Raw genomic sequence first — 56,020 nt, forward strand, 5'->3', positions numbered from 1 at the left:
TGCATACTGGGTGTGGGATGCGCGCCTGACCTCGCAGCTGCTGCTGCTGTTCCTCTACTTCGGCTTCATCGCGCTGACCCGTGCCATCGAGGACCCGCGCCGCGGCGATCGTGCAGGTGCCATCATCGCGCTGGTCGGGGCCGTTAACGTGCCAGTCATCTACTTTTCGGTTAAATGGTGGAACACCCTGCATCAGGGGGCGTCGGTCAGTCTGACCAAGGCGCCGTCGATGGCCACGACCATGCTTGTCGGCATGCTGGTGATGGCGTTTGCCTCATGGGCCTACACCCTTGCGGTGACCCTGTGGCGGGTGCGGCCGATGATTCTCGAGCGCGAGCGTCACACCGAATGGGTGGGGGCGGTGCTCGATCGTGAAGGAGCGCGAAGCTGATGCAATGGGAGTCGTGGTCTGCGTTCTGGGACATGGGTGGTGCGGGTGCCTTCGTATGGGGCAGCTATGGCATCACCTTCGCTGTTATCGCGCTGGAACTTGTGCTGGTGTTTCAGCGTCGGAAGGACACCGTGAAGCGGTTGTTGCGCTGGCGCCGCGCGGTGGGCAAAGATGGATCGGGGCGCGCTGGCGCCCGCATGGAGTCTTGATATGAAACCCCGTAGCAAACGCATGATGCTGGTCGGTGGTGGCGTGGCGCTGCTCGTTGCAGCCGTGGCGCTGGTGTTGTCCGCTTTTCAGCAGAACCTGGTGTTCTTTCACACGCCGACCGATGTCATGGAGGGCAAGGCGCCCACCGGCAAGACCTTCCGCATTGGCGGTCTGGTCGAGGACGGATCGCTGCAGCGCGAAGCCGACGGACTCACCGTCCGCTTTGCCATTACCGATACTGCCAAGGTGATCCCGGTCACCTACAAGGGCACGCTGCCTGACCTGTTCAAGGAGGGCAAGGGCGCCGTGATCCAGGGCTCGCTCGGCGCGGACGGTCAGTTCCGCGCCACCGAAGTGCTGGCCAAGCACGACGAGAACTACATGCCGCCGGAAGCCGCGCACGCGGTTGAAGAAGCACAGAAAACCGCCGCGACGGTGAGCCAATGATCCCCGAACTTGGTCACTTTGCCCTTGTCATGGCGCTGGTCCTGTCGCTGGTGCAGGCCGTTGTGCCGCTCGTGGGGGCGTCGCGCAACAATCCGTCGATGATGGCCGTTGCCCGGCCTGCGGCGCAGGGGCAGTTCGTTTTCGTGGTGTTTGCCTTTGCCTGTCTGACCTGGGCCTTCATCAACAGCGATTTCTCGGTCCGACTGGCTGCAGTCAACTCCAACAGCGATACGCCGCTGATGTACAAGATCACCGGTGTGTGGGGCAACCACGAGGGCTCGCTGTTGCTGTGGGCGATGTCCCTGTCGCTATGGACCGTGGCGGTCAGCGTGTTTTCGCGCAGCGTGCCACAGCCGTTTCTGGCGCGGGTCATCGGTGTGCTGGGCTGTGTCAGCGTCGGCTTCATCGCCTTCATGCTGGTGACATCAAACCCCTTCGACCGCCTGCTGCCGGGTGCGGCGGAGGGGCGTGACCTGAATCCGCTGCTGCAGGATCCGGGCATGATCATTCACCCGCCGCTGCTGTACATGGGCTATGTCGGATTTTCCGTCGCGTTCGCTTTTGCCATTGCGGCACTGCTGACCGGACGCCTGGATGCGGCATGGGCGCGCTGGTCGCGGCCATGGACGATCGCCGCCTGGGTCTTCCTCACGGCCGGCATCATGGTGGGTTCGGCCTGGGCGTATTACGAACTGGGCTGGGGTGGCTGGTGGTTCTGGGATCCGGTGGAGAACGCCTCGTTCATGCCGTGGTTGCTGGGAACCGCACTGATCCACTCGCTCGCGGTAACCGAGAAGCGCGGTGCGTTCCGCAGCTGGACGGTGCTGCTGGCCATTGGCGCGTTTTCGCTGTCGCTGCTCGGCACCTTCCTTGTGCGCTCCGGTGTGATCACCAGCGTGCACGCCTTCGCCACCGACCCGGCGCGCGGCATGTTCATTCTCGGCCTGCTGGTGCTGGTGATCGGGGTGTCGCTGCTGCTGTACGCGTGGCGTGCGCCGCGTCTTACCGGTGGCGGCAGTTTCGGTCTCGTTTCGCGCGAAACCACGCTGCTGGGCAACAACGTGCTGTTGGCGGTGGTGTCGGCCTCGGTGCTGCTGGGTACGCTGTATCCGCTTTTCCTCGACGCGCTCAACATGGGCAAGATCTCGGTCGGCCCACCGTATTTCGAGGCGGTATTCGTGCCGCTGATGACGCCGGTCGTGGTGCTGATGATGTTCGCGCCCTTCCTGCGCTGGAAGAACGACAAGGTGGATGCGGTTGCAAGGCGCCTGGCCCCGGCTGGCGTTGCCAGCATCCTCATTGGCGTGGGCGGTGCATTCGCGATCGGTCATCCGACCTGGCGCACGATGCTCGGGCTCACCCTTGCGGCATGGGTCGTGCTGGCGAGCTTCCAGTTGCTCGCCAGTCGTCTGCGTGAGCGTGCGGGTGCAACGATGTCGAGCCGTCTTTCCACCATCCCCGCTGCTTGGTGGGGCATGTGGACTGCCCACTTCGGTATTGGCATCTTCATCATTGGCGTGACGCTGGTCAGCAGCATCGATGCCAGCCTCGACTTGCGCATGAAGGAGGGAGACCGTGCCGACTTTGCCGGCTACAGCTTCAACTTCAAGAGTGTGGAGCGCATTGCGGGACCCAACTACGATGCCTCGCGGGCAACGATCGAGCTGAGCAAGGACGGGAGGCTCGTTGACGTGCTGACGCCGGAGAAACGCGTGTATCGCGCCATGGGCATGCCGATGACCGAAGCCTCCCTCAACATCGGCCCCTTCCGCGATATCTATGCCTCGCTCGGCGAGCAGTTGCCTGAGGGTGACTGGATCGTGAGTCTGCACCGCAAGCCCTTCATCAGCTGGATCTGGGTGGGCTGCATCCTGATGGCGCTCGGTGGCATTTTTGCCGCTGCAGATCGTCGTTACCGCCGTCTGGCCGAACGCAGCGCCCCCAAGGGTGCTGCGCAGCAAGCCATTTGAGAAGCATTCATGAAAGCCAAGTTCCTTGTTCCGCTGTTTCTGTTTCTGCTGTTGATCGGATTTCTCGGTTTCGGTCTCACCCTCAACCCGCGGGAAGTGCCGTCGCCGCTGATCGACAAGCCGGCGCCGGCGTTCCGGCTCGCACGGCTTGATCAGCCCGAGCAGACCTTTGGTCTCGACGAGATGAAGGGCCAGGTGTGGTTGCTCAACGTATGGGCATCGTGGTGTGTGGCCTGTCGTCAGGAGCACCCGGTGCTGGTCGAACTGTCCCGCCGCGGCGTGGTGCCCATCGTCGGCCTCAACTACAAGGAAGTGCGTGGCGATGGCGAAATCGACGCCCGCGGCATGGCACTCGAAGTCGAGACCGGGCAGGCGATCGAGCGCGCGCGTGGCTGGCTGAGCCGCCACGGGAACCCCTATCAGTTGTCGGTGATGGATATCGACGGCAGGGTGGGGATCGATTTCGGCGTCTATGGCGTGCCTGAAACCTTCCTCATCGACAAGCAGGGGCGCATCCGCTTCAAGCAGATCGGGCCGGTCACACCGGAGAATCTGAAAAACGTGCTGATGCCCAAGATCGAGGAGTTGCAGCGTGCAGGCTGATCGCTTTAGTTCGGGGCGACGCATTGCCGGCGCCCTGCTCATGGTGTGTGCGTTCGGCAGCGGCGCAATGCTTCATGCCGCCGAGCCGGGTACGGCCACGCCGGTGGTGGCCAATCAGGCGCTCGAGGATGAAGTCCTGGAGCTCTCTCACAAGCTGCGCTGCCTGGTGTGCCAGAACCAGTCGATTGCCGAATCGAACGCGCCTCTGGCGATCGATTTGCGCAATCAGGTGCGTGAGCAGCTCGAAACCGGCAAGAGCAAGGATGACGTGATCGACTATCTGGTCGAGCGTTACGGCGACTTCGTGCTCTACGAGCCGCCGTTCAAGGCCTCCACGGTGCTGCTGTGGGGTGGCCCCGCTGCGCTGCTGATCGGCGGCGCGGGCTGGCTCGCCCTGCGTCTGCGCCGGCGTCAGGCCGAAGCTGACGCTCAGGAAAACCTTTCCACCGCGGAGCGCGATCGTGCCCGCGCACTGCTTGCGGGCGATACGCCCGTAACCGCAGACATCCCGTCTGCCGAGGAGCCCCGTTCGTGATCACCTTCCTGATTGTCGCCGGCCTGTTGGTGGCCGGCGCCTTGCTCATGGTCGTCCCGCCATTGCTCGGGCGCGGTCGTGACGCTTCCGTTACGCCGGCTGCGGCCGATGCCGAGCAGGCCGCGACGGCCATGCTGGTGCTGCGTGAGCAGCTCGCTGATCTTGATGCTGAACGGGCTGCAGGCGGAATCGACGACGCCACCTATGTGCGCAGCCGCGATGAACTCGAACGCCGTGCGCTGGATGAGGGCAAGGTCATGGCGCCCGGCGCCAGCGCCCGCCCCGCCCGCGTTTGGGCGGTGCTGGTGGGGCTCGGTGTGCCGGTAATGGCGGCGATGATCTATCTCTCGGTCGGCACGCCGGACGCGCTCGACCCGCAGAAGGTCGCCGGGCAGCAGACCTTCTCCCCCGAGCAGATCAGGGAAATGGTCGGCACGCTCGAGGCCCGTCTCGAGAACGAGCCCGACAACGTCGAAGGCTGGGCCATGCTCGCCCGCTCCTGGCTGGTGCTGGAGAACTACCCCGAGGCTTCCAAGGCCTACGCACGGCTCGCCGAACTGATCCCGGACAATGCCGACGTAGTTGCCGACTGGGCCGACGTTGTGGCAACCAAGAACGGCAGCATCATTGGCGAGGCGGAAACACTGGTTGCGCGTGCGCTCGAGATCGACCCCAACCACGTCAAGTCGCTCGCGCTTGCGGGTACGGGCGCGTACCAGCGCGGCGATTTTGCGGCTGCAGCAGCACTGTGGGAGCGCATCCTGGCGCGCGTTCCGCCCGGGCAGGAGATCGAGGGCCAGTTGCGTGCGAGCATCAATGACGCGCGCGAGAAGGCCGGGATGCCTGCACTCGCGGCTTCGGCCGGGCAGCAGATGCCGCCTGCACAGGCGGTGGCGAACGGTGAGGGTGCTGCGGACAGCGCACTGAAGATTGCCGGCCGACTCGACGTCGCTCCTGCGCTGCGCGATCAGGTGCTGGCGGACGACACGGTGTTCGTGTTCGTGCGCGGCGCTGCGGGCGGACCGCCGATTGCCGCGCTGCGCTTCAAGGGCAGCGAGTTGCCGCTCGACTTCAGCTTCGACGGTGTTCCCCGCATGTCGGGCAACGCACCGCTGCCGGAAACACTGGCGCTGGCCGTGCGGGTGTCCAAGTCCGGTGATGTGATGGCCAAGCCGGGCGACCTCGAAGGACGGATCGACGGTCTGGCAGCGGACGCCAGCGGCGTGGCGCTGACCATCGAGAAGGTGCACCAGTAAGCGTGGGAGAGTGCCCCAGGTTCAGGCCTGGGGCTGGCGCTGCGCGGGAGTCGCGACGACATGCGTCGCGTCCCGGTTTCTGCCCCGGCGCTTAGCCGAGATATTCGAAGCGGACCCGCTTCACGTTGCACAGCAATTCGTAGGAAATCGTCCCGACACCCGCAGCGATGCGGTTGATCGATATCTGACGGCCCCAGAGCTCGACCCGGCTGCCAATGCCTGCGTCGGGCAGGCCGGTCAGATCCACCGTCATCATGTCCATCGAGACCCGGCCGATCAGGCGGGTGAGCTTTCCATCCACCGCGACCGGCGTCCCTTCGGGCGCGCTGCGCGGATAACCGTCGGCGTAACCCATTGCCACCAGGCCGACGCGTGTCGGCGCCTCGGCGACGAAGCGGCCGCCGTAGCCCAGCGCTGCGCCCGCCGGAATGTCTCGCACTGCCATGATCTGGCTCTCGAGCGTCATCACCGGAAACAACCCGTGATTCTCCTCTGGCATCGGATCGGCGCCATAGAGCAGGATGCCGGGGCGGCCCCAGTCACGGTGCGCGTCCGGCCATCCGAGAATGGCACTGGAGTTGGCCAGGCTGCGCAGCCCGGGCAGATCACGGGTACCGGCGTCGAATGCGGCGATCTGCTCCGCGGTGGTGGCGACATCGGGTTCGTCCGCGCGCGCGAAGTGCGTCATCAGCGCGATGTCGGAGACCTTGCCGGTGTCGTTCAGGCGCTGCCAGGCACCCCGCACCCTGTCGGGCAGGAAGCCGGCGCGGTTCATGCCCGAGTTGACCTTGAGCCATACGTGCAGCGGTGCGCTCAGCGCCCGGGACTCGATCATCTCGATCTGCGGATCATGGTGCACGACCGTCCACAGCTGGTGGCGCACGACCTCATCGAGTTCGGCCGCGTCGAACACGCCTTCGAGGAGCAGGATTGGATGGGTGATGCCGGCGGCGCGCAGTTGCAGCGCCTCGTCCAGAAAGGCGACGGCGAAACCGTCCGCCTCGGCCGCCAGCGCGCGTGCGCACTCGACTGCGCCGTGCCCATAGGCGTTGGCCTTGACCACAGCGAAGGCGCGCCCGCCATGTCGTGATCGTGCAAGCCGGTAGTTGTGACGAAGGGCTTCGAGGTCAATCAGGGCACGGGCGGGACGCATGGACAGGAGCTATCTGGAAAAAAGCGAAATGGTGCGCCTTATCGCGGGTGACTGCAATCCGGCTGGCGCGCCGTTCCAGGTCGCTCAGGACAGGCGGAAGCGCTGCACCGCCTGAGCCAGCGCCGCCGCCGATCGCTCCAGTCCGCCGACTTCCTGTGCGACCTTGCTCGCCGAATCGGCGCTGTCCTGTGCCATGTTGGCGATGGCCTCGACGACGCGCTCGACCTTGCCCGCTTCGTCGGTGATCTCTGCGATCGAGCCTTCCGCTTCGGCCGCCAGTCGAGTGCCGTTTCCGACCCGTGTTACCGCGTCCTCGATGCTGCCGATCTCGTCGAGCGTTGCATTGACGACGCGGGCCCCGGTGCGTGCTGCCGCTGCATCAGTTCCGCGACCGCGCGTGCGCTCCCCGCCACCATACTCGCCTCGCGCTCGACCTGTGTGAGCGTGCTGCCAAGCTCGGCGCGCATCTTCGCCACCAGTCCGAGCAGGCCGTCAGCGGTCTGGGTGGCAGCGCCGGGCCGCAGCTCGCCATCGCCGATCCGCGTTGCCAGTTCCGCAGCCCGGGTCGATTCGACGGCTTCGCGCTGCAGGCTGACCGCCATGTACATCAGCATGCCGGCCTCGACGACGACAAAGGCGGCGTGAAGCGCAACGCGGCCCAGACCGGTCGAACCCTTGAACACACAGTCCCCCAGGTGAGGGCCTGAAGGTAATTGAAGCTAAGGTGATGAACTTTGCCGGCGCGCGATCCGGCATCGCCGTGCATGCAAATGCAATGGGGTCCGGGCAGGGCGCTACCGGCTGATTCGCACGGCTGTTTGAGCTTGCGCAATTCCGCTGAGGATACGGCTACGGTATAGTCCGCAGCTTGAAGCCGGTGCGTCGACCTTCCGCACATCCGCGCGGCGCCCGCAACTCCATACCAGATGGTGATTCTGTCGTGAATACAAATGAACTTCCGTCCTCCGCGCGGGCGTGTGATGTGCTCGTCATCGGCGGCGGGCCGGCGGGCTCGACCGCGGCGGCGCTGCTGGCCGGTAAAGGGCATCGTGTCACCGTTCTCGAGAAAGCGCACCACCCGCGTTTCCATATCGGCGAGTCCCTGCTCCCGGCCAATCTGCCCCTGTTCGAGAAACTCGGCGTGGCCGACGAGATGCGCGCGATCGGGATCCGGAAGTACTCGGCCGAGTTTGTGTCGCCCCAGCATGCCGAGCAACAGCGTTTCAATTTCGGTGAGGCATGGGACAAATCCATGCCCTATGCCTATCAGGTGCGTCGTGCCGAGTTCGACCACATCCTGATCCGCAACGCGGCGGCCAAGGGCGCCGCGGTGATCGAGGGCTGCCGGGTGAAGGACCTCAGTTTTCATGCGGACGGCGCCACTGTCAGTGCGGAGCACGAAGACGGTCGTCGCGAGCGCTGGTCGGCGCGCTTCGTGATCGACGCCTCCGGCCGCGACACCTTCATCGCCAATCGCATGCGCGCCAAGCATCGCAACCCGCTGCACAACAGCTCGGCGATCTACGCGCACTTCGCCGGTGTCCGGCGTCACGACGGCGACGCCGCGGGGAACATCTCCATCTACTGGTTCGAGCACGGCTGGTTCTGGGTGATCCCGCTGGCCGACGGTGCAACCAGCATCGGTGCGGTCACCTGGCCTTACTACATGAAGCAGCGCGCCGGCCGCTCGCTGGACGACTTCCTCGCCGACACGATCGCGCTGTCGCCGGCCCTGGTCGAACGCATGCAGGGCGCGAGCCGGATTTCGCCGACGGAGGCGACCGGCAACTTCTCCTACACCACCGATCACACGCACGGGCCGCACTACATTCTGCTTGGCGATGCCTATGCCTTCATCGACCCGGTGTTCTCTTCGGGCGTGATGCTGGCCATGCAGGGCGCCTTCTTCGGCGCCGACGCGGTCGACACCTGCCTGCGCCAGCCCGAGCGCAGCAAGGCGGCCATGGCGCGTTTCGACAAGCTCGTCCGTCATGGACCGAAGGCCTTCTCGTGGTTCATTTACCGCATGACCAGTCCGACCATGCGTGACCTGTTCATGGGCCCGCGCAACCTGCTGCGCATGAAGGAAGCGCTGCTCTCGCTGCTCGCCGGTGACATCTACGGCAAGACGCCGATCTGGCCCTCACTGCTGGCGTTCAAGACGGTCTATTACCTGTCGGCCCTGCGCCACCTGCCGCGCACGCTCGCGGCCGGGCGCAAGCGCAAGCGCGACATCCTGCCGGTGGAGGACGGCGAGATGGCGGTGCGCGGATGAGCGGCGGTTCGAAGTTGCAGTTGCTGTCGCCGCTGGATGTCGATGCACCGCTGCCCTCCGCAATCGATCCCGCACGCGTCTTTGGCGAGATCCGTTTTGGCGAGGACTGTGCGGCGGGCGAGGCGTTTCCGTGTCTGCGCGTCTGTTCGCCCACCCTGGTGCCGGCAAACCCGTGGCGGGCCGTGTGGCTGTCCGATCATGCCCTTGTCGCCGGCCGCCACGGACAGGTGGCCTATCGTCACGACGATGAACTGATGTATGGCGTGATCTCGGTCGATGAGTCGGCGTTCGTCGATACGCCATCGGCGAGCGCCTTGCAGCAGGCCGCCGAGTTCGCCTACCGCGAGGTCTTTGCCGCGCTGGCGCACGCCGGCTTTCCCGGCTTGCTGCGGGTGTGGAACTACCTGCCGCGGATCAACGAGATCGAGAGCGGGGTCGAGCGCTATCGCAAGTTCAACATCGGCAGGCAGGATGCCTTTGCCGCCTGCGGCCGCGCGCTGACCGGACGGGTGCCTGCGGCGAGCGCGCTCGGGGTGCGTCACGGCGCGCTCGAGATCGGCTTCTTTGCCGTGCGGCGCGCCCTGCTTGCGGTCGAAAACCCGCGTCAGGTCAGCGCCTATCATTACCCCGAGACCTATGGCCCGCGCAGCCCGACCTTCTCGCGCGCGGCGGTCAGCAGCAGCATGGTGCAGGATGTGCTGTTCATTTCGGGCACGGCGAGTATCGTTGGCCATCAGACCCTGCACCATGGCGATGTGGCGGCGCAGACGCGCGAGACGCTGGTGAATATCGATACCGTGCTGGCCGAGGCGGCGCGGGTCGCCCCGCTGCTGAGCCCGGCGCGGGAGGATCTGGCGTGCCTGGGCTACGTGCGCGACCCTGCGGATCTTGAGACCATCCGCGCCGAGGTGCGGCACGTGATCGGGGATGAAACACAGGTGTGCTACGTTCAGGCGGATATCTGTCGCACCGACCTGCTCGTCGAAATCGAAGCCAGCGGTGGCCACCCGACTCAAGGAGCTCGTTCATGAAACCGAACGCACTTTCATCGTTTGCATTAGGCGCGCTGCTTGCCGCAGGGGCGGCCCTGCCGGCGCATGCCGGCGAGGAAAAGCCGTTGTGGGAGCTGGGGCTGGGCGTGGGGGCGGTGTCCTTTCCCGACTACCGGGGCTCCGACCGGCAGCGGGTGCACGGTCTCGCAGTGCCGTATTTCGTGTATCGGGGCGAGTTCTTCAAGGCCGACCGTGACGGCATTCGCAGCATCTTCTTCGACAGTGACCGGGTACAGCTCAATCTGAGCATGTCGGCCTCGCTCCCGGTGGACAGCGACGGCAACAGCGCCCGCCGTGGCATGCCCGACCTCAAGCCGACGGTGGAAATCGGGCCCTCGCTCGAGTTCAACCTGTGGCGCACCGACTGGCACAATGCGCGCATCGACCTGCGCCTGCCGGTGCGTGCCGCCTATACCGTGAAGGGCCCGGTCAAGCATGTGGGCGTGACCTTCACCCCCTTCATCAACCTCGACATCGACCCCTTCGGCGACTCTGGCTGGAACCTCGGCATGATGGCCGGGCCGATCTACGCCAACGCCCGTCAGCACCGTTACTTCTACGATGTGAAGCCGGAGTTCGCGCTGCCCGACCGGCCGGCTTACGAGGCCTCGGGCGGCTACTCGGGCGCCCAGTTCATCACTGCGCTGTCGAAGCGATTCGACCGTTTCTGGGTGGGCAGCTTCCTGCGCTACGACACCCTGCGCGGCGCCGCTTTTGCCGACAGCCCGCTGGTTCAGCGCGATCACGCCTGGGCCGCCGGCGTGGCCATTGCCTGGGTGATCGGTGAGTCCTCGCGCAAAGTCGTGGTGGAAGACTGAGCCACGCCGTGAGTGCATCAAGCCCCCGCCGGTTTCCGGCACTCTATGAGTATTTCTGTCTCTATTTCGGGCTGTTCGCGCTTGGCGTGCTGTGTCTGGGATGGTCGCTGGTGGCCGCCATCCTGCATCCCTTCATGCCCGACGGCGCGGCGAGCCGGCTGGGGCGGCGCGCGATCACCGGCGTGTTCCGCATCTACCTGTTCCTGCTCGGGGCGCTCGGCGCCTGCCGCTTCGACATCAGCGAACTGGATGCGCTGAAGGATCAGGGGCCGATGATTCTGGCGCCGAACCACCCCTGCCTGCTCGATGCGGTGATGGTGATCGCACGCCTGCCCAATGTGGCCTGCATCATGAAGGCATCCCTGATGAAGAACGTCTTTCTCGGCGGTGGCGCGCGGCTCGCGCGCTACATCCCGAACGGCCGGCCCTTGCAGATGGTGTATGCCTCCTGCGAGGCGCTGTCCGCGGGCGGCCAGTTGCTGATGTTTCCCGAGGGGACGCGCACGGTGCGCGCACCGGTCAACGAGATCACGCCCAGTGTGGCGCTGATCGCGCGACGTGCGAAGGTGCCGGTTCAGACCATCATCATCGAGACCGACTCGGACTATCTGTCCAAGGGCTGGCCCTTGTTCCGGCGCCCGCCGATGCCGATTCACTACCGCGTGCGGCTTGGCCGGCGTTTCGATCCACCTGCGAATGCCACGGCGTTCTGTGGCGAACTCGAGGCTTACTTCGCCGAGGAGCTTGCGCGCGCACGTTTCGTGCCGCCGCAGTTCGCCACCGAGCGCCCGAGCGCGGCGCGCACACTCTGATCCGGCCTCGCCCATGACGTCCTCCTCCACCCATGCGGTATTGATTCCGAGCTACAACCCCGGCCCCAAGGTGTTCGACACCGTGCGCGAGGCGCGCGCGCAGTGGGCGCCGGTGTGGGTGGTGGTGGACGGCAGTACCGATGGCACCGACGTGCGGCTGCAGGCGATGGCCGCGGAGGACGAGGGGCTGAAGGTGTTCGTGCTGCCGGAGAATGGCGGCAAGGGGGCTGCCGTGCTGTACGGCCTGGACGAGGCGGCGCGGCAGGGCATCACCCATGTGCTTACCATGGACTCCGACGGCCAGCATCCTGCCGCCCTGATCCCGCGCTTCATGGCCGTGTCCGCGGGCGCACCCGAGTGCATGGTCCTCGGGCGTCCGGTGTTCGATGCCAGCGCGCCGCTTTTGCGCGTGCGTGGGCGCAAGATCTCGAACGCCTGGGCCAACCTGGAAACCCTGTGGGTGGGCATCGGCGATTCGCTTTACGGCTTTCGCGTCTATCCGGTGGCGCCGCTGCGCGCGCTGATGCAGGGGCAGCGCTGGATGCGGCGCTTCGATTTCGACCCGGAGGCGGTCGTGCGTCTGGCCTGGCGCGGCGTGAAGCCGATCAACATCGATGCGCCGGTGAAGTACTTCAACGCGGACGCGGGCGGGGTGTCGCACTTCAATTACCTGCGTGACAACACCTTGCTGACCTGGATGCACTGCAGGCTGCTGCTCGGCTTCATCCTGCGCCTGCCCGTGCTGCTCTGGCGTCGCGTGCGCGGCTGAACTCCCCGGCCGGTGTCAGCGCGCCGGCTGTGCGCTTACGCGGGTTCGGCCCTCGCCTCGGGGTCGTCCGCAATCCTTATCCGGTTTCTGCCTTCGGCCTTGGCGGCATAGAGCGCCTTGTCGGCACGCTGCAGGACGCGCTCCATCGCGTCGCCACGCCCGGCGAGACAGGCGCCGACGCTGACCGTGATCGAGGTTTCATCGGCGAGCTGAATGCCGGTTTCGATGCTGTTGCGGATGCGCTCGCCCAGGCATGCAAGGGTGTCGTGATCGCAAGGTGCGAGCAGGATCAGGAACTCGTCCCCGCCCCAGCGCGCCGCGCAGTCGTAGGGGCGGATGCTGGCGTTGATCAGGCTCCCGACTGAACACAGCGCCTCGTCCCCGGCCGAGTGTCCGAGGAAGTCGTTGATCTCCTTGAACTCGTCGATGTCGATCCAGATCAGGCCGAAGCGGCTTTGCTCGCGTTCGGCGCGCTTGACCTCGGCATTGATGCGCTCGGTAAAGCCACGGCGGTTCAGCAGCCCGGTCAGGGGGTCCACACTGGCCAGCAGGTGCAGCTCTTCGGTGCGCGCGGCAACACGATGCTCAAGTTCCTGCGTGTGGCTGCGCACGGATTCGGCCATTGCGCTGAAATGCCCGGAGAGACGACCGATCTCGCCTTTTGCGGGCGGCACCGTGAGCGGATTGAGATCGCCGTCCCGAACCCGCAGCATGGCGTTCTCGAGGTTTGCCACCGGGTTCAGCACCCAGCGGCTGAGGATATAGTTGAACAGCAGCAGCGCCACCACCAGCGTTGCGGCAAAGATGAGCAGCACGCTGGTGAAGCTTTGTAGCGGCATCAACACATCGAGGTCGAGCATGGTGACTTCGTACCAGTCGAGCTCCGGTAGATAGGCCACGCCCGCGAGGTAGCGCTTGCCCTCGTAACTGACGAAACGGCTGATCACCCGGGTGTCGTGTTCGCGCTCCGGACCAGCCCCGGCAAGCTCGCGCATCGCGGCGCGGATGAAGGTGCGATCCTGCCCGTCGCTGAGCAGGCGATCGATGGTGATTTTTTCGCCGTCGGTTTTGACGATGCTGGCGTAGTCGATATAGCGCAGGTCGCGATGCAGCTGGATCGCGCCGTTGTGGTCGACGAACAGGGTGGTGATACCGGGTTGGGCAAGCTGGACGATGTCGCGGATGAAGCGGTCGAGGTCGAGTCCGGTGCCGACCACGCCAAGGGTCTCGTCGCCTTCGCGGATCAGGACGTCAACCCAGAGCTTGGTCATCCCGAGGAATTCGTCCTTGTTGACGTTGAGATGGAATTCGCGGCCCTGACGGATGATCTCGTAAAACCAGCTGTCCGATGGCGTCGTGGGGCTCAGGTGATAGCGCAGTTGCCGACCGGCGTAGTCGTTCTGGGCGTTGTTGTGATAGTAGGCACCCGAGGCGCGCAGCGCGGCAAAATAGCTGCCGTCCTGGAAGTTGCGGCGGAAGGTCTCCATTTCCGCGATCGCTTCCTGCATGTAGGCAGGATTGTCGGGCTCCTTCGCCCAACGCCGGATGAGTTGCGAGTGCGCCATCTGCCGGGAAAGCGCGATTTCCCGGATCAGCGGCTGCAGGAGCCGGGCGGAGTCGTAACGCACCTGGGTTTCGACCAGACGCACACCCCATTGCTCGATGATGCCTTCGGCAATCCGCTGAAATGCAAACCAGCTCGCACAGGAGGCGATCAGGATGATGGCTGCGGCGAGGATCAGGAAGCGGGGCTTCAGATTCATTTGGCGGAAGGGCTGCTGAAGGCCCTCGAGATAAGCGGGTCAAGGTAGCACATAAGGATGCGGCGGTGAAACGGCGGGTACAGCCCGGACATGCTCATTCGCGCACCCTCGGCGGCAGTGGATGACCAATCGCCGGGAGCCAGATGCGAAGGCACGGGGTGGTCAGGATGGTGCTGAAGATGGCCATGATCACCAGCATGGTGAACATGGTCTGCGAGATCACGCCGAGATCGTAGCCGACGTTGATGACGACCAGCTCCATCAGCGCCCGGGTATTCATCATGATCCCAAGAATGCCCGCCTCGCCGTGAACTAGTCCGCAACGGCGGGCCGCAAGGTAGGATCCGCCGAACTTTCCGAGCGTGGCGAGTGCGATCACCAGCGCACACCAGCCCCAGTCGGCAAGGCTGTCGAGACTGCCAATATCGGTGCGCAGACCGGTATAGGTGAAGAAGACCGGCAGGAAGAAGACGCTTACGAAATGCCCGACACGCGTGTTCCAGGCCTCGCGCAGGCCGTGTTCGTCGTGCAGGATCACGCCCATCAGAAAGCCGCCGAAGATGGCAAAGATGCCCAGCTGATAGGTGCACATGCCGGCGCCAAAGATCAGCGCCAGCAGGAACCCCATCAGATTGGGCGGCAGCCGGCCGCGACCGGGGCGGGCACGATGCACCAGACGCTTGACCAGCGGGCGCACGACGAACCAGCTCAGGCCGAAGAAGACGAATACCAGCACGATGCGGGTCAGGAAGTCGAGCGCATCGAGCTGGGCGGCAGCGAGGGTGGAGACCAGTGCCAGCAGCAGCCAGCCCACCACGTCGTTGATCGCGGCTGCGCTGATCGCGATCACCCCGAGCGGGCTGCGGGTGAGCTGGAACTCGATCATGATGCGACCAAGAATGGGCAGCGCGGTGATCGAGAAGGCGGTGGCCACGAACAGCCCGGACACCAGAGGGTCGGCGCCCGCGGGTTGCAGCGGCGTGGCCAGCCAGCCGAGGGCGAAACCGAGGGCAAAGGGCAGCGTCAGCCCGGCGCTGGCGACCCATGCCACCGTGTGGCGGTGCTTGCGCTCGGTGAGGTGGCTGAAATCGAACTCGAGCCCGATCTGGAACATCAGCAGCAGCAGACCGATCTGGGACAGGATCTGCATCGGCTCGGGGGGCGCGCTGCGAAACACGATGTCGAACAAACCGGGCGCGAGCCAGCCGAACAGCGAAGGGCCGAGCAGGATGCCGGTGACGATTTCGCCGACCACGGAGGATTGCCCCAGGCGCAGCGCAATTTCGCCCCCCGCACGCGCCACCAGGATGATGACCGCCAGCTGCATCAGGGTGAAGAACAGCAGTGCTTCGGTCTTGTGCACGCCGGCGGCGTTCATTGCAGTGGCGGCGGTGCTCATGGGAGGTTCAGATCATGCCACCGTTGATCGAAATGACCTGGCCGGTGATGTAGCCGGCCTGTTTCGAGGCAAGAAATCCGACCAGATCGGCCACCTCTTCGACCCGTCCTGCGCGTTTCATCGGCACCAGGCGGCCGATGGCCTCGGCATCGAAGGCGGCTTCGCTCATCGCGGTGTCGATGATGCCGGGGGCCACCGCGTTGACGGTGATGCCGCGGCTGGCCAGTTCCAGCGCGAGCGACTTGGTGGCGGCGTGCAGCGCCCCCTTGGCCGCGGCGTAATTGACCTGGCCGCGATTGCCGGTGAGCCCGGCGATCGAGGTGATGTTGATGATGCGTCCCCAGCGGGTGCGGATCATCGGCATCGTCAGTGGCTGGGTGAGGTTGAAGAAACCGTTGAGGCTGACGTCGATGACGCGATGCCATTGCTGCGCCGACATGCCGGGAAACACCGCATCGTCATGGATGCCGGCATTGTTGATCACGACCTGGATCGGCCCTTCGGCAAGCAGCATCCCGATCGCCGTCGTTGTGGCTGCGGCATCGGTGAGATCGAAGGCGACGGCCTGGGCGTGTCCGCCCGCACTGCGGATGGCGGCGGCAACGTCCTCGGCGGCGTCAAGCCGGCGGTTGGCATGAACGAGCACGGCGTAGCCGTCGGCTGCGAGGCGCTGGCAGATCGCGCGGCCGATGCCGCCGCTGCCGCCACTGACGAGTGCGCGAAGGGTCATGATCGGGTATCCGGAGTCAGGAAGGAGAGGGTGCGTGGCCGAGCACCACGGCGACACGCCCCTGCACCAGCCGGCGTTCGGCGGCGGAGACAGTGAAGGCGTACAGCAGGGTGCGCGCGTCGGCCGACAGGCGTTCGGCGCTGATCGTCAGCGCGCCTTCGATGTCGTCGAGGCGATCGACCATGCAGCTTACCCCGCGCGCGCTGCCCAGAAAGCCGGGGGCGGGGGCCGTTGCTGCCTGTGCCGCATCCGCCAGCAGTGCGCCATGCACTGCCATGGCCTGCGCGGCATACTCGATGGCGTTGAGCGCGCCAAGGCGGTCGCCCCTGCGCAGCGGGTTGTCGGGGGCTCGGTGGCTGAGACTGGTGCAGCGGATGTGTTCCGCATCCCAGGCCTCGACGGCGTCGAGCAGGCACATCCTGCCGTGGTGCGGAATGTGGGCGGCGATCCAGTCGCGGTCGGGCAGGGCGGTGCTCACGCTGTCAGGCTCAGTTCGAGGCGCAGGTCGTCGAGATAGTCGATCACCACCTTGCCGCTGCGCCCCTGCGCCAGCAGCGCGAGCAGAGGCAGGCCACGGGCGGCGGGGATGCCGCTGCGTACCGCGTCCATTGCGGCGTCGGGCAGGGTGTCGGCCGCGGCGTCGCAAAGCTCGCCGAGCTGCAGGCGGGGAGCGTCGTTGCCCCTGGGGTCGAGCAGCAAGGCCATGGCGAAGGCGTCGCTGACCTGGCGCGCTGCTGCCAGCGGCTCCGGGTAAGGGTGGTCGTACACCAGCAGCAGCACGGGCTGGGTGAGTTCATGCGCAAGGGCGAGGGCCTCGATCAGCCCGGCGGCGAGGCTGCCGTCGTAGGACGAAATGATGGTCGAGGTCGCCATTGCGCCGGTGGCGATCCCCCAGTAGCCGGAGGCGGCGTTGTTTACCGAGTTGTGGAAGCGGGTCGGTGAAATCCGCCGGTCGTCGCTGGCCAGTGCCTCGCAGATCGCATGGCAGTTCGCACCGTCACCGCCGGCAGAGGCGAACACCGTCGCCAGCCGTGACGCATCGGCACCTGCCGCATCCACGGCCTCGACGCCTGCGCACAGCGCCAGCTTTACCACGGCGCCGACGCGGCGGCGTTCGGCGGGTGGCAGCACGCCGGGGCTCGGGATGCGGGTGGCGACAGGTGACCACGGCACGTCGCCTGCAAGCACGGCGCGGGCCTCGGGCCAGTTGTCGAAACCGGGGCCGATGAGGCCGACGCTGCGGATCGTTGCCGAGAGTGGCTTGGCGTTCATGATGTCTTCCCACCTGCTCGCGACAGGATGAGGCTGCAGTTGGTCCCGCCGAAACCGAGCGAGTTCGACAGTACGTGGCGCAGCGGCGCGTGCTGTGGCACCTGCCGGTAGGCAATGTCGATGGCCGGGTCCAGGCTGTGGGTGCCGGGGCTGCCGGGGATCAGCCCGTCGCTCAGCGCCAGCGCACAGAACACGGCTTCCAGCCCGCCCGCGGCGCCCAGCGTATGGCCGGTGGCGCCCTTGGTCGAGCTGGCCGGCGTTGCGTTGCCGAACAGCTGGCGCACGGCGGCCCCCTCGGCGCTGTCGTTGCTTGGCGTGCCGGTGCCGTGCAGATTGATGTAGTCGATGTCGGCAGCCGCCAGCCCGGCGCGCGCGAGTGCCTGCTCCATGGCCATGCGCGCACCCAGACCGTCGGGGTGAGGCGATGACATGTGGTGGGCGTCGCTGGATTCACCGTAGCCGCTGAGCAGGATCGCGTCCTCTGCAGGGTGGGCCGGCGCACGTTCGAGCAGGGCGAAGGCGGCGGCCTCGCCAATCGAGATCCCGCTGCGTGCGGGGTCGAAGGGGCGGCAGGGCTCGGGCGCGACCAGTTCGAGCGAATTGAAACCGTAGAGCGTGGTCAGACACAGCGAATCGACGCCGCCGACAATGGCCGCGTCGACCAGGCCGAGCTCGAGCAGGCGGGAGGCGCTGGCGAAGACCTTTGCGCTCGATGAGCACGCAGTGGAGATCACCCAGGCCGGACCGCCGGCGCCGATGGCGTGGCGCACGAACTCGGCAACCGAGAAGATGTTGTGGCTGCCGCGGTAGTGGAATGCTGGCGGCAGCGCGCCGCTGACCGGGTCGCGTCGCCGGTACGCCAGTTCGGTTTCGAGAATGCCGGAGGTGCTGGTGCCGAGCAGCACGGCAACCCGCTTCGCGCCATACCGGCTCACCGCGTCGATCGCGGCGTCGATGAACCCGTCCTGCATCAGCCCGAGCAGGGCCAGGCGATTGTTGCGGCAGTCGTAGTCGGCCAGCGCCGGCGACATCACCACAGCTTCCAGGTCCGGTACGCGACCAATCCAGGTGTCGAGCGTGATGGTCTCGAAATCGCAGTGGCGCAGGCCGCTCCGGCCTTCAGCCAGCGCTGCGCGGGTAGCGTCCAGCCCGGTGCCGATGCAGCTGGTGGCGGTATGGCGGGAGATGAGCAGAGGTTTCAACGCGCGTATCCGGTGGAATATGAACGGATTCTAACAAACCGGCCGGTATCAGGCTCTGCGCCGGGCGAGCAGCAGGGTATTGGCAAACGGCGTGCCGGCATCCATTGCCTGCGGTGTGACGCTGAAGCCGAGCTGTTCGAGCTGCGCCTGCCACGCTGCCGCGGGGCGGCAGTAAAGGGTCGGGAGGCGGTGGCCGCGTACGCGGGTGACCAGCTGATCCACCCAGGTGCACAGCAGGAAGGGCAGTCCGGCTGCGGCGTCGCCGACACGCATGATCAGCGTGCCCTCCGGCGTCAGCGCGTCGCGCACCCGCTCCAGTACCGCGTTCTGCGCAGTGGTTTCGATGTAGTGCAGGGAGTCGAGGATCACCACCACGTTGACGTCGCCAAGCGCCACGTCGCGGATGTCGCCCTGTTCCACCACCGCGCCCGGCGGCAGCGCGGGGCGGGCGCGCTCGACGTCTCTGGGCATGAGTTCGATGCCGCGATAGGCCTGGAGCTGCGGTGCGACAGGCCAGTCCGCAGGCCAGTCGCCCGCGGCGTGCAGGCGGGCCGCCGCCGTGAGCCAGTTCGACAGCAGTCCCTGGCCGCAGCCGAGGTCGACGATGCGCGCCTGCTGCGGGAAGGCGCCACTGGCCAGCAGGCTGAAGAACACCGGGTCGCGGCCGAGCTTGCCGCGGGCAAAGTGCCAGGCGAAGTGGCCGGCCTGGCGGTAGGGGGCAGTGGCGGCGTCAAGCAGACGTTTGCGGAAGGACGAACTCATTGCAGGGCTTGGCGAAGGGTGACGGGGCGGAGATTGGCCGCGAGGATGGTGTCGAGCAGGGGCGGCAGCACCTCCAGGATGACCGCCCGCCGTTCGGGTGTGCGTGCGCAGTGGCCGTCGTGCAGCAGCAGGATGTCGCCGGCGGCGAGATCGCGGGTGAGGCGGGCGAGCACCTTGTGCGGCTGCGCTTCACGGGTGTCGAACCCGCGCCGCGTCCAGCTCGCGAGCTGCAGTCCGAGTGCGGCCAGCACCGGCTCCAGAAACGGGTTGCGCAGGCCGGCCGGGGCGCGGAAGAACCGTGGCGGGCTGCCGGCCAGCGCGGTGAGCTGCGCCTGAGCCTCGCTCAGATCGTGACGGATGCGCTTCGGGCCGAACAGCGAGAAATGGTGACGGTGGCGGTGCGAGTGGTTCTCCACCGCGTGGCCACGACGCACGATCTCGGCAATCAGGTCGGGGTAGGCTGCGGCGCGCTCGCCGATGCAGAAGAAACTGGCGCGCGCCCCGTGGCGTTCGAGCAGCTCGAGCACCGCCGGGGTGACCGTCGGTTCAGGGCCGTCGTCGATAGTGAGCGCGATCTCGCCGCGGGCAATCGCCGCTTCGGGCAGGCGGGTGATGTTGGGGCCGAGCAGCCGGCTGCGGGGCCACAGGCCGGCTGCGGTCAGCGCGATATGGCTGGCAACGACGGCAGCCAGTGCCCAGGGCCAGCTCTGTGGCCAGATCAGCCATGCGGCAAGTGCGCCCGGATGCAGGATCAGGGTGGCAGTAATCAGCGGGGTGGGCCGCCACGGGCGGCTGGTGTGCGGGGTATTCATGTGGGCGCGATTGTAACCGCCTGCGGGCTTTGCATCGCTTGTGCGCAGTGCATTGCTCAGGGTACGCCGATGACCAGGAACAGGGTCTTGCTGCCCTTGTCGCCCACACCGAACCCCAGGTAGGCCGGCCCAAGCGCGGTGTTGGCCGAAAGGAAGACCGAGGTCGAGTAGCGCCGGCCCGAGCTCTCGCTGGCGTTGAGCAGCTTGTCCATGCGTCCGCTCTCGAGGCTGCCGCCGAGGAAGACGCCGGAGCCGAGGATGGCCGGCAGCCGGATGGCGCGGTTGCGGTATTCGAGGCGAACAAAATCGTACTGCGCCCCGAGAAACTCCCCGAAGCGATAGCCCGACAGGCGCAGCGGCCCGCCGAGCTGGAACAGGTCCTGTCCTGGCAGGCCGTTGTCGAAGCTGGTGCCGGCCTCGGCACTGATGCCCAGCGTATGCGGGCCCTGATTGAGAAACACCTGGCCGTGACCTTCAAGCAGCGAGTAGTCGAGCTTTGTGCCGTCGCGCTGGCGCGCCTTGATGGCGGTGAGACTGAGCGCGTAGCCTTCGCTGGCAAGGCGCACACGGTCGAGCTGGTCCACCAGCAGGCGGACCTGCAGGCCGGTGGTTTCGTAGTCGCCTCCGGCGACCAGCGCCGTGCCGGTGTCGCGGGTGTAGCTGCCCTTGCGCCACACCGGGCCGGCCCGCAGCATGCCGACGGTGCCGAAGTTGTAGCCCAGGTCCATCCCCACCGTGCCCTGCTCAAAGGCGTAGGTCGCGATGCGCTCGCTGTTCACGTACAGGCTCTGCTTGTAGGTCTCCGCTGACACGTAAGGCTGGACGAAGGCGCGTCCGGCGGCGTCGAGCGGCTGGTAGAACTCGGAGCTGATGCGGTTGCGCCAGCCGATCTTGAGTTCGGTGGCCCATTCCGCGCCAAGCGGATTGATCCAGGTCTTGCGGTGCTGCACGATCAGGTTGTACTGGGAGTCGCCGGTGAAGTCCGAGGCCACGCCAAGGCCGAAGCCGAGGTAGTCCGGGCCCCAGCTCTTCTCGCGCGGACTCACGATCAGCGTGCGGACGCCGTCCTGCGGGGCGATGCGGTAGTCGATGCCTTCGAAGTCGCCGCGCCCGTAGATGCGGCGCATGTCAGCGGCCAGGGTTTCTTCGGACAGGGTGTCCTCGCTCGCACTGTGCATCAGGTCGCGCAGCACGGAATCGTTGGTGCGCTTGAGGCCCTCGAAGCGGATCTGTGCGACCTTGCCCAGACCGTTGCTGGCCAGCGTCTGGCTGCTGCGCAATGCGAGGTATTCGTCCTCGGGCAGGCTGTAGCGCCGCAGGGTGGCGGCAAGGGCCTGCGCCGCGTCACGCCCGCGCGCAATGGCCTCGGGCTGGCGCTCGAAACTGCCCGAGGTGATGTCGCCCAGGTCGGGGGCGATCAGGATGTCGTTTTCGCCAAGGGTGGCGAGTTCGGCGTCGACACGGCTCTTGCCGAGCAGGTTGATGAGCTGGCCGGTGATGGAGAAGGCCGAGCTGAGTTGTTCGCGCTTGAGCAGGGTCGACTGGATATTGACCGCAATCACCACGTCGGCGCAGGTCTGGCGGACCAGGCCGATGGGCAGGTTGTTGGCGATGCCGCCGTCGACCAGCAGCTTGCCGTCGAGCTCGACCGGTGCCATCACGCCCGGAATCGCCATGCTGGCCCGCATCGCCTGCGGCAGGCTGCCGTGTTCGAGGATGACGGCGTCGCCGGTCTCGATGTCGGTGGCGACGGCCTTGAACGGAATCGGCAGATCGGCAAAGCGCTCCACGTCGGCCACCGGACGGGTGAGGCGGCGCAGGAAACTCTCGATCTCGACGCCGCTGACCAGCCCACGGGCCGCGGCAATGCCATTCGCCTTGAGTCCCAGTTCGACTTCGCTCAGGCCCTTCAGCGCATCGGCCTTGCGCCTGATCGACTGCTCCCGGCGCGGCGGCTTGTCGTTGAACACGTCGTCCCAGTCGGTGGCGACGACAGCCGCTTCGAGATCGTCTGCGGACAGGCCCGCGGCATAGGCGCCGCCGACGATGGAGCCCATGCTGGTGCCGGTGATGCAATCGACCGGAATGCGCAGGGCTTCGAGCACCTGCAGCACGCCGATGTGGGCGGCACCGCGGGCGCCGCCGCCGGACAGGGCGAGGCCGATGCGGGGGCGCTGGGGCGGTGCATCGGCGAATGCCGGCAACACGCAGGACAGCATGAGAAAGGCAAGCAGTACAAGGCTTGCCGGGCGCAGCAGGGTGGGAGTGGGCATTGCGTCAGGGTGCTTGAAGCGGATGGAACGAGAGATAGGATTGCCACAGTTGAAGCCAGGTCGGCCAGTCGTGGCCTCCGGCAATACGACAGGTCTGCGCTGCTGGCAGCACCGCGGCCATCAGCGCATGTCCGCCGGAGAAGCGGTCGTCATTGCCATAGCCCAGCCACACCGGTGGCGTGCGGGTGCGGGCCGCGTCCCGCAAGGCGCGCCAGCCGCGGCGCTCGTCGTTGGCGGCGAGGCCGTCGTCGGCCTGCCACGCTGAGAGGCCGCCGGCCGCGGCGATTTCGCGGGTGATGCTGCGGTTGCCGGGGTAGGGCGCGAGCAGCACCAGTCCGTCGCTGCCACCGGGGTGCAGATCGGCATGCATCAGCGCGGTGATTCCGCCGATCGAGATTCCGCCGGTGAGAATGTGCGGATACATCGCCCGCCGCGGCGCAATGATTTCGGCCTCGACGCGGGTGGCAAGGCTGCCGTCGCAGACCGCTGCCAGATCGCTTTCCACCAGCACCAGGTCGATGGCCCGGCCGCTCGCGTGCAGGGCCGCGCCGAAACCGGCGTCGATGAAGTCTGCCGGTTTGTCGTAGGCGCCTGCGAGCATGACCAGCAGCGTGGGCGTCGTGACGCCGGCTGCGGCAGGCAGGCTCAGGGTGTTGAGCGTCATCGCAGCGGGCTCAGGGGCCGGGTGGCAGAGGGCGGCGCGGGCTGAGCATGGCCGAGAACACCAGGGCCAGGATGGCGCCCGGGCCGACGGTGATGCCGATGGCCTGCAGCACCGGCACCTCGGAAAAGGCCAGCAGTCCGAAACCGGCGACCGTCGTGAGATTGGCAAACAGCAGGGACGCCAGTGTGGCCGGGCTGGGCGCGGTGTTGCCGCCTTCGCCGCGATCGAAGAAAAGGGCGTAGTTGGAGCCGACCGCGACGATCAGCAGCAGGCCGACCAGATGCAGCAGGATGAGCTGCTTGCCGGCCAGCGTCAGCGCCGCGACCACCACCAGAATGGAGGCGGCCAGCGGCAGGGCGACGCGGATGACCCGCATCGGATTGCGCAGGAAGACCAGCAGCAGGGCGAGGATCGCGAGTACGCCGCCGAGCGAGAGCTGGATGGCTTCGCCCAGATAGCCGCGGTAGAGCGTGTCGGATTCGTGCTTGAGATCGAGAAAGAGCGCCGGCGAACCATCGGCCGGAGAGGGGGCGGTGGCCAGTTCGGCGCGGACTGCCGTGGCGTCGATCAGCCCCGCCTGGCGGCCTTCGGTCGGCGCGCGCAGCGGAAGCAGCGCACGTACGCCGTGGTCGGTTTCGATCAGCATGGCGTCAACGGCGAGCGCGAGCGAGGTGCTCTCCATCGAGGCGCGGTTCAGCAGCGGGCGCTGGTGCGCGGCCTCCACTTCATCGAGAAAGGGTTGCAGGCGCTCTGCACGCAGCGGCAGATCCGCGCTGGCCTCCTGCAGGCGGGCGGAAAGCGCATCGCGCAGCGGCAGGCTGTTGATGCGGGCGCGCTGGGTGGCCTGGCTGGGGAGGTAGCGCGTGGCGCTGTCCCAGCCACTGATGAGGCCTGCGTCCTGCAGTCGGTTCAGTGCCGGAGCCAGTGCTTCGGCGGCCTGCAGTGCGGCTTCGGCATCATGCCCGTCGACCACGATCAGATAGCGCACGTCGGGTGCGCCGAGTTCGCTGCGCAGGCGCTGGTCGAGCACCTGGTCGGCGATCGGTACCGGGCTCAGTGCGAGCAATTCGCTGTTCCAGATGGCCTGGCGCTGGATCGCGATCAGCGCCAGGCTGCTCAGGGCCAGCGTGATCACCAGCCAGCGCAGGCGGGTGGCGGCCGACACCAGTCCGGCGAGGCGCCGGCCGAGCGGGCTCACGTCGCGCAGACTGAAGTCGGCCGGCAGCATGGCCGGCAGCAGGTAGCGGGTCATCAGCGCCGCAGCGATGAGGCCGGCAAGGGAATACAGGCCGAGCTGGGCGAGGCCGGGAAAGCCCGATGCCAGCAGGGCGACGAAGCCGCAGGCCGAGGTCAGCAGGCCGAGGCGGATGGTGGGCCAGAAGCCGTTCCTGCTGCCCCGCGGCTGCCCGCGCTGCACGAAGAGATAGATGGCGTAATCCACCGCCTCGCCGATCAGGGTGGTGCCGAAGCCGAGGGTAAGGCCGTGCACCACGCCAAAGCCGAGGCTCACCGCGGCGATGCCGGCCAGGGTGCCGGTGATCACCGGCAGCAGGCCGAGCAGCAGCACCGGCACGGAGCGGTAGATGATGAGCAGCAGGACGATGATCAGGCTGCTGCCGATGGCGGCGATGCGGGTGACTTCATCCTTGATGGTGGTGCGCGACTGCACCGAGAACACGCCGGGCCCGGTCATGTCGAGGCGGATGGCGTTGCCGTTCCGGTTGTTGCCGTACTCGCTGACGGCCTCGTCGAACGCGGCGCGGATGGCATTCATCGCAGCCTCCTGGGCGTCGATGTCGGAACCGGAGGCGCGGCTCATCGCCAGCAGCAGGGTGGTGTCGCCATTGCGCGAGATCCACACGTCGCCATCGCGCCGCGGCTGCTCTGCGCTGTCGAGTGCGCTCAGCAACTGCATGAGCTCGCCAGTGGGGTCGCGGGCGAGCAGGGGTTTGGCGAGCAGCCCTGCGGGGGAGGCGAGCAGGTTTATCGAATCCTGCAGTGCGCTGCGCAGGCCGTCGACGCTGAACCGTTCCGGGGTGATCGCGCTGCTGAGGGCGTAGCGATTCTCGAACAGCCAGCGCCGGTCGGCCTCAAGGTGTACCGCTTCGCCATTGTTGACCGCGGCGAAGCGCTCGTCGGCGCGCAGGGCGGCGGCCATCCTGCGCGACACCTCGCTGCGCCTGGAGATGCTGCCGCCTGACAGGCCGATCAGGGTCATCCGCGACACCATGCCGTCGCGCAGCTGGTCGACGAGCAGCTGCTGTTCCGGGGTCGGGCTGCGGGGCAGGAACACCGACATGTCGGCGGTGAAGCTGGCGCGGGCAACGATCGTGGCCAGCACGCCGACAATGGCCAGCCACATCAGGAAGGCGGACAGGCGCGGGCGCATGCTCATCGCGGTACCGGCTCGATACGCATCTCCGAGCGATCGCCATCGGCCTGGAGAATGTCGACAGCGCGCACTTCGCCCCGGCTGCCGCTGATGCTGATGCGCAACACCACCTTCGCCACCGCCGGATCGGACGGCAGCAGATCGAGCGCCCACTGCGTGGCATTGCCCGACAGCGACAAGGCATAGCTGCGCTCGAGCGTCTTGCGGTCACCGGCCAGCGTGGCGCGAATGCTCGCGATCAGCGCGGCGATTTCCGGGTAGTCGCGCAGGCGCAGGCTGTGGGTCTTGCCGTCGCGGGTGAGGGTCAGGGTGTCGCCATCGAGGACCATGGACTCGCGCACCGGCGTTTCGGTGTGGCGCTCGAGCCTGGCCGGCGCGCGGTAGACCAGTTCGCCGGTCGTGCTCAGGGGCTGGTCGAGGATGGCCAGGTGGCGCGTCTCGACGAAGCGCACCCGCCCGCCGCCGTTGGCCGCGAGGGTCTTCATCAGCTCGGCGACATCCCAGCCCGCGGCATGGGCGGGGCCGGCAAGGAGTCCGATCAGGAGTGCAAACAGGCGGACGGTCATCGTGATTGAGCGGATCCGGTCGGACCGAAGTCGTTCCAGAAATCAAAGAAGTTGAACCAGTTTGAAGGCGCATCATGGCAGCAGCGTTCGAGCGCCGCAGCGTAGGCCTGCATGGCGGCATCGATGGCAGCTTCGCGGTCGTGACGTCCGACCGCGCTGAAATCGGCGATCGGTTCGAAACGGATCGTGTAGCGGTTGCCACCGTGATACAGGCCGGCCATGAAGATGATGCGGGCGCCGAGCATGGCCGCCATCCGGAACGGGCCGACCGGCAGATCGGCAGCGGTCCCGAGCAGTTTAACCGGTCTGCGCAGTTCGTCACCCAGGCTGCGGTCAGCGAGCACGCCCACCAGTGCGCCGTCCTCGATCCGGGCGTGAATCCTGAGCATGGCGTCGAGCTTGCCCAGCGCAATCACCTCGGGGCTGGCGGAGGGGTTGAGTGCGGCAAGCAGGGTGTTGATCCGGCGCGCATTGTCCTCGAACATCGCCAGCGCGACCTTGAGCCCGGGCTGGGTGCGGCCGATTGCGCGAATCACCTCGAAGCTGCCCACGTGAGCGCCGAACAGCAGCGCACCTTCGCCGCTGGCGATCTGGTCGCGGATCAATGCTTCGCCCTCGATGCGGATGTCGAACAGGTCGAAGCGGTCCTTCAGCAGGTAAACGCGGTCGTGAATTGTCGCCGCGAAGCTGAACACCTGACGGTAGCCGTCGCCGATGCGTGCCGGGCGACCGAGCGCACGCGGCAGGTAGGCGCGTGAGGCCCGCCGTGCGGACGGGGCGAAGAGAAAGAAGTAGGCGGCGATCAGGTGCAGCACGACGCGCCCTGCGGGACGTCCCAGGCGCAGCGACAGCCAGGCCATCAGGCGCAGCATGGCCATGTTGCTGCGCTCGGGCTGTCTCGCCCACTCGGCGCTGGCGGGCACACTTGCCGCGCGCTCGGAGGTCGGTCGCGCGCTCATCGGTCTGCTGCGGGGCGGGGCGCAGGGGTGAAGCTGCCGCTGGCCACCGCCTGACCGTCCGTCGTGTCGATGGCAAAGGCAATGGCGCCGCTCGCTGCAGGTGCCTTCCAGTTCAGGAACACGGCCTCGCCGGGACCCACCGGGCGGATGAACTTGACGTTTCCGACCTGCCACAGCGGGCGGTCGAGCTGCAGCGCACGCGCCAGCGCGCAGGCGGCCTCGTCGAGCAGCACCACGCCGGGCACGATGGGCTGTCCGGGGAAATGGCCGGCAAAGGCGGGGTGGTCGGGGGCGATGTTCAGCGCGCAGCGTCCGGGGCTCATGCGCTTTGCTCCCGGCTGGCGCGGTGCGCCTGCAGCAGGGCTTCACAGGTGTCGCGCGGCAGCTTGCCGGTGGCGTTGCGCGGCAGGGCATCGAGAAAGATCAGCGGACGCGGCATGAAGGCCGGGTCGATGCGCTCGCGCAGGGCGGCGCGCAGGCTTGCCGGGTCGACTCCGGGTGCGACGACGAAGGCGGCGAGGCGGGTGATGTGACCATCGCGTTCGCCGTCTGGCAGGTGAAAGCCGCCGTCGCGCACACCGCTCACGCCCAGCAGTTGCTGGTTGAGGTAACCGAGCGAGGTGCGCTTGCCGGCGATGTTGATGAGGTCGGCGTTCCGCCCCCTGAGCAGGAATCGACCGTTGCCGGCCTGCTCGATGACGTCGGACATCGGCACCGCGAGCTCGATGTGGCCCCCGTCTGCCCAGGTCTGACCCTCGCGGTCCTCGAGCCGGATATCGGGAAACAGCGTCCATTGCTCGGTCTGAGCGCTGCGCCGTGTGGCGATCTGGCCGGTTTCGGTGGAACCGTAGATCTCGAGCAGCGGCGCCTGCAGGCGTTCTTCTGCCGCCTGGGCCAGCTCCAGTGGCAGCGGGGCGGTTGCGGAGACGACCAGTGCGACCGGTGTCAGGGCGATGCCTTCGTCGAGCAGGGTACGCAGATGGAAGGGCGTGGTGATCAGGGCGGCCGGCGCCGGTGTGCTGGCCAGGGCCGCAGCGATGTCGGCCGGGTAGAAGGGGCGGCCGGCGTCGAACGCGGCGCCGCTCTGCCAGGCCACCAGCACGGTGGATTCGAACCCGTACATGTGCTGCGGCGGCACCGTGCCAATCAGCGTGGCGGGCCGCGCCGGATCGAGCCCGAGCGCGACGCCCTCGGCGCGGACGTTGATTACCAGCCGCCCCCAGGTCTTGCGGTGCGGCACCGGCGTGCCGGTGGAGCCGGAGGTGAATACCCAGGCCACCAGTTGTGCGGCATCGAGCCGGGGGATGGCAGGCATCGTGGCGGGCACGTCATGCGCCTCGCACAGGGCGGGGAAGCGCACCGTCGGCAGCGACAGCTGCGCGGGGTCGCCATCGGTCAGAATCTGGCAGTCGGGCGCGAACGCGGCGAGATGGCGCAGGGTTTCAGGCGTGTAGGTCGACGGCAGCAGGCTGACCCTGCCGGAGATCATGCTGGCGGCAAGGCCCACGGCGAAGCGGTAGCGGTCGGTGCATACGTTGAGGATGTGACCGCAGTCGGGCAGCACTGCGGCAACCCGCTCGATGTCGGCCAGAAAGCGGCGCAGGCTGATCGCTTCGCCATGGCGGCGGGCGACGACGGCATCCGGGTCGGTGTGCGAAACGAGGGGGAAGCTGGACACGGGTTGAGCTCAGGCTGCAGGTGGCGTGACACCACGCGAGGCATGGATGAAGGCGCGTACCGAGTCGGCAAGGCCGGTGCGCAGGGCGGGCGGGAGCACGGCCATGCGCACTGCAAACTCGACGACGAACATTGCGGCGACGAGGATCGGGGTCAGCAGGTTGATCAGCAGCGACCAGGCCTGCATCGAGCCGGCAAAGAACAGCAGCGTGGATGTCGCCGCAATGGCGACGAAGAACAGGGTCCACGCCAGCGTGGCACGCCGGGTGTAGCGCAGCAGCGCCGGTGCCAGCTCACTGCCGTGGACGATGCGTGCGAAGCGGGTGATCATCGGCTCGGCGCCATCGGACAGGCTGCGCCCAAAGCCGATTGCCAGCAGCGAGAAGGCGCCGAAGTGCTGGATGAAATAGATCCATTCGAAGCGCGACTCGACCAGTGGCCAGGCGCGCCACAGCAGCACCACAACGGCGGTCCACAGCATCAGCGCAAGTGCACGATGCTTGCTGCGCACTGCCAGCCCGAAGGCGATCGCCATGTAGGGCACAACGGCCACCAGGGCGCCAAGCGTGCTGGGCTGGTCGGGTGCGGTGGTGAGGTGGGCGAGCAGCAGATAGGCGCCGAACGCGACGGCCAGCAGCAGGGTGCGGCCGAGGCGCATGCCGCGGGTCATCAGGATACCCGGTGGGCAGCGATGTAATCGGCCAGGCTGCGCAGCGAAGAGAAGATCTTCAGGTTGTCCTCGTTGTCGGCGCGCAGCGAGAAGCCGAAGCGCTTGGATACGACCAGGGCGACTTCAAGGATGTCGATCGAATCCAGCCCCAGCCCTTCGCCATACAGCGGCGCATCGGCTTCGATCTCGCCGGCGGCGATCTCGAGGTTGAGGGAAGAAACGATCAGCTCCGCGACTTCGGTCAGCAGTGCAGCATCAGCGGAGGAGGGTGTGGTCTCGGTCATTATGGATCAACTGGCAGAAACGTTCGGTCCCGGCGCGCTTCGTGATGGCCTGCGCGCGGGCTGGCCGTCGGGTCGCGACGGGTGCAAAGGCGGAATGTTAACTGGCGTCTGGCGCCAAGGGTGAATTTTCGCTTTTTTGTGGCGCCAGTGACAGGGGGCAAGGCCCGGATTTACCTGATGTTTCCACCCGGACTCAGGCCGACTGTGCGATCTCGATGATGCGGCCGGCTGAGGGTGGAAGCTGTGGCCTGGGCTTGCGCGACACCTTGACCGGCGACATCGCGGCAATCGCATCGGCCTGCAGTTCCGGGCTGAGGAAGGGCGACAGGCCGCGTGGCTGGCGCGGGTGGGGTGCAAAGCTGTGCTTGGCGGCTTCGAGTTCGGCCTTGCCGGCGCTGAAGTAGCGTGCAGCCTGGATGATCTGCGGCAGGTGGCGTACCACGTGCCACAGGCTCCAGCGGTGCTGCCACAGCTTCTTCGAGAAGCGGCGACGGTAGGGCTTGCTGTCGTAGTAGCGGCGCACATGCCAGTTGTAGAGCGCGTCCATTTCTTCGCGCGATTCGAAGCCCTTGGGCTTGAACACGAAGTTGAGGCAGTTCATCAGGCGCCAGTCCTCGTCGAACTCGCCCTCGGCGCCGGACACGCATTCGTCCCAGATCGGTGCGCCGTACATCGGGCTGAACTTGGTCATGTTCATCTCGTCGAGATCGAGCGAGAGGATGAAGTCGCTGGTCGCCTTCAGGGTTTCGGGCGTTTCGCCCGGCAGGCCGAAGATGAACAGGCCCTTGGCGCGCAAGCCGGCGGCATGGATCTGCTCGACGGTCTTCCTGACCGCGTCCAGGGTGACGCCGGTCTTGTGTCTTTCCATCATCGCCGGATCGGCCGATTCGATGCCCATCGACACCATCAGCGCGCCAGCGCGCTTGAGCAGGGCGAGCATTTCGTCCGAGGTGTGGCCGGTGCGGATCGCACAGTTGAAATCCACGCCGAGCGGCTGGGAGATGAGCAGTTCGCACAGTTCGTGGATGCGCTTCTTGTGTGCGGTGAACAGGTCGTCGTAGATGTTGATGTGATGCACGCCGAAGTTGTCGCGCAGGTGGCGGATGTGGTCGTGCACGTACTGCGCCGAGTTGTACTTGTACAGGCGCTCATACACCGTGCGGTCGCAGAACGAGCAGGTGTAGGGGCAGCCGCGCGAGGTGATCATGGTCGCGCCCCAGCGCTTCTCGTAGGAGAACAGCGGCAGGTGGTAGCCATGCGGGAAGCCGGCGAGCTTCTCGTAGGCGGGAAAGGGCAGTTCGTCGAGGTCGAGGATGCGCGCACGACGCGGGTTGATCACGATGTTGCCGCCGCCGTCACGGTAGATGATGTTGGCGATGTCCTTGTCGGCCATGCCTTCGGCCACATCCAGAATGGCGCCTTCGCCCTCGCCGATGCACAGATAGTCGATCTCGGGGAAGTGGTCGAGCAGCGGTCCGCCCACTGACGAGGCATGGACGTTGCCGAAAAAGGTCTTGATGTGCGGATGCCTGCGCTTGATCTCGGCGGCCATGTCGACCGCATCCATGAAACCCGAGGTGGTTGCGGAAAAGCCGACCAGTTCAGGCTTTGTGGCGAGAATCTGCTCGATGTTGGCTTCCAGCGACGGGGGGGCGTAAGGCCCGAGGCAGTCGTGGAGCTGGGTGGGGTGGCCGTGTTTCTCCAGCCACGAAGCCAGTTGCAGGATGCCGATCGGCGCCATGCGATTGGCGAGGACCGAGAAATCGGGCTGCCCGGGCACGAAGTTGAACCCGGCGGGATGAACGAGGGTTACGCGCATGTTCGGAGCTCTCTGTGTTGGCGGTGCCCGAAGGCAGGCTTGTTCTACCCGGATTGTGCGGCATTTCCAGTGTTCAGATAAGGGTTATATGTCCCCGCGCTGGAAAAATATGCAATCAATTCATCCGTCTAGGCAGGGCCTGATCACTGCAGGCCGCGCGAAAGCGTGGTTTCAGCCGCCGAGGCGACGCCATTCGCAGCGATGCTGCGTCGCCCCCGGTTCCACGATGCCGATCAGTACATGGCGATGGCGGCCACAGGCAAGCCAGGCACTGGCGAGCTGCGCCATGCGCTGCCACAGCAGGGCGCTGTCGTCCGTGCCGGGCAGGTAATAGAAGGCGTCCAGTCCGGGCAGGCGCTTCTGCACAGGCAGGGCGGCGAGTACCGCCTGTGTGGCGAGAAAATCGAAGGGCATGGGCGCTTCGCTGCGCAGGCACAGGTCTTCGAGCACGCGCGCAAAGGCCTGGCGCGGGCCGCTGCGCGAGGCGACGAGGATCGCGGTGGAGCCGGCATGCTCATCCGGTGTGGCGCAGGCATCGACCCCTGCGAGGCACAGTTCGGCGAGCGCGCCGGCGCGGCGCAGCGGCGGTGCGGAGATCGCAGCGGCAACGGCGCGCGCACGCGCGCTCAGTTCGGCGCTGTCGAGTGCGAGCGCGATGCGGGCGCATTCGTGTGCGGCGATGGGCCGTGTGCCCTCATCCGTGCACGGTTCTTTCGTCTGCGCCGACCGGGCGGCTGGCGACGCCCTGAGCACGAGGGCGCCAATGCTGCCGCCGAAGCCGACGAGATTGAGCAGGATGTGCCGGGGCGGCTGCGCCTGGCCATCCTGCACCGCCAGCAGCAGGCTGAGCTCGGCCACGCCGCTTGCGCCCAGCGTGTGCCCGAGACGGTGCTTGAAGCTGATGGTGGCCGGGCGGGCGTCGCCGAACACCGCGCTCACTGCGCAGCTTTCGGCCTCGGCGGTGGCGGCGAGATCGCCGCCGTGCAGCTTGAGCAGGTCGATGTCGTCGGCGCGCAGTCCGGCATCGGCCAGCGCCGCATCCATGGTGGCGCGAATCACCCGGCCGTCGGGCGCGGGGCCGGTGGGCGAATGACCATCGACGCCAAGGCGGCAGGCGGCAAGCTCCCAGCCGCTGTCTGCGTTCGCGCTCAACAGCACGCCGGCCACCGCTTCGCCGAGCACCAGGCCCTTTTCGCCCGCCTGGCGCGCGAGCAGGCCGAGTCCGGCAAAGCCTGCCAGCGTGGTGTCGTTGGCCAGCTCGATACCGATGACGAGGGCGCGGTCGATCACGCCCTGGCGAATCAGGCTGGCTGCGGCATCGATCGCGGCGAAGCCCGAGGTGCAGGTGGTGGACACGGTCCATGGCGTGCCCGCAATGCCGAGCCAGTCGGCGACCTGTTGCGGGAAGGCCGCGGCATCGGCCGGCATGTCGATTGCGCCTCGCGCGCGCGCAGCGTGCTCGAGCGCGCCCATCTGCAGCGAGGACGAGGCGACGAACAATGGCGTGCCGGCCCAGTCCGCTGCCGGCAGGGCTTGCGCAAGATCGCTCCCAACGCGGGTGATGGCGGTGCGTGCGCGGGTGCTCCAGTCGGCGTCATCCACCGCCATCGCGAACCAGGGCCAGGCTTCGCCGAGCACCTTGCGTTCGCCGGGGGCGCAGGCCGGGCGCGCGAGTGCGGCGGCGGCCTCGTGCGCGCGCTGACCCAGCGTCGAGCAGTGTGCGACGGCGGCTATCCGCACCGTCCGCGTCATGGGCGACTGGCGATGAAGGCGTCGAGCTGTTCGGCCAGGTTGCTGACGCTGGAGAGGATGCGGCGTGTCTCCTTGCTGTCGGTCAGGCGCAGGCCATATTTCTTCTGGATGGCCATCGACAGCTGCAGGGCGTCGAGCGAATCCAGCGCCAGCGGTGCTTCGGGCCCGAACAGGATTTCGTCGTCGGTGATCGACGCCGGGTCGCAGTCCTTGTCGCAGGCATCGACGATCAGCTGCTTGATCGCATGTTTGAGATCGTTCATCTTGGCTCGTCAGCGGAGCGCGCGCAGGGCGCGCCGGTTCAGCAGGATCGCGACGGCCAGCGCCGCGAGGCCGAAGGATAGCAGTGCGGCGGCGGGGCCGAGGATGTCGGCGATGGCGCCGCCGCGCAACATCACGCGGTGAAAGCCGTCCAGCGCCCATGCCATCGGCGACAGGTCGGTCAGGGGCTGCATGCCGGACGGCATGACGAATTTCGGCACCATGATGCCGCCGATCGCACCCATCAGGATGTTGCCGACACCGCCGATCACGGTGGCCTGCTCGGTGCTGCGCGCGCTGCTGGCAATCAGCAGGGCCCAGGCCACGGCGGCGACGCTGACCGCTGCGCTCATCAGCCACAGCGCGAGCAGCGAGGCGGCGCCCGTGGGCAGGGTGAGGGCTTCGCCGCCGGCGAGCGGTACGAGATAGCGTCCGACCAGCACCATCAGCACTGCCTGCACCTGATTGACGACAAAGAAGGGCAGCAGCTTGCCGGCGAGGATCAGGCCGAAGGACACCTGCTGCGTGGCCAGGCGCTGCAGCGTACCGTGCTGGCGCTCGGCGATGAAGACGGCAGAGATCGGCACCACGACGAAGAACATCGAGAAGATCAGCCATGCCGGCACGTTCTGCTGCACCGATGAAGGCAGGGTGGCGGCGCTTTCCGACCCGTCGACAAGCGTGGGCCTGCGAACCGCTTCGACCACGACCGGCAGGGGCGGTGCCTTGCCCGCCACGTCGCGCAGTTCGGGGATCAACAGGCTGCGCCCGATGCGCGCGAGCAGGGTGCTCAGTTGCAGGCGGGTGAGTTCGGCTTCAACCTGCTGGCGAAAGCCGTTGCGCACGGCCAGTGGCACCGTGGGGTCGGCGAGCAGGCGCACGCCCGCCGCGTCAGGGCCTGCGCTGGCGGCGCTGCCAAGCGCGTGTTCAAAGCCTTGCGGCACCACGAGTACGAAGGCAATCCGACCGTCCGCCACCGCTTCGCGCCCGGTCTGCTCGCTGTCCAGGGTGCCGAACTCGCGCAGCAGATCGATTCCGGCGAGTTGTCCCTCCAGCGCCTGTGAGGCTTCGCTGCGGTCGAGGTCGACGATGGCGTAGCCCAGATCGGCGGGTACGCCGGGTACGAAGGCGTCGCGCAGTGCCATCGACATCACCAGGATGAAGATGGCCGGCATCAGGAACAGGGCGGCCAGCCCGTGACGATCGCGCAGCAGCGCAAGCGCTTCCTTGCGCCACAGGGCGGCGAGCCGGATCAGGGTGCGGGCTGCAGTCATTGTTCAGTCCCGCAGCGAACGCCGGGTCAGGTGCATGAAGACCTGCTCGAGGTTCTGCTGGCCGTGGTTCAGGGCCAGCGGCGTGAGTCCGTGCGCGGCGAGATCCTGCAGGATCTGCGGCAGCGCGGCGGCAGGGACGGGGGTCAGGCAGATGCTGTTCGCGCCCTGCGTCGTGACCGTATGCGCTGCCTCCCAACGCCGGAGGAGCGGCTGTGGCAGATCGCGGTCGAGGCGGAGCAGCAGTTGCGACTCGCCGGCACCGAGCACCTCGGCCAGCGTGCCGCTGGCGAGCACCCGGCCGTGGTCGATGATGGCGATACGGTCGCAGATGGCTTCGACCTCATCCATGTAATGGCTGGTGTAGATCACCGTCTTGCCGGCGTCGCGCAGGTCGCGGATGGCGTCGAGCAGAAAGTGGCGTGACTGTGGATCGACACCGACGGTGGGCTCGTCCAGCAGCAGCAGCGCGGGGTCGCCGAGCAGGCCGATGGCAAGGTTCAGCCGCCGGCGCAAGCCGCCGGAGAGTTCGCCAGCAAGCTGTCTGGCGACGCTCTCGAGTCGGGCGAAACGGATGGCCTCGCTGCTGCGGGCTTTCTGCTGCTGCCGGTCCAGCCCCTGCACGCCGGCAAAGAAGGCGAGGTTCTCGGCGACCGTCAGCATCGGGTAGAAGGCGTAGTCCTGCGGTACCAGGGCAATCGCATTGGGGCGGGCGCGGCGGAAGTCGGACAGCGTCTGAGCGCTGACCCTGATCTGCCCCTGCTGCGGGGCGATGAGGCCGGCGATGAGCGAGATCAGCGTGGTCTTGCCCGCGCCGTTGGGGCCGAGCAGGCCGAACAGACTGCCGCGTCCGACATCGAGCGTGATGGCATCGAGGGCAGCCGTGCTGGCGCTGCGATAGCGATGACTGATGCGCTCGATGGCGATCATTGGATGGCGCGGTCGAGACTGCCGAAGAAGGTCTTTTCGCGGGCCGCCTGCTGGCGCAGCAGGGCGGCCAGACGGGCCGGATCGAAGGGGTCGCGGTCGCGGATCATGCGCGCGGTGGCGAGCGCGAACTCGCGCCAGCCGTCGCCGATCTCGACCAGTTCGCCGGCGAGTTCGGCCAGCGCCGGACGCGCCGCGAGGCTGGCGGCTTCTTCGAGGAAGGAGGCGTACATGTAGCGGAAACCGCCGCCACCGGTGCCGATTTCCTCCTGCATCCGCACCAGGTGGCCGACGAAGAGCTTGGATTTCTGCAGATCGCCAGTCGCGGGCAGGCGCTCGACGGCGCGCGCCACCCGCTCCATGCCGCGAATGCCGATCAGCGGAATCGGCGCGCGCAGCATGATGCGCACCGTCTTGCGGATGGCTGCAGGAACCGCCTTGCGCCAGTCGGGCTCGCTGGGGCGTGTTTCCGGGTAGTAGAGCAGGCCCTTGGGCGCGAGCACGCCGCGGGCGAAGCGCGCACGGGCGAGGTCGGCCGGTGCGCAGCGCATCGGCTCTTCGAACACAGGGTCGGACAGCAGGTATTCGCCGCTGGCGCTGTCGCGGCCATAGGCGAGCACGTTGTGGGCGTTGAAGTGAAAACGCATGTCGCCGGGGAAATACGGCAACCAGAACACCGAGGTCTGCAGGCCGACCACCTTGCCCTCGTCGAGCAGGCTGTTGAGCCGTGCTTCGCCGCGTGCGCTGGAGCGGAAGGTTTCGGTGCGCATGCGGATGCCGAGCGGTTTCTGCAGGCCGCGGATGATCGCGCGCGGCGGCATGCGGTAGGCCACCAGCGGCAGCCCGCCGAGCTTGATGAAGGGCAGATAGGCGAAGGACACGGCCGACGACAGGCCAAGCGCCATCGGCTCGGACAGGGGCAGGCCGTAGTGGCGCACGATGGCCGACATCACGCCGCTCTCGCAGTGCGAGGCATGCTGGTGGCTGAATGTGTTTTGGGTGTCCTGCATTCAATCCACCCGCTTGAGCTCGTCGACGCTGATGCCCAGCGCCTCGGCGTAGCGTGCGAGCAGGGCAGGACGCAGACGGGCGAAGATGTCCGGGCGCAGGTGACGGCGCACCCGCCATGCCCAGATGCCGCTGATCTGGGACAGCAGGGTGAGATCCATGCGTGCCTTGTACATGTGGTACTCAAGCGGCGACGTGCTGCCTGCACGTGCCCGCTTGCGCGCGTCCGCCGCAAGACGGTCGAGGTCTTCCACCGCCTGCAGGGTGACGATCTCCTCGGCCTCCCAGCCGCTCGAGGGCACGATGCCGATGCGGCCGTCGGCGCCGCGCGCGTACATGGCCTTGCGGTGGCCGCCGAGGGTGGCATTGCCTTCCTGTGGAACTTCGTTTGCGTCCATCGTCAGACCACGGTCAGGTGCATGAAACCGCTGGAGAAGCGGCCGCTTTCGGGTACGAAGCACAGCAGGCGCTCACCTTCGCTCAGGCGGCCGCTGCGCAGCAGTTCGTCGATCATGATGTAGATCGACGCCGCGCCGGTGTTGCCGCGGGTCGCGAGGTTGGTGAACCAGCGCTCGGGGGCGATCGGCAGGCCGAGCCCGCGCAGGCAGTCGGCGATCTGGTCGCGGAAATAGTGCGAGGACATATGCGGCAGGAACCAGTCGATCCGGTCGGCGCGGAGCTGGCGACGCTCGATCAGCCGGCGCAGCGGCGCTTCGAGCGTGCTTGCGACCACCTGCTCGTTGAGCAGACGCACATCCTGCTTGATGGCGAAGATCGACTCCCTGCCCCAGGCCTCGGGCGCGTACCCGGCCCAGCCCTGCAGCCTGCCGTCGTCGTCGCGCTCGCCGCCGGCATACATGCACACCGGCTGGGCGTGGGCCTGCGACGAGAGCTCGATCCAGTCGATGCGCAGCGCGCGTGCACCGGTGCGCGGTGCATCCTGCAGCAGGAAGGCGCCGGCGCCGTCGGACAGCATCCAGCGCAGGAAATCCTTTTCGAATGCGATCTCGGGGTGACGTTCGAGCGCGGCCACGCGGTGCTCGTTCTCGGCCTCGAAACTGCTCCCGCGCAGCACCGCCGAGGGGCGGTCGGAGCCGGTGGTGACGGCGTTGCGCGTGTTGCCGGCGAGCACCGACAGCCAGCCGTACTTGAGCGCGGTGAGTCCGGCCAGGCAGATGCCTGCGGTGCTGACGACTTCACATGCGGGGTTGCCGAGTTCGCCGTGCACCATCACGCCGTGATTGGGCATGATCTGGTCGGGCAACGAGGTGCCGGTGGCAAGGCATTCGATGTCGTCGAGCGCAAATCCCGCTGTCGCCAGTCCGCGAATGGCCTCGGCCGTCATGCCGGCGTTGCTGTGGGTGGCTGCGCCGGTCGCGGGGTCGATGGCGTAGTGGCGCTGGCGGATGCCGTTGTTGCGCAGCACGATGCGGCGGGCACGCGAAGGCCGTTCGCCGATGCGGCCAAGTACCGACTCGATGGCCTCGTTGTCGACAGGGGCATTGGGCAGGCAGGTGGCCGTGGCGGTGATATATACGGAGCGGGGTTCAGTCATGTTCTGTCATGCGTGCGTTGCCCGAACCGGAGGGCTGTTCGTAGCGCGCGCGCAGCGCATCGAGGCGGTTCCGGAGCAGGGGTGCGAAGCTGCGCTGCAGCACAAGGCTCAAGGGTACCACCGTAATAATCAGGACGATGAGGTAGGTCACAAACAGCGCGAGCGCCGGCACCCGGCGCAGTTGCCCGGGTTTGCCGAACAGGCGCACGAAGCCGGACCACACGCGAAAGGCGCGTTGCCCGGCGCGTTCGCTGACCACCAGGCGCGGATTGACGCTGACGGCGCGCAGGCCGGTGAGCATCGGGGCACCGCTGCGCTCCTCGTCCCGCGCCAGCGCCGTGACCAGCGCATGGCCGAAGCGTGCCGCTGCAGCAGCCTCGGCTGGCGTGACCCCGGCAGCGGGCAGGCCGAGGAAACGGTCGCGGCGGCCGGTGAACATCCAGCGCGGCGTGGTGATGAAGGTTGCCAGCGGGTGGGCGTTGTCGGTGAAGGCGACGTGATCCGTGAGGCGTGCGCTGGCAGCACCGAGCAGCGTCACGAGCTTGTCGTAGGCCGTCATCCACATGTTGCGGCAGGCGACCACGCTGACCACCGGCTTTCCCGCCAGCAGGCGCTTGCCTTCGTCGCTTTGCAGGAAGGCGGTGACCGGCTGCGAGGGCGACAGGTACCACACCTGCCAGGCCAGGATCACGAGGTCGAAATCGGTGTCCGGCGCCACCGTCAGCGGCAGATTCGGCCGCGGATCGAGGCGCACCGACTCGGGAAAGGCGTCGAGGAAGCGGAAGAAGGGCCACGGGAAGGGGAAGGGCGTCTGCGGGCGCAGGACTTCCTGGTGCACCCGGATGCCGGCGTCCTCGAGCGGGCGCAGCATCGCGGACACGACATCCGACAGCTGGCCGCTCTGCGAATAATGGACAACGAGAACGTTCTTCACTGGCAGGGCCGGTCAGTTGGTGATCTTGTGCAGTTCGAGACCGGAGAACAGCAGCACCTTCTCCTTGCCCGCGCTGGTGGCGAGGATGGTTTCGCCCTTGCCGGTGCCAAGCCCCGAAACCAGCAGTTCGGTGTCCGAGATCGGGTTGAGACCGATACGCAGCACGAAACCGGGAAGCTCGGAGAAGCTGCACTCACCAACCAGCAAGCCGTCCTCGAGGCGCAGGGCGAGGCGGTCGGGCATGATTCCCAGCTTCTGGCCGACGATGCGGTATTCGCCGACATAGTCGAGCAGACGCTGCGGCACGGGGGCGGGCTTCAGGCGCTCGCCGACGAGCATGGTGTCGTCGCCGAAATGTCCCACCAGCACGTCGTGGTCTGCCACCCTCTTCATCGAGATGCGGATGCCGTCGAAGGCGCTGACCTGGACCGGGATCATGCCGAACAGCTTGTAGCGCAGACCGAACTGCCCGGCCGGACGCGGCTTCAGTTGCAGCGTATGGCCCATCACGCTGGCGTCGAGCGCATCGTCACCAGGCCGCACCCTGACCAGCCCAACCATCGAGTCGTACCACGCCGAGTAGCGTGCGAGCTGTTCCGGTGGCAGGGCCACGTCGGCGCTGGGGGCCAGCACCGGCTCGGGCTGAACGATGCCGGCCTTGGCCTCGAGGGCCAGCTTCAGTGCCTCGGTGGCGACGGTCTTGACCACGCCCTGCGAGGTGGCCGAATTGGAGGCGACGATGATGCCGAGTTTGTGCTCGGGCAGCACCACCATCATGCTGTGGGAGTCGAGCAGGGTGCCGCCGTGACTGGCAACGGTGCCCGCGTTGCGGATCTCGATGCCCGACAGCAGCCAGCCCAGCCCGACGCGAAAGCCCATGTCGAGCTGAACATGCGCGTTCTGCGGGCGCAGCATTTCGGCAAGGCTGTCGGCGCCGAGCAACTGCTGCCCGCCGGCACGGCCGTCGGCAAACACCCAGCGCATGAAGCGGCTCATGTCGTCGACGTTCGATACCAGGCCGCCGGAGGGCAGGTCGCGCAGCGCCAGTGCGTCGATCTCCTCGTCCCGGTTGTAGACCTTGAGCGCGGGCTTCGACTCGAAGCGCGTATTCACCATGCCCAGCGGGTTCAACAGGCGCTGTTGCAGATGCTCACTGAAGGGGATGCCGGCGGTATGCTCGATTGCTGCGCCCAGCAGGCTGACCGCGAGGTTGGAGTAGCCGAAGATGAATTCGGGCGGATAGGCGACGTATTCGTTGCGCACCGCCTCCACCAGGCTGGTGAAGGGCGCAGGTGCCGAGGTGGTCAGCATGCCGCTCAGGTGGTTGGCGGGCAGGCCGGAGTGGTGATGCATGACGTTGCGGGGGGTGATCGGCGCCGCTTTGTCGAAGCGCGATCGCACCGAAAACGCGGGCAGCGCGTCCTGCAGCGGGCGGTCGATGTCGATGCGGCCCTCTTCTGCAAGCTGCATGGCTGCGGTTGCCGTGAGCACCTTGGCGATCGACCCGAGCCGGTAAGGGGTGTCCGGCGTGGCGGCGATCCCGCGCTCGGCGTCTTCGTAGCCGAAGCCCTCGGACCAGACCACGCGCTGGTCGTCGACCAGTGCGATGGAGAGTCCGGTGACCCTGTTGTCCGCCATCTCCTGCTCGATCAGCCAGCGGGCGCGCTCGATTGCATAGCGGAAGTCGCCGCGCTGAAGATCTGGCGGGCGCTGTGGCGCAGTGGCGCAGGCGCCCAGCACCAGCACGCATGCACTCAGGGCGAGGTGACGGAGAAACGGGCGGAAGCCGGGAGCGGGGCCTGAGGCGGACATGGTGGTTCTGGTGCAGGAGGTCGGACGGACCGAATGTTGACAGGGGTGGCCGAGGCTCATGATGTGTCGCGCGACAGGCGGCCCGTGCGGGAAACTGTTCGCCTGACAAAAAGCCCGCGAATTATACATGTGTCGGCATGCATCGACCCGTGCCTTACGCCACATGTCCTTGTTCCTGGGGATGTAAATGGACGCGTTGAACCCGGCGCACGGGGGCGGGGTCGAACCGTCCGCCATTTAATGGAGATACTTTCGATGAATATCCCGCTGAACGAACAACGCACGATTGCCGCACGTCTGGTCGCGCTGACCCTGATCTCGGACGGAGAGCTCGCCAACCGCGAGGTGGAGGCGCTCGACAGGCACGATATCGCCGCGCTGCTCGGGATTCCCCGTGACGTGCTGATTCAGGCCGTCATCGATCACTGCCAGCAGTTGCTGGCGCGTGGCGGCAGTGCAGAGGCCATGCGCCTGCTGGACCTCGAACAGGTCGAGCACATGCTCGATCGCGTCACCGATCCGTCCCTGCGGGCTCTTACCTGCCAGGCCATGCTGGTGCTGTCGAAGGCGGACGGGCGGATTACGCAACCTGAGCAGACCTTGCTGCGCCATGCCCTGAGCCGGTGGGAGCTCTCGCTCAGCGAACTCGGTCCGCAGCACTGAAGGCGGATCAGGCCTGCGTCGCGGCGGGGAGCCGGTGCGGCCCAGCCTCAGGCGCAGGACACCGTTGCGGGCAGGTGGCGGACATGAACGGCGAGCCAGACGGTGTCGGGTGCAGTGGATTCGACGCGATGGCGGCAGTGGGCGGGGATGGTCACCCAGTCACCCGGTCGCATGGACATGCGGCTGTCGTCATCGAAAGCGAGCTCCGCGCTACCGGTCACGATCATGACCCATTCGTCGTCGGGCTGGTCGTACCAGAAGCCGGGTGGGCTCGCACTGCCGTGGGAGACGATGCGTTCGACGCAGGTGGTTTCAGTCTGCAGCAGCGGCAGAAACTTCTCACCACCTTCGGGGGTACCAAGGTCGGCAAACAGGTTGCCGGTGGACTGCAGCACTGTCGCGCTGCGTACTTCTCGTTCTAAAGTCATAGGCTCTGTTTTGGTGACAATCTCCTGCAAGCGTATGCTCATGGTGCCCTGCTGACCAGTTCAATCGTGTCCTTCTCCAGATCGCGGCTAAGTGCGGAGATCAGTGTGCGCTGCATCTTCACGTAGCGTTTCTCGCCCGGGGCATACCAGATCAGGAAGTGAATCCGCACCGGTTCGAGGCCGGCGATGGTCTGACCTCCGGTGGCGTGGCGGGTGCTCCAGACTTCGACCTTCCAGGCGTCGAAGCTGCCGGCCGGTACGCGGACGGTTTCACGTCCGATCACTTCGCCTGTGCCGTACCAGCCGCCCCAGTTGCCATCGAGATCGGGGGTCGGAATGCCGCGCCACGACATATCCTCCCGCAGCTCGGTGAAGGCGCCGATGAAGGGACTGAACTCGCTGCCGAGACCGCCGGCATGGGCAATGTGTGCTTCGCTGCCGCGCCACCTGACCTGACTGCCGGCAGGGCCGGGGGATGGCTCGGTGTCCTGCATGCGTTCGGTGACTGCGGTGCCGTCCTGCGCGCTCACGGTGACGACGACGGTGCGTTTCGGGCTGGTTGCCCATAGCCCGCGTGTGCGATAGACCCAGCTTTCGCCCGCGCGCGGCAGGCGGCTGTCGACGGCGTCCGGCGCCGGGCGCGCAGGTGCCGGTTTCGGCGCTGCTTCAGGCCGGGTGACGATCGCAGGCTGGGGCGCGGCAGCTTCGGGCTTTGGCTTGATCGTGACGGCGGGCCTGGTGGCTTGCGCAGGCCTGGGTGCAGGCTGCTTTGGCGGCGCGGTGGTTTCGCGGGGCTTTGCTGCGGGGGTGGGTGCGGCGGGTGCAGCGGGTGTAGCAGGGGCTACGGGGGCTGCGGGGGCCGGGGCAGCAGCTGCGGCTGGCGGTGCGGCGACCGGTGCAGCGGCCACCGGCTCGGTGGGGGCTTCCGCTGGTGGCTGTACGCCCGCGCTGGCCCCGTCGGTGGTGGCTGCCGGGGGCGCAGGTACAGGCGGTTCCGCTGCGGCGAGCAGGGTGGGGGTGGGGTGATCGGTGAGAGCCTCCCCCGGTTCGCGGACGCTGCTTGGCGGGCGTGTGGTGTCGTCAATCGCCAGCTTCTGCCATGACAGCCAGCCACCCGCTGCGAGCGCGACGCAGGTCGCTCCGATGATCGCCGGCAGGCGCCAGCGCGGCTTGTCGGTACCGAAGATGCGATCGAGTGCCTTCAGGACTTCGCCGGTCGATGCATCCCACTGCTTGTGGTTGATCTCGATGGCCTGGCGTCGTGCGAGTGCCTTGAGGTCGGGTGGGAGCGCATCTTCGCCGGGCATTTCCGCATCATTGACCAGTACCGGCAGTACGCGGATCTTGCGTCTCAGTGCGGCGGCGGTCTCGAGGCGGACGAAGTCGTGGGGGTCGTCGATGCGGCGTTTGTCGTTGCCGATGTCCTCACCCAGCCATTTGGGGCCGATGAGCACGAGCAGGACGGTGCATGAGGCGACCGCGCTGTCGATGGCGTCGATGAAGTCGGTGCCGGGGTCGATGCCTTCGACATCCATGAACACGCGCTCACGCCCGAAGCGGGCCGCGAGCCGGTCATAGAGGCGGCCTGCGTAACCCGATGAGTCCTCGCGGCGATAGCTGATGAAAATCCCGTCCATGCGCAGCTCCCGTGTGCGGGGCGAGGCGGGCGGCCGAGGTCGGTCGGCCCGCCTGCTGAACTAAGCATAGTCGGGTACAGCCGCCTTTGTGGCGGCCTTCAGCTGCCTTTCTTGGCGTCGATGAGGGGAACGACGCCCTCGAACTCGAAGCGCTTGCGCCCGGCTTCCATCTCGGTGAGCGGCTCGCAGGGCTTGAGTGTGGCGAGGCTGCGCACGGTCAGGTCCTGATAGCAGCGGGTGCCGTCGACTTTCCAGTTCATTTCCTGCTCCGACAGATCACGCATGATCTTGGCGGGCATGCCGGCGATGAGTTTCCCTGCGGGGATTTCCATGCCGGCTTTGACGAAGGCGCAGGCGGCGACGATGCTCGATTCGCCGATGCTGGCGTTGTCCATGATGACGGCATTCATGCCGATCAGGGCGTTGCGACCGACACGGCAGCCATGCAGCACTGCGCCGTGGCCGACGTGGCCATCGACTTCGATCACGGTGTCGGTGCCGGGGAAGCCGTGCATGACACAGGTGTCCTGGATGTTGCTGCCTTCTTCCAGCACGATGCGGCCGAAGTCGCCGCGCAGCGAGGCGAGCGGGGCGACATAGCAGCGCGGGCCGACGATGACGTCACCGATCAGTACGGCATCGGGATGGACGAAGGCGGTGGGGTGGATGACGGGTTTGAGACCGTCGATTTCGTAGCAGGGCATTGGGTGTCTCCTGGTCTCGTCTTCTGCTCTTCTATGCGGCAGTGCTGGATTGTTGCGTATTCTGGTTCGTGCCTGGCGCCCAACCGCGGCGCGGGCGGTCCGTCGGCGCCTGCTGTCGTGGCCTTCGGCTGCCCTCGCTGCGAACCTGCGCAGGGGAGGCGATGCAAACTCGCCCGGCTGCGCCGGACTCAGACATGCATCGCCTTGTTTCCCCTGCGCAGGTCCTCCGCTCGGCACGACAGAAGTTGCCGCCGGGCCGCCCGCGCCACGGCTGGGCGCCGTGAGCGTGGGCTCGTGATCTGGGCAAAAGCGAAAAGCCTGAATTGCTGAAGGCTCTGACCCAGTTCGCCGTGGTTTTACTCTACGTGGTAGCGGCGTTGTACGACGCGGAAACGGTTGGCGACGAAGGCGCTGTCGGAGTAGCTCGCGTTGGCAGCCGGGTTCATGCCTACGCCGTGGTAGTCGGAGAAGGCCGAGGACTGGTTCACGAATACGCCGCCGGTGAGGTTGATCGACAGGGCCACGCCGGCACGCAGGCTGGCGTCGGTCATGGCGTCGATGACGTCCTGTTTGCTTGAGTACAGGCCAACGGTGAGCGCGCCGTGTTCCTTGACGATGCGTTCCGACAGGGCGACGGCTGCAGCGCCGTCGGCGACCCTGACCACGAAGCTGACCGGGCCGAAGCGCTCTTCCATGTAGCTCTTTTCGTCGGCCGCGTCGCAGGTGAGCAGCACCGGGGTGCGGACTTCGGCCTGCGGGAAGTCGGGATGCTCGACCTTCTTGGAAGCCAGCACCACCTTGCCGTATTCGCCGGCTTCGGCGATGCGGCCGAGGGTGGCTTCGGACTGGATGGCGCCGAGCACCGCGGTGGCCACGGCCGGGTCGGTGAGGAACTTGTCGATGGCGGCGCCGAGATCGGCGGCGACTTCGTCGAAGGACTTGTGACCCTGGTCGGTGTCGATGCCACCGGCCGGCACCAGGATGGCCTGGGTGGTGGTGCACATCTGGCCCGAATACAGGCTCAGGGTGAAGGCGAGGTTGCGCATCATCGCCTTGTAGCTGTCGGTGGATTCGATGACGACGTTGTTCACGCCGGCCAGTTCGGCATACACCTGGGCCTGGCGGGCGTTGTCGATCAGCCACTGGCCGAAGACGTTACTGCCGGTGAAGTCGATCGACTTCACCGCCGGATGGGTGGCGAGCGCCTGGGTGGCGGTGCGCTTCTCGACCACGGCCAGCGACACCAGGTTGGGGTCGAGGCCGGCTTCGCTCAGCACTTCACGTGCGATCTTCACCGTCATCGCTGCCGGCAGGATGGAGTTGCTGTGGGCCTTGATGATGACCGGGTTGCCGGTGACCAGCGTGGCGAACAGGCCGGGGTAGGTGTTCCAGGTCGGGAAGGTGCCGCAGCCGACGACCAGACCGACGCCGCGACCGACGATCTCGTAGTGCTTCTTCATCTTCAGCGGCGGGTTCTTGCCCTGCGGCTTTTCCCAGATGGTTTCGGCCGGCACCCGGCTCATCTCGTCCCATGCGTAGGCAACGGCTTCCAGGCCGCGATCCTGCGCATGCGGGCCGCCGGCCTGGAAGGCCATCATCCAGCCCTGACCGGTGGTCATCATCACCGCGTGGGCGATCTCGAAGCTGCGCTTGTTGAGGCGGTCGAGGATTTCGAGGCAGATGCCGACGCGGCCTTCAGCGCCGACCTTGCGCCAGCCTTCCATTGCGCTCTGCGCGGCGGCAATCAGGGCCTCGGGCTCGCACACGGGATAGCGCACATCGAGCGCGATGCCGTAGGGCGACCGTTCGGTGGCGGCCCAGCCGGTCTGGCCCGGCTGATCGAGCGCGAATTCCTTGCCGAGGCGGGCCTCAAACGCCTTCTTGCCATCGTCTGCTGCACTTTCGCCATAGACCTTGGGGCTGGGCATTTCGGGAAAGGGCGTCCAGTAACCGCGACCGTGAATGGCGGCGATGGCTGCGTCCAGGGTGGCCTTGTGCTTCTCGAACAGCGGATGGGTCATGCCTTGTCTCCTCAGATTTTTTGGGGCCGCCGGACGGGTCCGTGCGGGGTGCTTCGTATGTCGATGGTGCAGAAAAAGGGCAAGTGAAAAAAGCTTGTCTTTTGATCTGGATCAAGACTACTATTGATTGACCGGTCGGTCAAACAACGAAAACAGTTGTCGTCCCGATCCCGGAGTTGAACTCCGGAAAGAACAATTCCCCAGCGTGCGCCAGCGCGCCGGGCAAGACAAGGCCAGGAGGAGACAAGATGAGCGCAGCAACCGGATACGGTGAAACCATTCGCCTCGAGATCGATGCGGGGGTGGCGACACTGACCCTGAACCGACCCGATCGTCTGAACAGCTTCAACGATCAGATGCACGGGGAAATGCGTGCCGCGCTGGCACAGGTGAAGGCGGGGCGCACGGACGCTTCGATCCGGGTGCTGGTCATTACCGGTGCGGGACGCGGTTTCTGTGCCGGACAGGACCTCTCCGACCGTTCGGTTGCGGCCGGCGGCGAGGCGCCTGATCTGGGTGCGTCGGTGGAAAAGAACTACAAGCCGCTGGTGACGACGCTGCGCAAGCTCGACCTGCCGGTGATCTGTGCCGTCAATGGCGTGGCGGCCGGCGCCGGTGCCAACCTGGCGCTGGCCTGCGACATGGTGTTTGCAGCCCGCTCGGCGAGCTTCATCCAGGCTTTCTGCAAGCTCGGCCTGATTCCCGATACCGGCGGCACCTGGATTCTGCCGCGTCTGCTGGGCCCGGCGCGGGCAATGGGGCTGGCGCTGCTCGGCGACAAGCTGGCAGCAGAGCAGGCCGAAGCCTGGGGCCTGATCTGGAAGTGCGTCGACGACGAATCCCTGATGCCCACGGTGCAGGCGCTCGCTGCACAGATGGCCAAGGGGCCGACCTTCGGCTTTGCCCAGACCAAGAAGGCCATCTGGGCCAGCTCCACCAATGACTTCGACACCCAGCTCGATCTCGAGCGCGACATGATGCGCGACTGCGGCCGCTCGCACGACTACCGCGAGGGCGTCGCCGCCTTCATGGAAAAGCGCGTGCCCGAGTTCAAGGGGAACTGAGCCGTGGCGCTCGACACGAATGTAAAGGTGCTGGTCATCGGAGCCGGCGCCATGGGTGCAGGCATCGCCCATGTTGCGGCGCTGGCTGGACATCCGGTGTATCTGTACGACACCCGCGCCGAAGCTATCGACAAGGGGCTGGGCGGGATCGCGAAGGATCTCGATTTCCTGGTCTCCAAGGGCAAGCTGGATTCCGCCGCGCGTGAAGCGACCATGGCGCGGCTGAGCGCAGTGACGGATCTGGCCGCGGCCAGTGATGCGGGTCTTGCGATCGAAGCCATCGTCGAAAACCTCGACATCAAGCAGAAGCTCTTCCTGCAGCTCGAAAGCCTGCTCGGCGACGAGGCCATCCTTGCTTCGAACACGTCCTCGCTGTCGATTACCGCAATGGGCGCAGTGCTTGCCCGTCCCGAGCGCCTTGCCGGCCTGCACTTCTTCAATCCTGCGCCGCGCATGAAGCTGGTCGAGATCGTCTCCGGCCTCGCGACTGACCGTGCAGTGGCCAATACTTTGTACTCCACCGCAAAAGCGTGGGGCAAGGTGGCCGTGCATGCGAAATCCACGCCCGGCTTCATCGTCAACCGGGTGGCACGACCCTTCTACGCCGAAGCGCTGCGGGTGCTCAACGAATGCGCAGCCGAGCCCGCCACCATCGACGCCGCGATGCGCGAATGCTGTGGTTTTCCGATGGGACCGTTCGAGCTGATGGACCTGATCGGCCACGATGTGAACTACGCGGTGACACGCTCGGTGTTCGATGCCTATTTCGGCGACAAGCGCTTCACGCCGAGCCTGATTCAGCACGATCTGGTGCTGGCCGGACGGCTCGGACGCAAGAGCGGGCGTGGTTTCTACGCCTACGGCGCAGACGTTGCGAAACCCGCGGCAAGGACCGAGGCGCCCGCCACGGCCGAGCGTAGCGTGACTGCGGTGGGCAGTCTCGGCGTGGCCGAGCCGCTGCTGGCCAGGCTCGAAGCCGCGGGTGTCGCGGTGACGCGCAAGGCCGGACCGGCGGACGCCGCCGGGTGGCTGGAGATCGGCCGCGGGCGCTTGATGCTTTGCGACGGCCGCACCGCAGCCCGGCGCACGGCGGAAGAGGGGCTGAGCAATCTCGTGCTGCTCGATCTGTGTCTCGATTACGCCACCACGCCGCGCGTTGTGCTGTCACGTGCGGACCACTGCGGTCTGGGCGCGTGGCATGCGGTGGTCGGCACGCTGCAGCAGGCTGGTCTGACAGTGTCGCGCATCGACGACGTGGCCGGACTGATCGGTCTGCGCACGGTCGCCATGCTCGCCAACGAGGGTGCGGATGCGGTGCTGCAAGGCATCGGCTCCGCCGCCGACATCGATCTTGCAATGCGCTTCGGCACCAACTATCCGAAAGGGCCGCTGAGCTGGGCGGACCAGATCGGCGTGCGCTTCGTGGCGCGGGTGCTGCACAACCTGCGTGAGCATTACGGTGAGGAGCGCTACCGCGTCTCGCCGCTGATCCTGAGAAAAAGCCATAACGGAGACAGCTTTCATGAGTGAAGTGATGAATCGTGACCTGAGCGCCGGTCTTGATCCGCAGGCACTGGCCGAGCGCGTGCGCGACGGCATGTTCGAGCGCGACCAGGCTGCACGTGGTCTGGGCATGGCCTTTGTTGACGTGGGGCCGGGGCGCTCGACCATGACCATGACCGTGCGTGAGGACATGCTCAACGGCTTTCGTATCTGCCACGGCGGATTCATCACCACGCTCGCCGATACCGCCTTTGCCTATGCGTGTAACAGCGGCAACGAGATGACCGTGGCTTCGGGCATCAGCGTGGACTTCATGGCGCCTGGCCGTCCGGGTGACGTGTTGAGCGCCGAGGCGCGCGAAGTCTCCGCCTCGGGCCGCACCGGCGTGTACGACATCACGGTGACGAACCAGACGGGCGAGCTGATCGCCGTGATGCGCGGCAAGTCGTACCGAATGAAGGGCCGGCCGGTGGTCGAGCTGTAACGAAACCAAAAATACAAGAACACCAGAATCAGATCGGACATAGAGGAGCAGGAGACAAAAATGCCGGTGAATACATATTCCCCACCCGAACTCGAGCCTATCGAAAAGGCCAGCATCGACGAACTGCGTGCGCTGCAGCTCGAGCGGCTGAAGTGGAGCGTACGTCACGCCTACGAGAACGTGCCGCACTACCGCAAGGCGTTCGACGACAAGGGCGTGCATCCGGACGACCTGAAAACGCTCGAGGATCTGGCGAAGTTTCCCTTCACCACCAAGCACGACCTGCGCGACAACTACCCCTTCGGGATGTTCGCCGTGCCGATGAACAAGGTGGCGCGGGTGCATGCCTCCTCCGGCACCACCGGCAAACCGACCGTGGTCGGCTACACGCTGAAGGACATCGACACCTGGGCCAACGTGGTGGCGCGCTCGATTCGCGCTTCGGGCGGCCGGCCGGGTGACATGGTGCATATTTCCTACGGCTATGGTCTCTTCACCGGCGGCATGGGCGCGCACTACGGTGCCGAGCGTCTTGGCTGCACGGTAATCCCGATGTCGGGCGGGCAGACCGAGAAGCAGGTCCAGGTCATTCAGGATTTCAAGCCCAGCATCATCATGGTGACGCCGTCCTACATGCTGACCATCCTTGACGAGATGGAAGCGCAGGGCATCGACCCCAAGAGCACCTCACTCAGGATCGGCATCTTCGGTGCCGAGCCCTGGACCCCGGCGATGCGCCTGGCGGTCGAGGCCCGTGCCGGAATCGACGCGGTCGACATCTACGGTCTGTCCGAAGTCATGGGGCCGGGCGTCGCCAACGAGTGCGTCGAAACCAAGGACGGCCCGACGATCTGGGAAGACCATTTCTATCCCGAGATCATCAACCCGGAAACCGGTGAAGTCGTGGCGGACGGAGAGGAAGGCGAGCTTGTCTTTACGTCTCTGAGCAAGGAAGCGATGCCGGTGATCCGTTACCGCACCCGCGACCTCACCCGCCTGCTGCCGCCGACTGCACGCAGCATGCGCCGCATGGCCAAGATCACCGGGCGCTCGGACGACATGCTCATTATCCGCGGTGTGAACGTGTTCCCGACCCAGATCGAGGAGCTGATCTGCAAGATGCCCAAGCTGGCACCGCAGTATCTGCTCGAGGTCGACAAGAACGGCCACATGGACACGCTGACGGTGAAGGTCGAGGTCAACGCCGAGGCCAATGTTGGTCGTCATCCGGAACAGAAAGAGGCGCTGGCCAAGGAGCTCACCCATCACATCAAGGCCCTGATCGGCGTGTCGTGCAAGGTCGTGGTTGGCGAGCCGTTCTCGATCGAACGGGTGACCGTCGGCAAGGCCAAGCGCGTCGTCGATCGCCGGCCGAAAGAATAAAGCATCTCCCGCGGCCAGCTATCCCGCTGTGCCGCTTGTGAACCCCACGAGGAGTCCACCATGTATACACAGTCACTCAGCATTCCCGATGGCGACACCAAGGGCCCGCGCAAGGTCGAAAACCCCGAGTATCTGGCCGAGTTCAACGCCAAGATCGATGCCGGCGGCTTCATCGAGGCCAAGGACTGGATGCCCGAGGCCTATCGCAAGACCCTGGTGCGCCAGATCAGCCAGCACGCCCACTCCGAGATCGTCGGCATGCTGCCCGAAGGCAACTGGATCACCCGCGCACCCAGCCTCAAGCGCAAGGCCATTCTGCTGGCCAAGGTGCAGGACGAGGGCGGCCACGGTCTCTATCTGTATGCGGCGGCCGAAACCCTCGGGGTGTCGCGCGACGAACTGACCGAGGCGCTGCTCTCGGGCAAGGCCAAGTACAGCTCGATCTTCAACTACCCCACGCTGAACTGGGCGGATATCGGCGTGATCGGCTGGCTGGTCGATGGCGCGGCGATCATGAACCAGATCCCGCTGTGCAAGTGCAGCTACGGCCCCTATGCCCGCGCCATGGTGCGGGTGTGCAAGGAAGAGTCCTTCCATCAGCGCCAGGGCTATGACCTGCTGCTGCAGATGATGAAGGGCACGGAAGAGCAGCGCGAGATGGTGCAGGATGCGGTCGATCGCTGGTGGTTCCCGTCGATCATGATGTTCGGCCCGCACGACAAGGACAGCGTGCACACCGACTCCGCACGCTGGGGCATCAAGCGCATCTCCAACGACGACCTGCGGCAGAAGTTCGTCGATGCCACGGTCAAGCAGGCCGAGGTGCTCGGCGTCAGCCTGCCCGATCCCGACCTGAAGTGGAACGAGGCGCGCGGTCATTACGACTTCGGCGTGATCGACTGGGACGAGTTCTGGAACGTGGTCGGCGGACATGGTCAGTGCAACGTCGATCGCCTGGCTGCACGCAACAAAGCCTGGGACGACGGTGCCTGGGTGCGCGAAGCCGCAATCGCCCACGCCGAGAAGATGGCCGAACGCGAGCGTCAGGCCGCCTGATCCAGTAACGGAATCGAAGCGCGGGCCCGCAAAGCACGGGCCCGACAGCACACACATTGAGGAGTGAGAGACATGGAACGCAAGGAATGGCCCCTGTGGGAAGTTTTCATCCGTAGCCGTAACGGCCTGGACCACAAGCATTGCGGCAGCGTGCACGCGCCGGACGCAAAGATGGCGCTGCAGATGGCGCGCGACGTCTATACCCGTCGCCTCGAAGGCGTGTCGATCTGGGTGGTGAAGGCCTCCGACATCGTCGCCTCCGATCCGGATGCCAAGCCCGAGCTGTTCGATCCGGCGGAAGACAAGATCTATCGCCACCCGACCTTCTATCAGCTGCCCGACGAAGTTAACCACATGTAATGGCGGACGACATGACGCAAACCTCAGTCCAAACCGTTGCCGCTTCAGCGGAACACATCGAGTACGTGATGCGCCTCGGCGACAACGCCCTGATCCTCGGTCAGCGCCTGTCGGAGTGGTGCGGACACGCGCCGGTCATCGAAGAAGATCTGGCGCTCGCCAACATGGCACTCGATCTGGTCGGCCAGGCCCGCCTGCTGCTGACCCATGCCGGCAATCTCGAAGGCAAGGGCCGCGACGAAGACCAGATGGCCTTCCTGCGTGTCGAGCGCGACTACCGCAACATCACCATGATGGAAGTGCCGAACGAGGATTTCGGGCGCACGACGGTGCGCAACTTCCTCTACAGCGCGTTCCAGATCCTGCTGTGGCAGAAGTTCGCCACATCGTCCGATACCGAACTCGCCGCCATCGCCGCCAAGAGCCTGAAGGAAGCCCGCTACCACTTCAATCACTCGGCCGAGTGGGTGATCCGTCTTGGCGATGGCACCGAGGTATCGCACGCGAAGACCCAGGCCGCACTCGACTACCTGTGGCCCTACACCGCCGAACTGTTCGCCGCCAACCCGACCGATGAAGCCGTTTCCGCGGTCGGCATCGGCCCGGCCTGGGGCGAGCTCGAGGCGGACTGGGAAGCCATGGTGCTGCCGGTGTTCGCCCAGGCCACGCTGGTGGTGCCGGCGCGCACGCCGTTCAAGACCTTCGGCAAGTTCGGCCGTCACTCCGAGCACATGGGGCATCTGCTGGCGACCATGCAGTACATGCAGCGCACCTATCCCGGCGCACAGTGGTGAGTGATCGCATGTTGACCGAAGAGCAAGCCTGGAAGCTACTTGATGGCGTGCCCGACCCCGAAGTGCCGGCGGTATCGGTGGTGGAGCTCGGCATCATCCGCGAGCTGCACTGCGCGGACGACGTGATCACCGTGGTGGTGACGCCGACCTACTCCGGCTGTCCCGCCACCGAGGTCATCGGGCTTGCGATTCGCGACACCCTGCTGGCCGCCGGTGTGGGCAAGGTCGAGCTGCAAACCCGGCTCGATCCGGCGTGGACCAGCGACTGGATCGGTGAGGCGGCGCGCGAGAAGCTGCGTGCCTACGGCATCGTTCCGCCGACCGGCAAGGCTGCGGTGGGCGGTGCGCAACCGATCCATTTCGTGAAGAAGACGCTGACCTGCCCGCGCTGCGGTTCGAACGATACCGAACGCCTGTCCGAGTTCGGCTCGACCGCTTGCAAGGCGACGTATCGCTGCAAGAGCTGCCTCGAACCCTTCGAATATTTCAAACCGATCTGATCCGCCCCACAAGACGGACAACGGAGACAAACATGACGCCGAAATTTCACCCGCTCACGATCGCCGAAGTGCGCCGCGAGACCCCCGAAGCCATCAGCCTGCGCTTCGACGTGCCCGCCGAGCTGGCCGACGACTACCGCTTTGTGCAGGGCCAGCACCTGACACTGAAGGCCAATGTTGGTGGTGAGGAGTTGCGCCGCTCCTACTCGATCTGTGCCGGAGTCGACGACGGCGAATTGCGCGTCGCAATCAAGAAGATCGGCGGCGGACGCTTCTCCACCTGGGCCAATGCCAGCATCAAGGCCGGCGACGTGATCGAGGTCATGACCCCGGAGGGGCGCTTCCACACCGAGCTCGATCCGGTCAATGCCCGCCACTACGTCGCCTTTGCCGCGGGCAGCGGCATCACCCCGATCCTGTCGCTGATCAAGACCACGCTGCGCGCCGAGCCAAACAGCCGCTTCACCCTGATCTACGGCAACCAGCGCCAGGGCAGCGTGATCTTCTCCGAGACACTGGAAGACCTGAAAGACCGTTACATGACGCGCTTCACGATGTACCACGTGTTCTCGCGCGAAGAGCAGGACGTCGAGCTGTTCAATGGTCGCCTCGACCGGGCCCGCGTGGCGAGCTTCCTCGACACCCTGATCCCGGCCGACACCATCGATGCCGCCTTCATCTGCGGACCCGGCGGCATGATCGACGAGGTCGAAGCCGGTCTGCTGGCGAGCGGCGTCGACGCGGGGCGCATCCACCTCGAGCGTTTCGGAGTGCCCGACAGCGGTCCCGCACACCACGTGGAGGCGGGCGATGCACCGCAGGCACGGATCACCATCATTGCCGACGGCCTCAAGCGCGAGATGGATTTTCGCGCTGAGGATCCGTCCATCCTGGATGTCGCGCTGCGCGCGGGGATGGACCTGCCGTACTCGTGCAAGGGTGGGGTATGCTGCACCTGCCGCGCCAAGGTCATCGAGGGCAAGGTCCGCATGGACAAGAACTACACCCTTGAGCAGCCCGACGTTGACGCCGGTTATGTGCTCACCTGCCAGTCCCATCCGCTGACCGCGCGGGTGGTCATCAGCTTCGACGATCGTTGAAAGACGGCATCCCAGATTCGTGCGGGTGAGCGGACTCATTTGCACAGGAACGGAAGCGAATCATGGCCAGGGGCAAATCTCCCACATTCGAGGTACAGCGCGGCGTCATTCTTCAGGAGGCGGCGCAGCTCTTTGCCGACAAGGGTTTTCACAACGCGTCGATGGCCGAGCTGGCCAAGGCCTGCGGGGTGTCGAAGCCGCTGCTCTACCACTACTACAAGGACAAGGAGAACATCCTGTTCGACATCGCCGACAGCTACATGGATCAGCTGCTCGCGATCGTGGCCGGGGTGGAGTCGCAGGACCTGGAGGCCGAGCCCCATCTGTCGGCCCTGGTCATGCGCTTCATGGAGGAGTACGAACACTCGCAGAACCAGCACGTGGTGCTGGTGCAGGACGTAAAGTTTCTGCAGACCGCGCAGGAAGAATATGTGGTGGGCAAGCAGCGCAAGGTGGTGGCGGCGTTTGCCGATGCCATCGAGCGCGTCGAGCCGGGGCTCAGGTCGCGCAACCTCGACAAGCCGGTCGCGATGATCCTGTTCGGCATGATCAACTGGACCTTTACCTGGCTGCGTTCGGACGGTCGCTACACCTACGGCGACATGGCGCCGGTGGTGACCGCAATCCTGCTCAACGGGGTCAAGGGTTTGCTCAAGACTGAAATGCCACCGGCAACGGCGGCGCAAAAAGAATAGACGCTGTCTGCCTGCACGGGCGCAGCGGCAACAATGACGAGGAGACACTCAGTGACAGAAGCCTTTATCTGCGACGGTATCCGGACACCCTTCGGGCGCTATGGCGGCGCCTTGTCGGGCGTGCGTGCGGACGATCTTGCGGCGCTGCCGATCCGGGCACTGCGTGAGCGCAATCCCGGGGTCGACTGGGCGGCCGTTGAGGACATCTACTACGGCTGCGCCAACCAGGCCGGCGAGGACAACCGCGACGTCGCGCGCATGGCCGGCCTGCTGGCGGGGCTGCCGATCGACGTGCCGGGCTCGACCATCAACCGCCTGTGCGGTTCGGGCATGGATGCGGTGGGCATCGTGGCCCGCGCCATCAAGGCCGGCGAGGCCGGGATGATGATCGCCGGCGGCGTCGAGAGCATGAGCCGCGCGCCCTTCGTCATGGGCAAGGCCGACACGGCCTTCTCGCGCAGCGCGAAGATCGAGGACACTACCATTGGTTGGCGCTTCGTGAATCCGCTGATGAAGGCGAAGTACGGTATCGACTCGATGCCGGAAACCGCCGAGAACGTCGCCACCGATTTC

At 66.4% G+C, this 56,020-nt stretch carries 57 protein-coding genes (2 of these 57 only partly in view); 24 read left to right on the forward strand and 33 right to left on the reverse strand.

Annotated elements, in window-relative coordinates:
- The 7 genes in view from ccmC to ccmI are tightly spaced (at most 40 nt apart) and all read left to right on the forward strand, a layout consistent with a single transcriptional unit that may run on beyond the window.
- Positions 1-391, forward strand: the 3' portion of a protein-coding gene (ccmC, locus tag AC22G6_RS15600) for a heme ABC transporter permease CcmC (RefSeq protein WP_487367509.1). 374 nt of this gene lie to the left of the window's left edge; only the last 391 of its 765 coding nucleotides appear in the window; the start codon falls outside the window, past its left edge; the stop codon is at positions 389-391.
- Positions 391-600 carry a heme exporter protein CcmD gene (ccmD, locus tag AC22G6_RS15605; protein ID WP_487367510.1) on the forward strand — a complete coding sequence of 70 codons (210 nt, stop codon included), beginning with the start codon at positions 391-393 and terminating at the stop codon, positions 598-600. The genes ccmC and ccmD overlap by 1 nt, the downstream gene beginning before the upstream one ends.
- Before the next feature lies 1 nt (position 601).
- Entirely contained in the window at positions 602-1,048 is a 447-nt protein-coding gene (gene ccmE, locus AC22G6_RS15610; protein WP_108950201.1) for a cytochrome c maturation protein CcmE, read from the forward strand.
- Complete coding sequence (locus AC22G6_RS15615) at positions 1,045-3,018, forward strand: heme lyase CcmF/NrfE family subunit (protein ID WP_487367511.1); 1,974 nt, start codon at positions 1,045-1,047, stop codon at positions 3,016-3,018. The genes ccmE and AC22G6_RS15615 overlap by 4 nt, the downstream gene beginning before the upstream one ends.
- Positions 3,019-3,027: 9 nt before the next feature.
- Positions 3,028-3,621 (forward strand): DsbE family thiol:disulfide interchange protein, encoded by a 594-nt coding sequence (locus AC22G6_RS15620; protein ID WP_487367512.1) that lies wholly within the window; start codon positions 3,028-3,030, stop codon positions 3,619-3,621.
- A gap of 40 nt (positions 3,622-3,661) precedes the next feature.
- Positions 3,662-4,156, forward strand: coding sequence for a cytochrome c-type biogenesis protein (locus tag AC22G6_RS15625; protein ID WP_487367564.1), 495 nt, complete (start codon positions 3,662-3,664; stop codon positions 4,154-4,156).
- Positions 4,153-5,412 (forward strand): c-type cytochrome biogenesis protein CcmI, encoded by a 1,260-nt coding sequence (ccmI, locus tag AC22G6_RS15630; RefSeq protein ID WP_487367513.1) that lies wholly within the window; start codon positions 4,153-4,155, stop codon positions 5,410-5,412. The genes AC22G6_RS15625 and ccmI overlap by 4 nt, the downstream gene beginning before the upstream one ends.
- Before the next feature lie 91 nt (positions 5,413-5,503).
- On the opposite strand, the gene alr is transcribed toward ccmI, so the two are convergent.
- Positions 5,504-6,565, reverse strand: a complete 1,062-nt coding sequence (gene alr / locus AC22G6_RS15635) for an alanine racemase (RefSeq protein ID WP_487367514.1) — start codon at positions 6,563-6,565, stop codon at positions 5,504-5,506.
- A gap of 302 nt (positions 6,566-6,867) precedes the next feature.
- Entirely contained in the window at positions 6,868-7,248 is a 381-nt protein-coding gene (locus AC22G6_RS15640; protein WP_487367515.1) for a hypothetical protein, read from the reverse strand.
- Positions 7,249-7,505: 257 nt separating this feature from the next.
- Between AC22G6_RS15640 and AC22G6_RS15645 the strand changes: the two genes are divergently transcribed.
- The 5 genes from AC22G6_RS15645 to AC22G6_RS15665 are packed head-to-tail and all read left to right on the forward strand — an operon-like array spanning position 7,506 to position 12,291.
- On the forward strand, positions 7,506-8,840 hold the full coding sequence (locus AC22G6_RS15645; RefSeq protein ID WP_487367516.1) for an NAD(P)/FAD-dependent oxidoreductase: 1,335 nt from the start codon (positions 7,506-7,508) through the stop codon (positions 8,838-8,840).
- Positions 8,837-9,871, forward strand: coding sequence for a chorismate transformation FkbO/Hyg5 family protein (locus AC22G6_RS15650; protein ID WP_487367517.1), 1,035 nt, complete (start codon positions 8,837-8,839; stop codon positions 9,869-9,871). The genes AC22G6_RS15645 and AC22G6_RS15650 overlap by 4 nt, the downstream gene beginning before the upstream one ends.
- Positions 9,868-10,710: a MipA/OmpV family protein gene (locus AC22G6_RS15655; protein ID WP_487367518.1), complete on the forward strand. Its 843-nt coding sequence runs from the start codon at positions 9,868-9,870 to the stop codon at positions 10,708-10,710. The genes AC22G6_RS15650 and AC22G6_RS15655 overlap by 4 nt, the downstream gene beginning before the upstream one ends.
- Before the next feature lie 8 nt (positions 10,711-10,718).
- Positions 10,719-11,522, forward strand: a complete 804-nt coding sequence (locus AC22G6_RS15660; RefSeq protein WP_487367519.1) for a lysophospholipid acyltransferase family protein — start codon at positions 10,719-10,721, stop codon at positions 11,520-11,522.
- Between the two features lie 13 nt (positions 11,523-11,535).
- Complete coding sequence (locus AC22G6_RS15665) at positions 11,536-12,291, forward strand: glycosyltransferase family 2 protein (RefSeq protein ID WP_487367520.1); 756 nt, start codon at positions 11,536-11,538, stop codon at positions 12,289-12,291.
- Positions 12,292-12,326: 35 nt separating this feature from the next.
- On the opposite strand, the gene AC22G6_RS15670 is transcribed toward AC22G6_RS15665, so the two are convergent.
- The 27 genes from AC22G6_RS15670 to AC22G6_RS15800 all read right to left on the reverse strand — a co-directional run bounded on the left by AC22G6_RS15670 (position 12,327) and on the right by AC22G6_RS15800 (position 41,055).
- Positions 12,327-14,054, reverse strand: a complete 1,728-nt coding sequence (locus AC22G6_RS15670; protein WP_487367521.1) for a GGDEF domain-containing protein — start codon at positions 14,052-14,054, stop codon at positions 12,327-12,329.
- Between the two features lie 94 nt (positions 14,055-14,148).
- Positions 14,149-15,453 (reverse strand): cation:proton antiporter, encoded by a 1,305-nt coding sequence (locus AC22G6_RS15675; protein ID WP_487367522.1) that lies wholly within the window; start codon positions 15,451-15,453, stop codon positions 14,149-14,151.
- Between the two features lie 7 nt (positions 15,454-15,460).
- On the reverse strand, positions 15,461-16,183 hold the full coding sequence (fabG, locus tag AC22G6_RS15680) for a 3-oxoacyl-ACP reductase FabG (RefSeq protein ID WP_487367523.1): 723 nt from the start codon (positions 16,181-16,183) through the stop codon (positions 15,461-15,463).
- Between the two features lie 16 nt (positions 16,184-16,199).
- Positions 16,200-16,661 (reverse strand): hotdog family protein, encoded by a 462-nt coding sequence (locus AC22G6_RS15685; protein ID WP_487367524.1) that lies wholly within the window; start codon positions 16,659-16,661, stop codon positions 16,200-16,202.
- Positions 16,658-17,455, reverse strand: coding sequence for a beta-ketoacyl synthase chain length factor (locus tag AC22G6_RS15690; protein ID WP_487367525.1), 798 nt, complete (start codon positions 17,453-17,455; stop codon positions 16,658-16,660). The genes AC22G6_RS15685 and AC22G6_RS15690 overlap by 4 nt, the downstream gene beginning before the upstream one ends.
- Positions 17,452-18,657, reverse strand: a complete 1,206-nt coding sequence (locus AC22G6_RS15695; RefSeq protein ID WP_487367526.1) for a beta-ketoacyl-[acyl-carrier-protein] synthase family protein — start codon at positions 18,655-18,657, stop codon at positions 17,452-17,454. The genes AC22G6_RS15690 and AC22G6_RS15695 overlap by 4 nt, the downstream gene beginning before the upstream one ends.
- A gap of 48 nt (positions 18,658-18,705) precedes the next feature.
- On the reverse strand, positions 18,706-19,419 hold the full coding sequence (locus AC22G6_RS15700; protein WP_487367527.1) for a class I SAM-dependent methyltransferase: 714 nt from the start codon (positions 19,417-19,419) through the stop codon (positions 18,706-18,708).
- A complete protein-coding gene (locus AC22G6_RS15705) occupies positions 19,416-20,231 on the reverse strand; it encodes a polysaccharide deacetylase family protein (RefSeq protein WP_487367528.1) in 816 nt (271 codons plus the stop codon). Before AC22G6_RS15705 ends, AC22G6_RS15700 begins: the two co-directional genes overlap by 4 nt.
- A 56-nt stretch (positions 20,232-20,287) precedes the next feature.
- The gene (locus tag AC22G6_RS15710; protein ID WP_487367529.1) at positions 20,288-22,504 is read right to left on the reverse strand and encodes a patatin-like phospholipase family protein; all 2,217 of its coding nucleotides are present in this window, start codon (positions 22,502-22,504) and stop codon (positions 20,288-20,290) included.
- Positions 22,505-22,508: 4 nt separating this feature from the next.
- Positions 22,509-23,168 carry an alpha/beta hydrolase gene (locus tag AC22G6_RS15715; RefSeq protein WP_487367530.1) on the reverse strand — a complete coding sequence of 220 codons (660 nt, stop codon included), beginning with the start codon at positions 23,166-23,168 and terminating at the stop codon, positions 22,509-22,511.
- Between the two features lie 10 nt (positions 23,169-23,178).
- The gene (locus AC22G6_RS15720; RefSeq protein ID WP_487367531.1) at positions 23,179-25,563 is read right to left on the reverse strand and encodes an MMPL family transporter; all 2,385 of its coding nucleotides are present in this window, start codon (positions 25,561-25,563) and stop codon (positions 23,179-23,181) included.
- Positions 25,560-26,126, reverse strand: a complete 567-nt coding sequence (locus tag AC22G6_RS15725) for a LolA-related protein (RefSeq protein ID WP_487367532.1) — start codon at positions 26,124-26,126, stop codon at positions 25,560-25,562. The genes AC22G6_RS15720 and AC22G6_RS15725 overlap by 4 nt, the downstream gene beginning before the upstream one ends.
- Positions 26,123-27,085: a lysophospholipid acyltransferase family protein gene (locus tag AC22G6_RS15730; RefSeq protein ID WP_487367533.1), complete on the reverse strand. Its 963-nt coding sequence runs from the start codon at positions 27,083-27,085 to the stop codon at positions 26,123-26,125. The genes AC22G6_RS15725 and AC22G6_RS15730 overlap by 4 nt, the downstream gene beginning before the upstream one ends.
- The gene (locus tag AC22G6_RS15735) at positions 27,082-27,408 is read right to left on the reverse strand and encodes an ApeI family dehydratase (protein WP_487367534.1); all 327 of its coding nucleotides are present in this window, start codon (positions 27,406-27,408) and stop codon (positions 27,082-27,084) included. The genes AC22G6_RS15730 and AC22G6_RS15735 overlap by 4 nt, the downstream gene beginning before the upstream one ends.
- Positions 27,405-28,763, reverse strand: coding sequence for an AMP-binding protein (locus tag AC22G6_RS15740; RefSeq protein ID WP_487367535.1), 1,359 nt, complete (start codon positions 28,761-28,763; stop codon positions 27,405-27,407). The genes AC22G6_RS15735 and AC22G6_RS15740 overlap by 4 nt, the downstream gene beginning before the upstream one ends.
- A gap of 9 nt (positions 28,764-28,772) precedes the next feature.
- On the reverse strand, positions 28,773-29,432 hold the full coding sequence (locus AC22G6_RS15745) for a COG4648 family protein (RefSeq protein WP_487367536.1): 660 nt from the start codon (positions 29,430-29,432) through the stop codon (positions 28,773-28,775).
- Positions 29,432-29,716, reverse strand: coding sequence for a phosphopantetheine-binding protein (locus tag AC22G6_RS15750; RefSeq protein ID WP_487367537.1), 285 nt, complete (start codon positions 29,714-29,716; stop codon positions 29,432-29,434). Before AC22G6_RS15750 ends, AC22G6_RS15745 begins: the two co-directional genes overlap by 1 nt.
- Before the next feature lie 193 nt (positions 29,717-29,909).
- Positions 29,910-31,535, reverse strand: coding sequence for a B12-binding domain-containing radical SAM protein (locus tag AC22G6_RS15755; RefSeq protein ID WP_108950225.1), 1,626 nt, complete (start codon positions 31,533-31,535; stop codon positions 29,910-29,912).
- 171 nt (positions 31,536-31,706) lie between these two features.
- Entirely contained in the window at positions 31,707-33,275 is a 1,569-nt protein-coding gene (locus AC22G6_RS15760) for a beta-ketoacyl synthase N-terminal-like domain-containing protein (protein WP_487367538.1), read from the reverse strand.
- 8 nt (positions 33,276-33,283) lie between these two features.
- Positions 33,284-33,550: a phosphopantetheine-binding protein gene (locus tag AC22G6_RS15765; protein ID WP_108950227.1), complete on the reverse strand. Its 267-nt coding sequence runs from the start codon at positions 33,548-33,550 to the stop codon at positions 33,284-33,286.
- A gap of 9 nt (positions 33,551-33,559) precedes the next feature.
- Positions 33,560-34,822 carry an ABC transporter permease gene (locus AC22G6_RS15770; protein ID WP_487367539.1) on the reverse strand — a complete coding sequence of 421 codons (1,263 nt, stop codon included), beginning with the start codon at positions 34,820-34,822 and terminating at the stop codon, positions 33,560-33,562.
- Between the two features lie 3 nt (positions 34,823-34,825).
- Complete coding sequence (locus AC22G6_RS15775; protein ID WP_487367540.1) at positions 34,826-35,749, reverse strand: ABC transporter ATP-binding protein; 924 nt, start codon at positions 35,747-35,749, stop codon at positions 34,826-34,828.
- Positions 35,746-36,756 (reverse strand): BtrH-related acyltransferase DarH, encoded by a 1,011-nt coding sequence (gene darH, locus AC22G6_RS15780; protein WP_487367541.1) that lies wholly within the window; start codon positions 36,754-36,756, stop codon positions 35,746-35,748. The genes AC22G6_RS15775 and darH overlap by 4 nt, the downstream gene beginning before the upstream one ends.
- Positions 36,757-37,152: a DarG family dialkylresorcinol biosynthesis protein gene (locus AC22G6_RS15785; RefSeq protein WP_487367542.1), complete on the reverse strand. Its 396-nt coding sequence runs from the start codon at positions 37,150-37,152 to the stop codon at positions 36,757-36,759. It abuts the gene before it with no gap.
- Positions 37,153-37,154: 2 nt separating this feature from the next.
- Positions 37,155-38,309: a beta-ketoacyl-ACP synthase III gene (locus AC22G6_RS15790; protein WP_487367543.1), complete on the reverse strand. Its 1,155-nt coding sequence runs from the start codon at positions 38,307-38,309 to the stop codon at positions 37,155-37,157.
- Positions 38,302-39,243 carry a dialkylresorcinol condensing enzyme gene (locus AC22G6_RS15795; protein WP_487367544.1) on the reverse strand — a complete coding sequence of 314 codons (942 nt, stop codon included), beginning with the start codon at positions 39,241-39,243 and terminating at the stop codon, positions 38,302-38,304. Before AC22G6_RS15795 ends, AC22G6_RS15790 begins: the two co-directional genes overlap by 8 nt.
- Positions 39,244-39,255: 12 nt before the next feature.
- On the reverse strand, positions 39,256-41,055 hold the full coding sequence (locus AC22G6_RS15800; RefSeq protein ID WP_487367545.1) for a serine hydrolase domain-containing protein: 1,800 nt from the start codon (positions 41,053-41,055) through the stop codon (positions 39,256-39,258).
- Between the two features lie 255 nt (positions 41,056-41,310).
- Here AC22G6_RS15800 and AC22G6_RS15805 point away from each other — a divergent pair, with 255 nt between their 5' ends.
- Complete coding sequence (locus tag AC22G6_RS15805) at positions 41,311-41,718, forward strand: hypothetical protein (protein WP_487367546.1); 408 nt, start codon at positions 41,311-41,313, stop codon at positions 41,716-41,718.
- 47 nt (positions 41,719-41,765) lie between these two features.
- Here AC22G6_RS15805 and AC22G6_RS15810 read toward each other — a convergent pair whose 3' ends face one another.
- The 4 genes from AC22G6_RS15810 to paaN form a co-directional block, all read right to left on the reverse strand.
- Entirely contained in the window at positions 41,766-42,146 is a 381-nt protein-coding gene (locus AC22G6_RS15810; protein WP_487367547.1) for a cupin domain-containing protein, read from the reverse strand.
- A gap of 38 nt (positions 42,147-42,184) precedes the next feature.
- Complete coding sequence (locus tag AC22G6_RS15815; protein WP_487367548.1) at positions 42,185-43,783, reverse strand: toll/interleukin-1 receptor domain-containing protein; 1,599 nt, start codon at positions 43,781-43,783, stop codon at positions 42,185-42,187.
- Between the two features lie 98 nt (positions 43,784-43,881).
- On the reverse strand, positions 43,882-44,487 hold the full coding sequence (paaY, locus tag AC22G6_RS15820) for a phenylacetic acid degradation protein PaaY (RefSeq protein ID WP_487367549.1): 606 nt from the start codon (positions 44,485-44,487) through the stop codon (positions 43,882-43,884).
- A 356-nt stretch (positions 44,488-44,843) separates the two neighbouring features.
- Positions 44,844-46,508, reverse strand: a complete 1,665-nt coding sequence (gene paaN, locus AC22G6_RS15825) for a phenylacetic acid degradation protein PaaN (RefSeq protein ID WP_487367550.1) — start codon at positions 46,506-46,508, stop codon at positions 44,844-44,846.
- A 248-nt stretch (positions 46,509-46,756) separates the two neighbouring features.
- Between paaN and paaG the strand changes: the two genes are divergently transcribed.
- The 11 genes from paaG to pcaF all read left to right on the forward strand — a co-directional run.
- The gene (gene paaG / locus AC22G6_RS15830) at positions 46,757-47,572 is read left to right on the forward strand and encodes a 2-(1,2-epoxy-1,2-dihydrophenyl)acetyl-CoA isomerase PaaG (RefSeq protein WP_487367551.1); all 816 of its coding nucleotides are present in this window, start codon (positions 46,757-46,759) and stop codon (positions 47,570-47,572) included.
- 51 nt (positions 47,573-47,623) lie between these two features.
- Entirely contained in the window at positions 47,624-49,102 is a 1,479-nt protein-coding gene (gene paaH / locus AC22G6_RS15835; protein WP_487367565.1) for a 3-hydroxyacyl-CoA dehydrogenase PaaH, read from the forward strand.
- A complete protein-coding gene (gene paaI / locus AC22G6_RS15840) occupies positions 49,095-49,559 on the forward strand; it encodes a hydroxyphenylacetyl-CoA thioesterase PaaI (protein WP_487367552.1) in 465 nt (154 codons plus the stop codon). The genes paaH and paaI overlap by 8 nt, the downstream gene beginning before the upstream one ends.
- A gap of 60 nt (positions 49,560-49,619) precedes the next feature.
- Entirely contained in the window at positions 49,620-50,942 is a 1,323-nt protein-coding gene (gene paaK / locus AC22G6_RS15845; RefSeq protein ID WP_487367553.1) for a phenylacetate--CoA ligase PaaK, read from the forward strand.
- A 60-nt stretch (positions 50,943-51,002) separates the two neighbouring features.
- Positions 51,003-51,998 carry a 1,2-phenylacetyl-CoA epoxidase subunit PaaA gene (gene paaA, locus AC22G6_RS15850; RefSeq protein WP_487367554.1) on the forward strand — a complete coding sequence of 332 codons (996 nt, stop codon included), beginning with the start codon at positions 51,003-51,005 and terminating at the stop codon, positions 51,996-51,998.
- Between the two features lie 72 nt (positions 51,999-52,070).
- Complete coding sequence (gene paaB, locus AC22G6_RS15855; protein WP_108950244.1) at positions 52,071-52,358, forward strand: 1,2-phenylacetyl-CoA epoxidase subunit PaaB; 288 nt, start codon at positions 52,071-52,073, stop codon at positions 52,356-52,358.
- A gap of 11 nt (positions 52,359-52,369) precedes the next feature.
- Positions 52,370-53,152 carry a 1,2-phenylacetyl-CoA epoxidase subunit PaaC gene (paaC, locus tag AC22G6_RS15860; protein ID WP_487367555.1) on the forward strand — a complete coding sequence of 261 codons (783 nt, stop codon included), beginning with the start codon at positions 52,370-52,372 and terminating at the stop codon, positions 53,150-53,152.
- Between the two features lie 8 nt (positions 53,153-53,160).
- Entirely contained in the window at positions 53,161-53,652 is a 492-nt protein-coding gene (gene paaD / locus AC22G6_RS15865; RefSeq protein WP_487367556.1) for a 1,2-phenylacetyl-CoA epoxidase subunit PaaD, read from the forward strand.
- A gap of 32 nt (positions 53,653-53,684) precedes the next feature.
- Positions 53,685-54,752 carry a 1,2-phenylacetyl-CoA epoxidase subunit PaaE gene (gene paaE, locus AC22G6_RS15870; RefSeq protein ID WP_487367557.1) on the forward strand — a complete coding sequence of 356 codons (1,068 nt, stop codon included), beginning with the start codon at positions 53,685-53,687 and terminating at the stop codon, positions 54,750-54,752.
- 62 nt (positions 54,753-54,814) lie between these two features.
- Complete coding sequence (locus AC22G6_RS15875) at positions 54,815-55,447, forward strand: TetR/AcrR family transcriptional regulator (RefSeq protein ID WP_487367558.1); 633 nt, start codon at positions 54,815-54,817, stop codon at positions 55,445-55,447.
- Between the two features lie 51 nt (positions 55,448-55,498).
- Positions 55,499-56,020, forward strand: partial view of a 3-oxoadipyl-CoA thiolase gene (gene pcaF / locus AC22G6_RS15880; RefSeq protein ID WP_108950248.1) — the beginning only. 684 nt of this gene lie beyond the right edge of the window; only the first 522 of its 1,206 coding nucleotides appear in the window; it begins with the start codon at positions 55,499-55,501; the stop codon falls past the right edge of the window.

Source organism: Parazoarcus sp. PS-13 R2A (assembly GCF_057621855.1).

Bases quoted from the DNA above. Each gene is read 5' to 3' on its own strand.
- ccmD (WP_487367510.1), top strand. From the start codon at position 391: ATGCAATGGGAGTCGTGGTCTGCGTTCTGGGACATGGGTGGTGCGGGT.
- ccmE (WP_108950201.1), top strand. From the start codon at position 602: ATGAAACCCCGTAGCAAACGCATGATGCTGGTCGGTGGTGGCGTGGCG.
- AC22G6_RS15615 (WP_487367511.1), top strand. From the start codon at position 1,045: ATGATCCCCGAACTTGGTCACTTTGCCCTTGTCATGGCGCTGGTCCTG.
- AC22G6_RS15620 (WP_487367512.1), top strand. From the start codon at position 3,028: ATGAAAGCCAAGTTCCTTGTTCCGCTGTTTCTGTTTCTGCTGTTGATC.
- AC22G6_RS15625 (WP_487367564.1), top strand. From the start codon at position 3,662: ATGGTGTGTGCGTTCGGCAGCGGCGCAATGCTTCATGCCGCCGAGCCG.
- alr (WP_487367514.1), bottom strand. From the start codon at position 6,565: ATGCGTCCCGCCCGTGCCCTGATTGACCTCGAAGCCCTTCGTCACAAC.
- AC22G6_RS15650 (WP_487367517.1), top strand. From the start codon at position 8,837: ATGAGCGGCGGTTCGAAGTTGCAGTTGCTGTCGCCGCTGGATGTCGAT.
- AC22G6_RS15655 (WP_487367518.1), top strand. From the start codon at position 9,868: ATGAAACCGAACGCACTTTCATCGTTTGCATTAGGCGCGCTGCTTGCC.
- AC22G6_RS15665 (WP_487367520.1), top strand. From the start codon at position 11,536: ATGACGTCCTCCTCCACCCATGCGGTATTGATTCCGAGCTACAACCCC.
- AC22G6_RS15670 (WP_487367521.1), bottom strand. From the start codon at position 14,054: ATGAATCTGAAGCCCCGCTTCCTGATCCTCGCCGCAGCCATCATCCTG.
- AC22G6_RS15675 (WP_487367522.1), bottom strand. From the start codon at position 15,453: ATGAGCACCGCCGCCACTGCAATGAACGCCGCCGGCGTGCACAAGACC.
- fabG (WP_487367523.1), bottom strand. From the start codon at position 16,183: ATGACCCTTCGCGCACTCGTCAGTGGCGGCAGCGGCGGCATCGGCCGC.
- AC22G6_RS15690 (WP_487367525.1), bottom strand. From the start codon at position 17,455: ATGAACGCCAAGCCACTCTCGGCAACGATCCGCAGCGTCGGCCTCATC.
- AC22G6_RS15700 (WP_487367527.1), bottom strand. From the start codon at position 19,419: ATGAGTTCGTCCTTCCGCAAACGTCTGCTTGACGCCGCCACTGCCCCC.
- AC22G6_RS15705 (WP_487367528.1), bottom strand. From the start codon at position 20,231: ATGAATACCCCGCACACCAGCCGCCCGTGGCGGCCCACCCCGCTGATT.
- AC22G6_RS15710 (WP_487367529.1), bottom strand. From the start codon at position 22,504: ATGCCCACTCCCACCCTGCTGCGCCCGGCAAGCCTTGTACTGCTTGCC.
- AC22G6_RS15715 (WP_487367530.1), bottom strand. From the start codon at position 23,168: ATGACGCTCAACACCCTGAGCCTGCCTGCCGCAGCCGGCGTCACGACG.
- AC22G6_RS15720 (WP_487367531.1), bottom strand. From the start codon at position 25,563: ATGAGCATGCGCCCGCGCCTGTCCGCCTTCCTGATGTGGCTGGCCATT.
- AC22G6_RS15725 (WP_487367532.1), bottom strand. From the start codon at position 26,126: ATGACCGTCCGCCTGTTTGCACTCCTGATCGGACTCCTTGCCGGCCCC.
- AC22G6_RS15730 (WP_487367533.1), bottom strand. From the start codon at position 27,085: ATGAGCGCGCGACCGACCTCCGAGCGCGCGGCAAGTGTGCCCGCCAGC.
- AC22G6_RS15735 (WP_487367534.1), bottom strand. From the start codon at position 27,408: ATGAGCCCCGGACGCTGCGCGCTGAACATCGCCCCCGACCACCCCGCC.
- AC22G6_RS15745 (WP_487367536.1), bottom strand. From the start codon at position 29,432: ATGACCCGCGGCATGCGCCTCGGCCGCACCCTGCTGCTGGCCGTCGCG.
- AC22G6_RS15750 (WP_487367537.1), bottom strand. From the start codon at position 29,716: ATGACCGAGACCACACCCTCCTCCGCTGATGCTGCACTGCTGACCGAA.
- AC22G6_RS15755 (WP_108950225.1), bottom strand. From the start codon at position 31,535: ATGCGCGTAACCCTCGTTCATCCCGCCGGGTTCAACTTCGTGCCCGGG.
- AC22G6_RS15765 (WP_108950227.1), bottom strand. From the start codon at position 33,550: ATGAACGATCTCAAACATGCGATCAAGCAGCTGATCGTCGATGCCTGC.
- AC22G6_RS15770 (WP_487367539.1), bottom strand. From the start codon at position 34,822: ATGACTGCAGCCCGCACCCTGATCCGGCTCGCCGCCCTGTGGCGCAAG.
- AC22G6_RS15775 (WP_487367540.1), bottom strand. From the start codon at position 35,749: ATGATCGCCATCGAGCGCATCAGTCATCGCTATCGCAGCGCCAGCACG.
- darH (WP_487367541.1), bottom strand. From the start codon at position 36,756: ATGCAGGACACCCAAAACACATTCAGCCACCAGCATGCCTCGCACTGC.
- AC22G6_RS15785 (WP_487367542.1), bottom strand. From the start codon at position 37,152: ATGGACGCAAACGAAGTTCCACAGGAAGGCAATGCCACCCTCGGCGGC.
- AC22G6_RS15790 (WP_487367543.1), bottom strand. From the start codon at position 38,309: ATGACTGAACCCCGCTCCGTATATATCACCGCCACGGCCACCTGCCTG.
- AC22G6_RS15800 (WP_487367545.1), bottom strand. From the start codon at position 41,055: ATGTCCGCCTCAGGCCCCGCTCCCGGCTTCCGCCCGTTTCTCCGTCAC.
- AC22G6_RS15805 (WP_487367546.1), top strand. From the start codon at position 41,311: ATGAATATCCCGCTGAACGAACAACGCACGATTGCCGCACGTCTGGTC.
- AC22G6_RS15810 (WP_487367547.1), bottom strand. From the start codon at position 42,146: ATGACTTTAGAACGAGAAGTACGCAGCGCGACAGTGCTGCAGTCCACC.
- AC22G6_RS15815 (WP_487367548.1), bottom strand. From the start codon at position 43,783: ATGGACGGGATTTTCATCAGCTATCGCCGCGAGGACTCATCGGGTTAC.
- paaY (WP_487367549.1), bottom strand. From the start codon at position 44,487: ATGCCCTGCTACGAAATCGACGGTCTCAAACCCGTCATCCACCCCACC.
- paaN (WP_487367550.1), bottom strand. From the start codon at position 46,508: ATGACCCATCCGCTGTTCGAGAAGCACAAGGCCACCCTGGACGCAGCC.
- paaG (WP_487367551.1), top strand. From the start codon at position 46,757: ATGAGCGCAGCAACCGGATACGGTGAAACCATTCGCCTCGAGATCGAT.
- paaH (WP_487367565.1), top strand. From the start codon at position 47,624: ATGGGTGCAGGCATCGCCCATGTTGCGGCGCTGGCTGGACATCCGGTG.
- paaI (WP_487367552.1), top strand. From the start codon at position 49,095: ATGAGTGAAGTGATGAATCGTGACCTGAGCGCCGGTCTTGATCCGCAG.
- paaK (WP_487367553.1), top strand. From the start codon at position 49,620: ATGCCGGTGAATACATATTCCCCACCCGAACTCGAGCCTATCGAAAAG.
- paaA (WP_487367554.1), top strand. From the start codon at position 51,003: ATGTATACACAGTCACTCAGCATTCCCGATGGCGACACCAAGGGCCCG.
- paaB (WP_108950244.1), top strand. From the start codon at position 52,071: ATGGAACGCAAGGAATGGCCCCTGTGGGAAGTTTTCATCCGTAGCCGT.
- paaC (WP_487367555.1), top strand. From the start codon at position 52,370: ATGACGCAAACCTCAGTCCAAACCGTTGCCGCTTCAGCGGAACACATC.
- paaD (WP_487367556.1), top strand. From the start codon at position 53,161: ATGTTGACCGAAGAGCAAGCCTGGAAGCTACTTGATGGCGTGCCCGAC.
- paaE (WP_487367557.1), top strand. From the start codon at position 53,685: ATGACGCCGAAATTTCACCCGCTCACGATCGCCGAAGTGCGCCGCGAG.
- AC22G6_RS15875 (WP_487367558.1), top strand. From the start codon at position 54,815: ATGGCCAGGGGCAAATCTCCCACATTCGAGGTACAGCGCGGCGTCATT.